We start from the raw sequence: 57,671 nt of genomic DNA on the forward strand, positions 1-57,671 counted from the left end.
CCGAGAAGGCTCGTGTCTCGGTGGCCTGCCGCGTCCCCGGCAAGGACAGCGGCAAGCACAGGGACGACAAGCACAAGGACGAGAAGCACAAGGACGACAAGCACACGGGCAAGCCCGGGCACCCACAGCCCGACAAGCCGAAGCCGGAGCAGCCCAAGCCGGAGCAGCCCAAGCCCGGGCACCCGGGCACGCCCAAGAAGGACCTCGTCTCGGCCACCGTCGCAGTGCCCGACTACGTCGGCGTGTGCCCGCCGCCCGAGGGGATCACGGCGACCGGTGTCATCAAGACCGCCCGCCCGACCTGGGTGGCGTACGTCTGGACGCACAACGGCCGGATCGTCGGCAAGGGCGTCGTGCACGTCGACGGCGAGCGCACGGTCTCCTACACCTTCACGCCGACCAGGAGCGGCACGGGCCGGATGGTGCTGGGGGTCGTCTCGCCGTTCTACGGCGATCTGGCGCGCGACACCTACGTGGTGACCTGCCAGGAGCAGCCGCCTGCGGAGCCCGTCGCGGCGTCGGCCTCGGTGACCGCGCCGGAGGACTACGCGGGTGCGTGCTGGGCGACCCGGGTGTTCACCGGGCGGGTGTCGGTGAACCGCATCGCGGCCGGGGGCACCACCGTGGAGTACCGCTGGGCGGGCCCTGGCTTCCAGGGGCCGGTGGAGACGCTGACCTTCGCCGAGGGTGATCCGCTGACCAAGGAGGTCGCGCACCCCGTGGACGCCACGGAGACCGGTGTCCTGCAGCGGTGGATCGAGATCCTCTCGCCGAACGCTGCCGAGTCGAACCGGGCGCAGACGCAGGTGGAGTGCGCGCCGGTCGAGGTCGTGGTCCTCGGCGGCAGGGTCCGGTACGACATGTCCACCTGCACCCCCGGCAACCAGCCCGCGTTCATCGTCAGCGCCGACGTCCGGGTGTCCGGTGCGACCCGCGTGGAGTACCAGTGGGAGTTCTTGGGTGTGGGCAACTTCGCCGTGCCCGGGTCGTTCGAGGCCACCGGCCCGGAGACCAGGACCGTCTCGCACCGCATCGAGAGCGGTCCCCCCGTGGGCTCGGTCCGCGCGAGGTTGACCGTGCTCTCGCCGCCGAACGTCCGTGCCTGGGCCTACGACTTCTCGCCGCCCCCGTGTCTCTCGGCCTGACCTGATCCGACCTGAACCGGCGAACGGCGCGGTGCGCTGAGCACCGCGCCGTTCGCGCGTTCCGCATCCGGCGCTCGGTCAGCCGCTGTTCCGGTCCACGTCCACCTCGACGGCCATCCGGCTCACGGTGGCGCGGTCGCTGAACAGGACTCCGCGCAGCGGCGGGACGTCGGAGTAGTCGCGGCCCCGGGCCAGCACGACGTACGAGGGACCGACGGGTGCGTCGTTGGTCGGGTCGGCGTCCAGCCACCCGGCACCGGTCCACGCCGACACCCAGGCGTGCGACGCGTCCGCGCCGCGCAGCTTCGGCATCCCCGGCGGCGGGCTGGTCTCCAGGTAGCCGCTCACGTAGCGGGCGGCCAGCCCGACCGAGCGCAGGGCAGCCACCGCCAGGTGCGCGAAGTCCTGGCAGACACCCTCGCCGCCGGTGAGCAGGTCGGTGAGGGTGGACGCCACGGAGGTGGCGCCGCTCGCGTAGCGGAAGTCGGCGTGGATGCGCGAGCACAGGTCGGCGACGGCCTCGCCGATCGGCCGCCCCGGCGGGAACGACGGCGCGGCGTACTCGGCCACGCGCGGCAGCGCGGGCAGCCGCGGTGACGGCAGCACCCACGTCCGCTCCGGGCGGGTGCGCAGCTCGTCGCGCACCTCGTCCCACGGGCGGTCGGGCAGCGGCGGCGGTACCCGGTCGACGACGACGGTGCTGCGGGCCAGCACCGTCAGCTCGCGGTGCGGGGCCCGCACCGCGAAGTAGGTGGAGCGGTTGCCGAACGCGTCGACGTGGTCGCGCTGCTCGTCCGGCGCCGGGTCGACGACGACCTCGCCGTCGGCCTGCGGCTGTCCGGGTTCGGCCACGGGCAGCAGGTGGGCGCGGCCGAAGCTCGTGCGCACGTCGGCGTCGTACCAGTACCGGGTGCGGTGGGTGATCGTGTACGTGATCGGGCTCATCCCGTCCCCGCCAGCGGATCGAACGGATGCGGTGGCAGCGCGACCGCGAAGTGCGTGGCCGCGACCTGGTCGGCGAGCTCCGCGAGGGCGGTGGCCAGCTCGGCAAGCGCGGTGTCCAGGGCCGGGCGGGTGCCGTCGGCGCTGCGGGTGGACAGCGCGTGCACGTCGAGCGTGGCCAACAGCTGGGTGGCCCGGCCCATCGCGGCGGGCGGGCGGCCGGGCAGCCGGGCGAGGTCGTCGGCGAGTCCGGCGAGCTGGAACGCGACCGCGCGCGGGTTCTCGGTGTCGGTGAGCAGCAGCTCCAGCACGGTCGCGATGCCGCGGCCCGCGGCGGCGTCCTGCGGGTGGCGGCGCCGGTGGGTGATCACGCTCTCGGTCGCGATGAGCACCGTCTCGGCGACCAGCCGCCCGGCCGCACCGCGCGGGCTCGCCACCAGCGCCGCGCGGACGAGCGCCACCACCTGCTGGGCGCGCTCGATGCGGCGCCCGGCGGCCAAGAGGTGCCAGCCGGCGTCGCGGACGAGGCCGTCGGCCACGATGCCCCACAGCGCGAGCAGCCCGGCCACGACCTCGTCGAGCGCGTCCCGCTCACCGTGCTCACCGACCCCGGCCAGCGCGGACTCCAGCCGGCCCAGCGCCAGCCAGGTGTCGGTGGACAGCTGCTCGCGCACGGCTTGGGCGGTGCGGATCGTGTGGTGCACGGCGAAGGCGAGCGTGCCCGGCCGTTCCCGGTCGCAGACGAGCGCGCGCAGCCCGGCCGCCACCTCGTCGGTGCTGCGGCCGAGCGGTCCGGTCCCGGTCACGGCGGCGACGGCGGCGAGCAGCGTGGGCATCGCGGTGAGCACTGCCCCGTCCGGCGAGACGATCACGTCGGCCCAGCGGTCGTCGACCGCGCGCAGCAGCCGCGCCGTGGCCTCCGCGCGCTCGGCGTAACGGCCGAACCAGAACAGGTCGTCGGCGGTCCGCGGGGACAGCGGCGGGGTGGCGGGCAGGATCGACGGGACGGTCTGGTCGGGCCGCGGCGGCGCGGGCTCGCCGACGATCCACACGTCCTTCGCGAGTACCCCGTCGGCGTCGGTGACCATGCCGAGCCCGCCGTCGAGCACCTCCCAGCCGGTGTCCGACGCCACCGCGAACGCCCGCACCGAGACGGGCAGGTCGACGGTCGCGTCACCGGCGAGCGTCGGCGCGGTGGACAGCTCGACCGGGACCCGTCCGGTCCACAGGTGCGGCTCCGCGGTGATCCGCGCGGCCAGCTCCTCCCGCTCCGCCGCGGTCAGCGCCGCCCCGTGCACGGGCTCGGCGATGTCCCGCGCGATCGGGGCGATCACCAGCTCGCCGAGCCGGGCGAGCACGTGCGCGCGCCCGGCCGGGTCGCCGCACCACCACGTCTGCGGGGCGGGGATCTGCAGGTCCTCGCCCAGCAACGCCCGGCACAGCTGCGGCAGGTACGGGGCGAGGCCCGGGTTCTCCAGCACCTCGCTGCCCAGCCCGTTGAGCACGCTGACCGTGCCGACGCGGGCGACCTCGACCAGCCCGGGCACCCCGAGCAGCGAGTCGGGCCGCAGGTCGAGCGGATCGCACCACTGCGCGTCGAGGCGGCGCAGCACGACGTCGACGGGATCGAGCCCGCCCAGCGACTGCTGCCAGAGCCGTCCGCCGCGCACGGTCAGGTCCGAGCCGCGCACCAGCCCGATGCCCAGCAGGGACGACAGCAGTGCCTGCTCGTAGGCGGTCTCCGCCTCGGGGCCCGGGTGCAGCAGCACGATCCGGGGTTCGTCGACGCCGGGCGGGGCCGCGGCGGGCAGGCCGGTGCGCATCGCGTCGAAGAACGGGCGCAGCCGCCGGATGGGGGAGCGGCGGTGCAGCCCGGCCAGCGCCCGGGACACGACGCGGCGTCCGGCCATCGCGTACCCGGCGCCGGACGGGGCCTGCACGCGGTCGTCGAGCACGGTCCAGCCGTCGGGTCCGCGGCCCAGCTCGATCCCGGCGAGGAACACCTCGCGACGGGGCCGGCCGACCGAGCGGCGCCAGGCGTGCAGGTAGCCGGGATGCCCGTCGATCAGCTCGACGGGCAGCAGGCCGCGGTCGAGCACGGTGCGCGGCCCGTACAGGTCGGCCAGCAACCGGTCGGCCAGCTCGGCCCGCTGCGCCACGCCGCGGGCGAGCCCGGTCCACTCCGCACCGTCGAGCACCAGCGGCAGCGGATCGAGCCGCCACGCCTGCGGTTCGTCGGCGCCGGGCGGCCGGTACGCGACGCCCTCGTCGGCGAGCAGCCGCTCGGTGTCTTCCCGGCGGCTGCGCAGCCCCGCCAGCCCGGGTCGGTCCAGCAGCGCGGCCACGCCCGCCCACAACGGGCGGACGGAGCCGTCCGCCGCGCGCATCTCGTCCACTGCGCTCAGCTTCGCACGATGCCTGCGAGCAACCAGCCGAGCCCGGCCACGAACGCGTGTCGCGCGGCCGTCGGGTCCGCGCCCTCGGCGGTGGCGAAGGCGGCGGCGCCGACGGCGTGCACGATCAGGTTGTTGCGGGCCGTCGGGATCGCCTCGGCGGGGACCCCGGCGCGGGCGAGGAGGGCGTCCATGGTGGCGCCGAGCCGGATCGCGTTCTCCCCGCGTGCGCCGCGCCGCTGCAGGTAGAGCGGGACCAGGTCGGGCGCGGTGACGAGCACGTCGAACGTCGAGGTCATCAGGTCGGCGACGGCGGCGACGGGGTCCGCGGCGTCCGGGGTGGGGTCGTGAACGGCGGCCAGGTGGTCGTCGAGCAGCGCGTCGACCAGCTCGGTCTTACCGGCGACGTGGCTGTAGAGCGCGTTGGGCGCGACGTCGAGCCGGCGGGCGAGTGCCCGCATGGTGAGCCCGGGCAGGCCGTCCTCGGCGAGGAGCGCGCGGGCGGCGTCGAGCACGGCGGTGCGGGTGAGACCGGCGCGGGTGCCGGGGCCACGAGCCATCACTTGCCAAACTGTACCATGTCCAATTAAACTGGACGATGTCCAGTTCAAGGGAGGGGCAGTGATGATCGAGACGACGATCCGGGGCACGGCGGCGGGCGTTCCGTTCCTGGCGGCACCGCCGGACGGGGACCGGGCGGCCGCCCCGGTCGTGCTCACCTGGCACCTGCTCAGCGCACCGAACACACCGGAGTCCTTCGCCGCGGCGATCCCGCTGGCCGGCCTCGACGCCTGGCGCATCCACCTCGGCCTCCCCATCTCCGGCGAGCGGCTGCCGGCCGGGGGCGCCGAGGAGGTCATGCGGCTCGGGTACGCGGACGCGGTGCGCAACCTGCAGTACCCGATACCCCGGCAGGCGGCGAGCGAGTTCCCGGCCGCCCTGGCCGCGCTGCGCACCCGGTTCGGCATCGCGGACGACGCGCCGCTGGGGCTGGTCGGCGGCTCGGCCGGGGCGGCAGCGCTGCTGCTCGCGCTCGCCGAGGGCGCACCAGCCGCGGCCGCCGTCGCGATCAGCCCGGTCGTGCGGCTCAAGGACGCCACCGACGCCACCGGGCGCACGTTCGGCATCGCCTACCCGTGGGACGCCGAGACCCTCGCGCTGGTCGCCGAGCTGGACTTCGTCGCCCGGGCCGGGGAGCTGGGCGACGTCGCGCTGCGGATCGTGCTCGGGGCCGAGGACGACGCCGCGGGCTTCCACGAACCGGCCCGGGCGCTGGCGGCAGCGCGGCCGGGCACCGATCTCGTCGTCGTCGAGGGGATGGGGCACGAGCCCGTGCCGCCGCACGCCGCCCGGGTCGACGCGCTGGCGGTGGAATGGCTGCGCGCCCATCTGCGCTGAGGGTTGTGCCTGAGCACACGAGGGGGCATCGCAACCGCGCCTCTAGGCTTGACCCGTGGAGACGCCTCTCGTCCTCGTCGTCGACTACGGGGCCCAGTACGCCCAGCTCATCGCCCGGCGCGTCCGCGAGGCGCAGGTCTACTCCGAGATCGTGCCGTCCAGCACACCGGTCGCGGACATCATCGCGCGCGAACCGGCTGCGGTGATCCTCTCCGGCGGCCCCGCCAGCGTGTACGCCGAGGGGGCCCCGGCCGTCGATCCGGCGCTGTTCGATGCCGGCATCCCGGTGCTCGGCCTCTGCTACGGGTTCCAGGCCATGGCCCGCGCCCTCGGCGGCGAGGTCGCGCACGACGGCACCCGCGAGTACGGCCGCACCGAGATCACCATCACCGCCCCCGGCGCGCTGCACGACGGCCTGCCCACCCGGCACCCGGTGTGGATGAGCCACGGCGACTCGGTGGTGCGCGCGCCCGAGGGGTTCACGGTCACCGCTCGGTCGAGCCGGGTCGAGGTCGCGGCGTTCGAGGACCTCGAGCGGCGGCTCGCCGGCGTCCAGTACCACCCGGAGGTCGGGCACTCGCCGTACGGGCAGGAGGTGCTGCGCCGGTTCCTGCGCGACGTCGCGGGCATCCGGCCGAGCTGGACCACCGCCTCGATCATCGACGACACCGTGGCCGCGATCCGCGAGCAGGTCGGCGACGGACGGGCGATCTGCGGGCTCTCCGGCGGCGTCGACTCCGCGGTGGCGGCCGCACTCGTCCAGCGCGCCATCGGCGACCGGCTGACCTGCGTCTTCGTCGACCACGGGCTGCTGAGGGCCGGGGAGCGTGAGCAGGTGGAGCGCGACTTCGTCGCCGCCACCGGGGCGAAGCTGCACACCGCGCACGAGGCGGACCGGTTCCTCGCCGCGCTCGCCGGGGTCACCGATCCCGAGCAGAAGCGCAAGATCATCGGCCGGGAGTTCATCCGGGCGTTCGAGGCGGCGACGGCCGAGATCGCAGCCGGCGAACCGGTGGGTTTCCTGGTGCAAGGAACGCTCTACCCGGACGTCGTGGAGTCCGGCGGCGGCAGCGGCACCGCTACGATCAAGAGCCACCACAACGTCGGCGGGCTGCCCGAGGACCTGGAGTTCGAGCTCGTCGAGCCGCTGCGCTCGCTGTTCAAGGACGAGGTGCGCAAGGTCGGCGCCGAGCTGGGTCTGCCGGCCGAGATCGTCAACCGGCAGCCGTTCCCCGGCCCGGGCCTGGCGATCCGCATCATCGGCGAGGTCACCCACGACCGGCTGGAGACCCTGCGCGCCGCCGACGCGATCGTCCGCGAGGAGCTCACCTCCGCCGGGCTGGATTCGGAGATCTGGCAGTGCCCGGTGGTGCTGCTGGCCGACGTCCGCAGCGTCGGCGTGCAGGGCGACGGACGCACCTACGGGCACCCGATCGTGCTGCGGCCGGTCTCCAGCGAGGACGCGATGACCGCCGACTGGACCCGGCTGCCCTACGACGTCGTGGAGCGCATCTCCACCCGCATCACCAACGAGGTGGCCGAGGTCAACCGCGTCGTCATGGACGTGACCAGCAAGCCGCCGGGCACCATCGAGTGGGAGTGATCCGGACATGACGGAACCCCGCCGGGCACCCGGCGGGGTTCCGCCTTCCGCGACGGCCGTGTCCCCCCGAACACGGCCCGTGCGCCGCCGCCGCTCCCCAGTTGCAGCGGCGCTGGCTCGACTCGATCAGCTCGACTCGATCGGCTCAGCTGGATCTGCGCCGCCCCCGCAGGCTCCCGATCAGCAGCATCAGCCCGATCACGGCCGCGCCGCCGGCGAGCAGCCAGCGCGGGTCGAACCCGGACAGGTCCGGCAGCTCCCCGATCAGGGCGGCCACCGCCATGCCCAGCGTCAGCAGCCCGACGAGCAGGGAGACGGGATCCGGTCCCCGCCACCGGCGGGTGGGCTCGGTCGTCGTGGTCGTGTCCGGCGTCATGTCCGGCTCAGTCACGCTTCACCTCCACATCTCCGCCGCCCGCGCGGGCGTCGATCACGATCGGCCGCCCCGACGCGACACCGTCGGCACCGAGGTCGGTGATGGTCAGGCGGGAACCGGGGCCCTCCATGCGCTGCCGGCGCTCGAAGCTCACGTCGCCGAAGCTCGACGTGCCGGTGAACGTCACGTCCGCGTCCCGCGGGACGACGATCGTGATGTCGCCTGCGCCCGTCGTCAGCTTGGTCTGGATCGGGGTGGCCGGGCCTTCGACCGGCACGCGCAGGTCGATGTCGCGCAGATCCAGGTCGATGTCGCCCGCGCCCCGGGAGTAGCTCGGCTCGACCTGGTCGGCGGAGGCCGGGCGGACCGACAGGCGGCCGAAACCGCCCTCGGCGCTGATCCGGTCGAGCGGCGCGGCCAGCATCCCCCAGGTGACCATGGACAGCAGCAGCGCGAACGGGATGAGCCCCCGCCCGGCGCGCAGGAAGCTGCCGATCACCAGACCCGCGCCGAGCACGGCCAGCGCGACGCCGAGCACCGTGGGTGCCGTCGTGACGGTGAGCGTGCCGGTGATCAGCATGATCGCCGCCGTGATGCCGGACGCGAGCAGCGCCGCACCCAGCGTCACCGCGGTGACCGGCAGCTTGCGCGGCGCGGGTGCGGGCGTCGGCGGGGGCGACGGCTCCGGCAGGTCCCACGCGAACGGGGCGGCGCCGAGCGGATCCCACGACGGCGGCTTCGGCTGCGGCGGCAACCCGGGCAGGTCCTTGACCAGCGACACGTGGGCCTCCTCGGTCGCTGCCTCGGGATCGGCTGGCTGCTGCGGCTGCGGGCCCACCGGGCCGCGGTCGGCCCGGCTGGAGTGCAGCAGGTACAGCAGCACCGCGACCGCGATGGCCGGCAGGATCAGGCTGCCGGAGTTGTCGAAGATCCCGCCGAGCCCGATCGCGATCGCGATCCCCCCGGCAAGCAGGGCGAGCGGGTGACGCGCCGCCGGTTTCGCGTTCGGATCCGCCGGGTCCTCCGGGAACGTGATCCAGCAGAACAGGTACAGCGCCGCACCGATCCCGCTGAACGCGGCGACGACGAACGCGACACGCACGAGCACCGGATCGATGTCGTAGCGCCTGGCGATGCCCGCCGCGACGCCGGCGACCATCCGGTCGTCCCGCGGCCGGGACGGGCGGGTCTCCCACATGTCCCGGAACGTGCCGGGGACGTCGGTCGTCTTCATGGCACCCAGATTGCTCGCGGGGGCGCCCGCAGACCATGGGGGGAGACCCCGAGACCACCCGGAGGTTTCCCGGATGTCCCCGGGGTACGGGTCGTGTGACCATGGGTTGCGTGAACGCCTCACCCACATCCGTGCGTCCGTCGTCGGCGCCGCCGCTGGTGCGCTGGCGCAACGGCCGGTTCGTGGCCGGCGTGGCCGGAGGCGTCGCCGACCACCTGGGCGTGCCGGTGCTGTGGGTGCGGGTCGCGTTCGCCGCGCTGGCCGTCGTGAACGGTGCCGGCATCGCTGCGTACGGGCTGCTGTGGATGTTCGTGCGCCAGGAGCAGGACGACGTCGAGCGCGAGCTCTCGCCGGTCGAGCGCCAACAGGCGTTCGGGCTGGCCGCGCTCGGGATCGCGGTGGCGTTCGCCGGTTCCGCGATCGGCAGCCCGATCGTCGGCTGGGTGGTCGGCCCGCTGGGCGTGGCCGCGATCGGTGCGGCCGTGGTGTGGCGGGAGGCCGACGAGTCACAGCGGCGGCGCTGGACCGAGGGCGCGCTGCAGACGAGCAGGTCGACGAAGCTGCGGGTGATCGCGGGCGCGCTGTTCGTCGCGGTCGGGATCACGGTGTTCCTGCTCGCCAACCTCGAGCTCGGCCAATTGCAGTTCGCCGTCCTCGCCGTGGTGTCGACGCTCGCCGGCGTCGCGGTCATCACGGTGCCGTGGTGGCTGCGGCTGGTGCGCGACCTCGGTGAGGAGCGGCGTGAACGGATCATCGAGGCCGAGCGCGCCGAGATCGCCGCGCACCTGCACGACTCCGTGCTGCAGACGCTCGCGCTGATCCAGCGGCAGGCCGATCAACCGCGCGAGGTCGTGCGGCTGGCCCGCGGGCAGGAGCGTGAGCTGCGCGCCTGGCTGTACGGCCCGACCGGCTACGGGCGCCGCGGTGGCGGCGACCCGGCGCTGGAGAGCGGGTTCACCGAGGCTCTGACGAAGGCCGCCGCAGAGGTCGAGGACACCTACGCCATGGATGTTCGGCCCGTCGTCGTCGGCAGCGACCGCCCCCTCGACGACGGTCTGCGGGCGCTGCTGCTGGCCGCGCGCGAGGCGATGGTGAACGCGGCGAAGCACTCCGGCGCCGCGGAGATCAGCGTGTTCGCCGAGATCGAGCCTGCCGAGGTGAACGTCTTCGTGCGCGACCGCGGCGTCGGGTTCGACCCGGCGGCGGTGCCGGAGGACCGGCACGGGCTCGCGGAGTCCGTGCGGGGCAGGATGGAGCGGCACGGCGGGACCGTCCGGCTGCGCACCGCGCCGGGGGAGGGCACCGAGGTGCACCTGCGGATGCCCGTCGAGGAGAAGCCGGACGAGGAGGAGTCCCCGTGACCGAGAGCGCGAACGGCGAGCAGGACACGCGGATCGGCGTGTTCCTCGTGGACGACCACGGGCTGTTCCGCGCCGGGGTGCGGGCCGAGCTGGAGCGGGCCGTGCCGGACGTGGAGGTCGTCGGCGAGGCCGGGTCCGTGGAGGAGGCGGTGGCCGGCATCCGGCACCTGCGCCCGGACGTCGTGCTGCTGGACGTGCACATGCCCGACGGTGGCGGCGCCGAGGTGCTGCGCCGGATCCGCCCCGAGCTGCCCGACGTGGTGTTCCTGGCGCTGTCGGTCTCCGACGCCGCCGAGGACGTCATCGCCGTGATCCGGGCGGGGGCCCGCGGCTACGTCACCAAGACGATCTCCGGCCGGGAGCTGGCCGACGCGGTGCGCCGGGTGCACACCGGCGACGCGGTGTTCTCCCCGCGGCTGGCCGGGTTCGTGCTCGATGCGTTCTCCGACCGGCCCGGTGCCGCCCCGCACAGCGATCCCGAGCTGGACATGCTGACCCCGCGCGAGCGCGACGTGCTGCGGCTGCTCGCGCGCGGCTACGCGTACAAGGAGATCGCGGGCGAGCTGTTCATCTCGGTGAAGACCGTCGAGACGCACGTGTCGAGCGTGCTGCGCAAGACGCAGATGTCGAACCGTTACGAGCTGTCCCGCTGGGCCTCGGACCGCAGGCTGGTCTGAGCGGACGGGGTCTGCTCACCCACCGAGCAGACCGCCGACGAGGCTGGTGACGACGCCGAGCAGCCCGGGGTTGCTGCGGCTCGACGAGCTGCTCGAGCTCGTGCTGCCGGAGTCCGTGGAGCTTCTGCTCGACGACGAGCTGGTGCGCTCGTGGTCGTCGTACCCGTAGTCGTCCTCGTCCTCGTAGTTGTCCTCGTAGTCGTCCTCGTGGTAGCGGTGGTCGCTCGTGTGCTTGGCCGGCTCGGCCTGCTGGTGCTTCGTCGCGCCCGCGGACTTGCCGCTGCCGAGCGGCAGGCCGGGCAGGGAGTTCCGTGCGGTGGAGGATCCCCCCGACGCGCGCGTGCGGTCGGAGGAACCCCCACCGGCCCCGTGGGGAGCGGACGTGAGCGTGTCGGCCGTGCCGAGGAGCAGGTTCGTGACCGGCGCGGTGATCGGCAGCGCCTTCGCCAGCGGATCGGTGATCGCGCGGAGCGTCTTCGGGGTCTCCTTCACGGTCTCGCCGAGACCGCTGACGAGCCCGCCGACCGCGCCGCCGGCGCCTGAGACGACTCCGCCGAGGAGGTCCCCGACGGGGCTGAGCGCCGGAGACTCGGAGGTCGCGTTCTTCACGGTGTCGCCGAGGTCCTTGGTGAGCCCGGTGAGGACCCCGCCGACGCCGCCGCCGCTGGTGGGCGCGGCCGTGCTGCCGCCCGTGGTCCCGGTGCCGGCCGCCGGGGCGGTGGGGGTGCCGGTGCCCGTGGCGTTGCGGGCCGCGTTGACCGCCCTGGGGGCAGCGGTGAGCACGCTGGGGAACGCGATCGGCATCCAGTTCTGGGGCGCGGCGACGCCTGCGTCGGGGCCGCCCTCGCCCGCGGTCGCGCCGAACGCGGTGGCGCCGGTCGCACCGCTGGTCGCATCGTGGTGGTCCTCGCCCGCCTGGTTCCCGCCGAACGGGAAGGACAGCGTGGCGTCGTTGAGCGCGGCGGCACCGAAGACGGAGCCGGCAGCCAGCAGCGCACCGGCGGCGACGGCGCTGCGCCGGACGAGCGCGCCCCGATCGGCGCCGGTGGGCGCGGCGGCGCCGGTCTCCTCGCCGTCGGTGGCCTGGCCGGTGTGGGGAGTGAAGCCCTCTCGCCGCAGCAGGCTACCGACGGTGACGATGTGGGCGCCCGTGTCAGCCGTCGAGCCCTCGCGTTCCGGAACCGGGGCGTTCCGGCTCAGCAGCTCCGCCACGGTGACCTGGCCGCCCGACACCGAGCGCGAGACACCTTCAGACACGGACTGAGCCACGGTAGCGAGTCCCCCCTTGGAGTGAACGGTCCACGCGAATGTCTACCGGATGCCGATCGGGCGCACCAAGTGCCATTCATCCGCTCAACGACGTTCACCCGTACGGTGTATCCCCGTTCGTCGACGGTTGGCTACCGCTCGTCAGGGCATGATCCAGTTGATCAGGGGTTTCGCCTGCCTGCCCGGCCATCGAGCGGCGGGCGGCGCCGTCTCCGCTGTGTGCGGTGCGTGACCGCCCGGCTGGTCCGTTCAGGAGCCGCTGCCGAGCTGCTTGCGCGTCGAGTCGAGGCCCTTCTTGGCCACGACGCCGGCGCCGCCGGCGAGCACCAGCCCGAGGACGTCCGCCCCGATGCTGCTGCTGCTCGTGATCATCAGGCCGATCACCGCGGCGGCGGTCGCCCCGCCCGCGACGGCCCACCGGGACTTGACCAGCTCGGCCGCGGCGCCCCCGGAGAGCCCGCGCTTCTTGGCGGCGTTGTTCAGCATGGCGAGGTAGCCCAGGTACCCCGCGGAGACCAGCAGGCCGGCGACGGCCACCACCGCCGCGATGATGCCGATAATCCACGTCACACCGCTCAGGGTGCCACGCGGGCAGCGATCGCGGTGGGGATCAGCGCGCGCCGAGGCGGCCGCGGCCCAGCCGGAGCAGCAGCATGCCCAGCTCGCGGCCCTGCTCGCCCAGCTCCGAGAAGCGGTTGAGCACCGCCATCTCCCGGCTGTAGGCGATGCGCGGCCCGCCGGAGGCCATGCGGGCCCGGCCGATCTTGCGGGACACCGCGGTGCGCTGCTTGATCAGCTCGAGGATCTGGGCGTCGAGCCGGTCGATCTCCTGGCGCAGGGCGGGGATCTCGTCCGCCGACGGGATGTCGGTGTCTGTGCCGATGCTGGTGTCGATGCCGGTGCCGCCGGCCGGGGTGGCGGTCACGGTCTCGGTCTTCTCGGGGGCGGTGTCGGACACGGTGCTCATCTCTCGTCTCTCCTGTACTCGGCGTCCGTGGCCCCGAGACATGGAGAAAGCCCCGGGTCCTCGGACTCCGGGGCTTCGTGGGATCTGATCAGCAGGCCACGGGCACCGAAGACCGGTACCCGTAGAAAAATCGATGGCTGATCGGCATCACGCGAACAGTCTGCCACAGCTTCCGTCGTCGGGGCGCGGGTCTACCCTCTCGAACACCATGAGTGCGCTGTTCGAACTCCCCGCCGACGCCGTGCAACCACGTTCCGAGCGCGGTGCCGCGCTGCTGGAGGGGCTCAACGCCCGGCAGCGTGAGGCCGTGGTGCACGCCGGGTCACCGCTGCTCATCGTGGCCGGGGCGGGTTCGGGCAAGACCCGCGTGCTCACCCACCGGATCGCGTGGCTGCTCGCCGAGCGGGGCGTGCACCCCGGCGAGGTGATGGCGATCACCTTCACCAACAAGGCCGCGGCCGAGATGAAGGAGCGGGTCGACGCGCTCGTGGGCCGGCGGGCGGGTGCGATGTGGGTGTCGACGTTCCACTCGATGTGCGTGCGCATCCTGCGCCGCGAAGCCAAGCACCTCGGGGTCCGTTCCGCGTTCTCCGTCTACGACGCCGACGACACCCGCAGGCTGGTCGGGCTGGTCACGCGCGATCTGGAGCTGGACCCGAAGAAGTTCTCCCCGCGCGCGATCGCCGCGCAGATCTCCAACCTGAAGAACGAGCTGCTGTCCCCCGAGGACGCCGCCGAGCGGGCCACCAACGCCCACGAGCGCACCGTGGCCGAGGTCTACGGCGTCTACCAGGCCCGGCTGCGCACGGCGAACGCGTTCGACTTCGACGACCTGATCATGGAGACGGTGGCGCTGCTGCAGCGCATGCCCGCCGTCGCCGAGTACTACCGACGCCGGTTCCGGCACATCCTCGTCGACGAGTACCAGGACACCAACCACGCCCAGTACGTGCTGGTGCGCGAGCTGGTCGCGCCCGCGACCCCGGACTCCGAGCCCGCCGAGCTGTGCGTCGTGGGCGACTCCGACCAGTCGATCTACGCGTTCCGCGGCGCGAACATCCGCAACATCATCGAGTTCGAGCAGGACTTCCCGAACGCGCGCACGATCATGCTGGAGCAGAACTACCGCTCCACGCAGCGCATCCTGTCCGCCGCGAACGCGGTGATCTCGCGCAACCCGAACCGGCGCGACAAGCGGCTGTGGTCCGACCAGGGCGACGGCGAGAAGGTCGTCGGCTACGTCGCCGACAACGAGCACGACGAGGCCGCGTTCGTCGCTCAGGAGATCGACCGGCTGCACGACACCGGCGTCCGCTACTCCGACATCGCCGTCTTCTACCGCACCAACTCGCAGTCGCGCGTGTTCGAGGACGTGTTCCTGCGGGTCGGGCTGCCGTACAAGGTCGTCGGCGGGGTGCGGTTCTACGAGCGCAAGGAGATCCGCGACGCGCTGGCCTACCTGCGGGTGCTGTCCAACCCGGAGGACACGGTCAGCTTGCGGCGCATCCTGAACGTGCCCAAGCGGGGCATCGGCGAGCGCGCCGAGGAGACCGTCGCCGCCTTCGCCGACCGCGAACGGATCTCGTTCGCGGCGGCGCTGCGCATCGCCGCCGAGCAGCCGGAGCGCATCCCCGGGCTCGCCACCCGCTCCCAGCGCAGCATCGCCGCGTTCGTGCAGCTGCTCGACGAGCTGCGGGAGATGGTGGAGCGCGGCGAGGAGACCGCCGAGGTCCTCGAGGCGGTCTACGCCCGCACCGGCTACGCCGACGAGCTGGAGGCCAGCGACGATCCGCAGGACGGTTCGCGCCGGGAGAACCTCGCCGAGCTGGTCACGGTCGCCAGGGAGTTCGCGGGCGACGCCGCGGTGGCCGATCTGGCCGTCGAGCCCGAGTTCGATCCCAACGCGGGCGAGCCCGACCCCGGGGTGCCGGCCCCTGGCTCGCTGGCGGCGTTCCTGGAGCGGGTGGCGCTGGTGGCCGACGCCGACTCCGTCCCGGACGAGGACGCCGGCATGGTCACGCTGATGACCCTGCACACGGCGAAGGGGCTGGAGTTCCCGGTGGTGTTCCTCACCGGCTGGGAGGACGGCGTGTTCCCGCACTCGCGGGCCATGGGCGACCCGGACGAGCTGGCCGAGGAGCGCCGCCTCGCTTACGTCGGCATCACCCGGGCCCGCGAGCGGCTCTACCTGACGCGCGCGCTGATGCGCAGCTCGTTCGGCCAGCCCAGCGCCAACCCGGCGTCGCGGTTCCTCTCCGAGGTGCCCGATGAGCTGGTCGAGTGGCGGCGCGCGGCGCCCGAGCGGGCGGCGCCGGTGGGGCGGTTCGGGTTCGGCCGCCGGCCGGGCGCCACCGACCGGGGTGACTGGAACGTGCCGAAGGCCACCCTCACGCCCGCGCTGCACCTGGAGGTCGGTGATCGGGTCAACCACGACAAGTACGGCCTGGGCACGGTCGTCGAGACCGACGGGGCGGGCGTGCGCGCCACGGTCACGATCGACTTCGGCAGCAACGGCCGGGTCCGGCTGATGCTCGTCGGCGGGGTCCCGCTGCAGAAGCTTTAGCCAGGGGCCGCGTCGAGAACGAACTCGTGGTGATCAACAGGGCTGTTCGATGACCGCAGCTTCGTTCTCGACGCACCCGCGGTGGCCTACAGCCCGGGGAAGGTGATCCCGCGCGCCACGAGCCACGGGACCGGGTTGAGCTTGTTGCCGTCGGCGTCCCAGATCTCCAGGTGCAGGTGGGGACCGGTGGACTGGCCGCGGTTGCCCACCTCGGCGATCTTCTGCCCGGCGGCGACCTTCTGGCCTTCCTTGACGAACATGCGGTTGACGTGCCCGTAGACGCTGCGGGTGCCGTCGGTGTGGCGAACGACGACCCACAGCCCGAACCCGCTGGCGGGTCCGGCTTCCTCTACCTCCCCGTCGGTGAGGGCGAAGATCGGGGTGCCGATCGAGTTGGCGATGTCGATGCCGTAGTGGGTGACGCCCCAGCGGGCGCCGTAGAGCGAGGTGAGCCGCCCGAGCACGGGACGGACGTACGCCCGGCCGTCGACGACGTGCGCCTCGGGGGCGCCTCCGGACAGCGCGGACTTCAGCAGCTTGGCCTCCCGGGCGGCCTTCTCGCCCAGCTCCGCGGCCTTGGTGAGGCTCTTGATGTCCAGCTCGGCGCCGGGATCGAGGTAGCCGGCGGCGGTGGTCGCCTGGTCGCCGCCGACCGCGCGGACGGCGAACTGCGGCTCCGATCCGTTCCCGCCCGGGTCGGTTCGCTCGGCGATGGTCGTCACCGTGGCGACGGGCAGCAGCGCGCTCGTCGGGGCCTCCGCGGGCATGAAGCTGCTCGCGAGCGTCTGCCCGGCGGCGACGACTGCGCCGGCGGCGACGGCGGCCACGGTGGCCCGGCCGTGGGTCGAGGAGACAGGCGGCGGCGGGAGGCGGCGAACCTCCGGTACCGGCACGATGCGCAGCCGCGTCGTGCGATCGGGGTCTGCCGCCTCGGCGCCGCTGGGGGAGCGGTGGCGCGCCAAGACCGGCCCTTCTCGACAGGGGCCACCGGTCGGGGTGCCCGGTGGGCCCGAACCTGAACCGGGCGGCGGCGGGCTCGGGGGATCCCGCACGGTCCCGATCGGGGGTTCGGGACCGCGGTCGCCGTGACCGGTCTGTGACTCGGACCCCGGCAAGGTATCGGGCTCGGCAAGGGCGGGCAACTAGGGGTTCGGCGTGTCGGACGCAGCCGCTGCGCCATCAGGATGAGCGACACTGCTCGTGCCTGGGTGTGACGATGGCCGCATCGAAGCCCGACGACCTGGGTGATCGCCGGGATGGCGGCCGCCCGAGCGGCGGAGTCGAGCGGTCGCGGAGAGCAGTCGGGCTGCTCCGAACGGTGCGCTGAAGTGATCGATGTCACCGGCTCCCGGCGTCCTGGTCGCGGTGAGCCGCTCGGAGCAGTGACGGCCGCGACAGTCCCGCCGACGCTACCCGTCGGAATCCGGCTGCTCCCGTGATGACCGTCACCGGTCCAGGTCAGGAGGGGTGCAGCGGCGATGACTAGGGTCGTCGCGAAGCGTCCGGAAGGCGCCGCAGGGCCGGTCTCGACCCGCGAGCCCAGCGCGTGCACAGCGAAGTGGGAGTCCCAGTGGATCTCTACGAGTACCAGGCGAAGGAGCTCTTCGCCGCACACGGAGTCCCGGTCCTGCCGGGCAAGACGGTGGACAACGCCGATGCCGCAGCCGAAGCGGCGGCCGAGATCGGCAAGGCCGTCGTCGTCAAGGCACAGGTGAAGACCGGTGGCCGCGGCAAGGCGGGCGGGGTGAAGCTGGCCGAGACCGCGGAGGAGGCCAAGGAGAAGGCCGCCGCCATCCTCGGGATGGACATCAAGGGGCACACCGTGCACCGGGTCCTGGTCACCGAGGCCAGCGACATCGCCGAGGAGTACTACTTCTCGTTCCTGCTCGACCGCGCCAACCGCTCGTTCCTGGCCATGTGCTCGGCCGAGGGCGGCATGGAGATCGAGCAGCTGGCCGTGGAGCGCCCGGAGGCGCTGGCCCGCATCCCGATCGACGCGATCACCGGTGCCGACCGCGCCAAGGCCGACGAGATCGTCGCGGCCGCGAAGATCCCGGCTGCGGTCGCCGACCAGGTGGCCGAGGTGATCGTGAAGCTGTGGGAGACCTTCGTCGGTGAGGACGCCACCCTCGTGGAGGTCAACCCGCTGGTGCGCGACCCGCAGGACAAGGTGCTCGCGCTCGACGGCAAGGTCACCCTCGACGACAACGCCGACTTCCGCCACCCCGGGCACGCCGCGTTCGTCGACCAGCTCACCGAGAACCCGCTCGAGGCGAAGGCCAAGGCCAAGGGCCTCAACTACGTCAAGCTCGAGGGCGGCCAGGTCGGCATCATCGGCAACGGCGCCGGCCTGGTGATGTCCACGCTGGACGTCGTCGCCTACGCGGGCGAGAAGCACGGCGGCGTGAAGCCGGCCAACTTCCTCGACATCGGCGGTGGCGCGTCGGCCCAGGTGATGGCCGACGGGCTCGACGTGATCCTCGGCGACCCGGACGTCAAGAGCGTGTTCGTCAACGTCTTCGGCGGCATCACCGCCTGCGACGCGGTCGCCACCGGCATCGTCGAGGCGCTGAAGATCCTCGGCGACTCGGCCACCAAGCCGCTGGTCGTCCGGCTGGACGGCAACAACGTCGCCGAGGGGCGGCGGATCCTCGACGAGGCGAACCACCCGCTCGTCACGCTGGTGGACACCATGGACAACGCGGCCGACAAGGCCGCCGAGCTGGCTGCTGCGAGGGCCTGAACACAATGTCGATCTTCCTGACCGAGAACAGCAAGGTCATCGTCCAGGGCATCACCGGGTCCGAGGGCACCAAGCACACGGCGAAGATGCTCGCCGCCGGCACGAACATCGTGGGCGGCGTGAACGCCCGCAAGGCGGGCACCACCGTCAACATCGGCGGCAAGGACCTCACGGTGTTCGGCACCGTCGAGCAGGCCATGAAGGAGACCGGTGCCGACGTCAGCGTCGTCTTCGTGCCGCCGAAGTTCGCCAAGGACGCCGTCGTCGAGGCGATCGACGCGGAGATCCCGCTGCTGGTCGTGATCACCGAGGGCATCCCGGTGCACGACTCGGCGTACTTCTGGGCGCACGCCTGCGCGAAGGGCAACAAGACCCGCATCATCGGCCCGAACTGCCCGGGCATCATCAGCCCCGGCAAGTCGAACGCCGGCATCATCCCGGCCGACATCACCGGCCCCGGCAAGATCGGTCTCGTGTCCAAGTCGGGCACGCTGACCTACCAGATGATGTACGAGCTGCGCGAGATCGGCTTCTCCACCGCGATCGGCATCGGCGGCGACCCGATCATCGGCACCACGCACATCGACGCGCTGGAGGCCTTCGAGGCCGACCCGGAGACCGCCGCGATCGTCATGATCGGCGAGATCGGTGGTGACGCGGAGGAGCGCGCCGCGGCCTTCATCAAGGAGCACGTGACCAAGCCGGTCGTCGGCTACGTCGCGGGCTTCACCGCCCCGGAGGGCAAGACGATGGGCCACGCGGGCGCGATCGTGTCCGGCTCCGCCGGCACTGCGCAGGCCAAGAAGGAGGCCCTCGAGGCGGCCGGCGTGAAGGTCGGCAAGACCCCGAGCGAGACCGCGGAGCTGATGAAGCAGATCATCGCCGGTCTCTGACCGTTTCGTCGTCCCCCTCGGCCGGGGCGCCGCTGCCGGCGCCCCGGCCGAGGACTAGTTTGGGGGCGCCCGTACGACGGACCGCGGGGGTCCGCACGGAGGGAGCACCTCGGAGATGACGCAGCAGACACCGTCCGGCAGCCCGGACCCGGCGAACACTCCCGGCGAGGCGAACGCCGACCGCGGATCCGCGTTGGCGCGCCTTCTGGGACTGGCCGCGGCAGGGGTCGCGCTGATCATCTACCTCGTCGACTTCTTCGCGACCACCCCGCTCTCGGTCACCCTGCCCGGCCTGATGCTGCTCGGCGGCGGCCTGCTCGCCGGCACGCTCGCGCTCCCGAGGGTCTCGGGGGTCCTGGTGCCGGCCGCCGTCGCCGTCATCACCGGGACCCTGCAGATGCTGCAGATCGTCGTTGCCGGCTCGTCGGGCGCGACGTCGATCATCGTGCTGGTGCTGGCGCTGCTGGAGGCCGCGCTCGTCGTCGGTGCCCTGCTGCTCGCCACCGGCGCGGTGAACGCGCCCGCGCCGCGGCCCGCCCGGCCCGCCGCGGGCTACGGGCCGCAGCCGCCCTTCGGCCAGCCCGGCTACGGCCAGCAGCCCGGGTTCGGCCAGCAGTTCCCCGGCTACGGGCAGCAGCCCGGGTTCGGCCAGCAGCAGCCGTACGGCGGCTACGGCCAGGCCGCCTACGGGCAGCAGGCCGGCTACGGCGCACCGCAGCAGGCGCCCAACCCGTGGGCCCAGCAGCCCGCCCAGCAGCAGCCCGCCCCGCAGCAGCCGGAGCAGACCCAGCAGAGCTCGGGGGCGTGGTACTCCGACGTCACCGAGGTGCGGCCGGTGGCGAGCGCCGGCAGTTCCGACAGCACCTCGACCCCGCCCGTCGGGCAGCCCGCGGCCGCGCAGGAGGGTGCACCGGTGCAGGAGCAGCCGCCCGTGGATGCCGACCAGCAGGACCAGACCACCCGCTTCATCAAGCCGAGCGAGCGGTCTTCCTCGGGCGAGTGATCGGCAACTGCGGTCGTCCTCGGCGTGCCTGACCGGATCGCTGCCGCGACGCTGCGACCCTGTTGATCGTGTCCAGCGCACTCGACCACGACGGCGGCCCGCCGGGCGACGCCGTCCCGAACGGGCTGCTACCGATCGCCGGGCTGGACCGGCTGCAGGTGCTGCTGTCGGCCGCGATGGGGACGGTGCTCGTCAGCTACGCGCTCCTCGTCCCACCGACCGCGTTCGTGATGGCCACCGGCGGCGACGGCGTGAGCGTCGACGCCGCGTTCGCCGCCACTGTCCCCGTCTGGCTGGCCGCCCACCAGATCCCGCTGTCGATCGGCGGGCAGCCGCTGTCGGTCCTGCCGCTGCTGCCCACCGCGCTCGTGGTGGCCGTCGTCGCCGTCGGGGCGGGCTGGGCGGTGCGCCGGATCGGCGGCCGGTTCCGGGCCGACGCCGGTGCAGTGCTCGCGTCGATCGCCGGGGCGCACGCGGCGGTCGCGGTGCTCGGCAGCGCGCTGCTGCCGCGGTCCGCGGCGGTCGACGCCGCTCCGTGGGCGGCGATGGTCGGCGGCGGGCTGGTCGCCGCGGCGGGTGCGGTGCTCGGCGTGCTGCGCAGGTGCGAGCTGCCCGCCGATCTGCGGGCGATGATCCCGGTGTGGGTGCGGCCGGGGCTGCACGCGGCGCTGCGGGCGCTGCTCGTGCTGCTGCTGGCCGGCGCGGTCGTGCTGACGGCGGCGCTGGTGTTCGGTGCGCCCGCGGTGGCCGCGGCGTACGACGCGCTGGCGCCGGGGTTCTGGCCCGGGGCCGGGGTCACGCTGGTCGCGCTCGCGTACCTGCCGAACGCGGTGGTGGCCGGCACCGCGTGGGTGCTCGGGCCCGGGTTCGCGGTCGGCACCGGCACGGTGTCGGTGTTCGCGTCGTTCCCGCCCGCCGCGCAGTCGAGCTTCCCGCTGATGGCGTTGCTGCCGGCCGGGCCGCCGCCGGTGTGGACGCTCGCGGTGCTGCTCGTCCCGATCGGGGCGGGGGTGCTGGCCGGTCGGGTGTGCCGGGAGCTGCAGATCGCGACGGCGCGGGTGCCCGCGGCGGCGGTCGCGATCACGGTGACCACGCTCGTGATCGGGCTGTTCTGCCTGCTGGCCGGCGGGCGGCTGGCGGCCGGCGCCTTCGATCCCGTCTCGGTGCCGCCGGGCCTCGCGATGGCCTCGGTGCTGCTGCTGGTGGGGGTGCCGGCGATGCTCGTGGCCGGGGTCGCCCGCCGGGGTGAGCCGGACGAGGCCGAGTGGACCGAAGACGCTCCGGTGCCTGCCGCGCCGGAGCCGGCGGAGGCTGAGCCGCCCCGGCCGCGCACGGTGGCCGAGCTCGTCGCGCTGCGGGAGCGGCAGGCCGCGGCAGCGGCGGCGGAGGTGTCGGCAGCTGACGAGGGCGCCGGGGCAGAACCGGCGGACGGCGCCGGAGCGGTGGTCGAGGAGGGGGCCGAGCCGATCGAGATCGAGGGGTCGGTCGCGGAGCCCCTCGTGGAGGCGGTTCCCGAGCCACGGCCGGAGCCGGACGAGGAGATCGTGCCGGGAGCCGGGGTGGAGCCGCCGGCGGCCGGCGGTGCGGACGAGGCCGGTGACAACGTAGTGCCCTTCGATCGGCGGCGACGTCGGAGCTGACCACCCTGACATGTCTTAGTTGACATGTCGTGAGCAACCTGTCATGGTTGTTGCATGGCCGACGACGACGTGCGCATCGGCGACGCCGAGCGCGAGCAGGCCGTCCAGCAACTGCGCGGTCACGTGGGTTCTGGGCGGCTCGACCTGAGCGAGTTCGAGCAGCGGATCGACGCCGTCTACCAGGCGCGCACACGCGGCGAGCTGGCCGCGGTGTTCGCCGACCTCCCGGCCCCGGCCCCGGCCCCGGCCCCGGTGGCGAAGGCGCTGTCGCGGTCGGCTCCGCCCGCGCTCCTGCGGACGTGGCCGGCGGCGTGGGCCCAGTGGCTGTCCGTCGGTGTCCTCACGCTCGTGATCTGGGCGGCCACCTCGCTGGCCGCGGGGCACCCGCTCTACTTCTGGCCGATGTGGGTCGTCGGCCCGTGGGGGCTCGGGCTCCTGCTGGGCGGCGTCACCGGGACCGGCCCGCGCTGCGCTCGCCGCAGCGCTGCGCACTGAGCTGAAAGTCGACGAACGGCACTTTCGTGAGCACCATTGCTGACGAAAGGGCCGTTCGTAGCTTTCCGCGTCCGCCCCTGATCCGCGACCAACATCACCCGGGTGGCTCACGCCACCCGCCGGTTGCGTCACCTCGTCGTCACCCGCGACGGTGGCCCGCATAGGGTGGGGACCTGTGTCCGCGCCGTCCCGCTCGACCTACCGCGTCGATCTCCCCGATCCGGCCCGGCTCGTCGTGCTCGTCTCCGGTTCCGGGACCCTGTTGCAGGCGCTGCTCGACGCCACCGCCGAGCCCGGGTACCCGGCGCGCGTCGTGGCCGTCGGTGCCGACCGGGACGGGATCGAGGGGCTGGCGCGCGCGGAACGGGCGGGTGTGCCGACGTTCGTGCGCCGCGTCGGCGACTACCCCGATCGGGAGGCGTGGGACGTCGCGCTGGCCGAGGCGGTCGCCGAGCACCGGCCCGACCTGGTGGTCAGCGCCGGCTTCATGAAGATCGTGGGCCCCCGGTTCCGCGCGGGCATCGGCTGTCCGATGATCAACACCCATCCGGCGCTCCTGCCGGCCTTCCCCGGCGCGCACGGCGTGGCGGACGCGCTCGCGTACGGCGTCAAGATCACCGGGGCGACCGTGCACGTCGTCGACGACGGGGTGGACACCGGGCCCGTCCTGGCGCAGGCCGCGGTCCCCGTCGAGCCCGGCGACACGGTGGAGACGCTGCACGAACGCATCAAGATCGAGGAACGGCGACTGCTCGTGGAGATCGTCGCCGACCTGGCCCGCAAGGGGGCCACCGTCAGCGGACGAGAGGTGACGATTCCGTGAGTGAGCAGGGTGGGCGCAAGCCGGTCAAGCGGGCGTTGATCAGCGTCTACGACAAGACGGGCCTGCTCGACCTGGCCACCGCCCTGCACGCGATGGGGGTCGAGATCGTCTCGACCGGCTCGACCGCGCAGCGCATCGCCGACGCCGGAGTGCCGGTGACGCCCGTCGAGGAGCTGACCGGGTTCCCCGAGTGCCTCGACGGCCGGGTGAAGACCCTGCACCCGCGGGTGCACGCGGGTCTGCTCGCCGACACCCGCAAGCCGGAGCACGTCGCGCAGCTCGCCGAGCTGGGCATCCCGCCGTTCGAGCTGCTGGTCTCGAACCTCTACCCGTTCACGCAGACCGTCGCCTCCGGAGCCGCGCCGGACGAGTGCGTCGAGCAGATCGACATCGGCGGCCCCGCCATGGTGCGGGCGTCGGCGAAGAACCACGACAGCGTCGCGGTCGTCACCGATCCGCGCCGCTACGACTGGGTGCTGGAGCAGGTGAAGGCCGGCGGCTTCCTGCTGGAGGACCGGCGCAGGCTCGCCGCGGAGGCGTTCCGGCACACCGCGAGCTACGACGTCGCGGTCGCGTCCTGGATGGGTAGCGTGCTGGCCCCCGAGCCGGACGGCGGCCCGTTCCCGGACTGGGTCGGAGCGACGTGGGAGCGGCGCGCGACGCTGCGGTACGGCGAGAACCCGCACCAGCCCGCCGCCCTCTACACCACCGGGCGCGGTGGGCTCGCCGAGGCTGAGCAGCTGCACGGCAAGGAGATGTCCTACAACAACTACGTGGACGCCGACGCCGCCTGGCGGGCCGCGCACGACCACGACGGCATCTGCGTCGCGGTGATCAAGCACGCCAACCCGTGCGGCATCGCGATCGGCAAGGACGTCGCCGAGGCGCACCGCAAGGCGCACGCCTGCGACCCGGTCAGCGCGTTCGGCGGTGTGATCGCCACGAACAGCGAGGTCAGCGTGGCGATGGCCGAGCAGCTGGCGGACATCTTCACCGAGGTGATCGTGGCGCCGTCCTACGAGGAGGGTGCGGTGGAGCTGCTCGCTCGGCGCGCGAACCTGCGCGTGCTGCGGGTGCCCGGGGGAAGCCCGCGGACCGGTGTCGAGATGAGGCCGATCTCCGGCGGGCTGCTGCTCCAGCACCGCGATGCGATCGACGCGCCCGGCGACGACCCCTCGACCTGGACGCTCGCTGCGGGCGAGCCGGTCGACGAGGCCACGCTCGCCGATCTCGCCTTCGCCTGGCGCGCGGTCCGCTCGGTGAAGTCGAACGCGATCCTGCTCGCCTCCGACGGGGCGTCCGTCGGCGTCGGGATGGGCCAGGTCAACCGCGTCGACTCGTGCCGGCTCGCGGTGAGCCGGGCCGGTGATCGGGCTCGTGGCTCGGTCGCGGCGTCCGACGCCTTCTTCCCGTTCCCGGACGGGCTGGAGGTGTTGATCGAGGCGGGCGTGCGCGCGGTCGTGCAGCCCGGTGGCTCGGTGCGCGACGAGCTGTCGATCGAGACGGCGGCGAAGGCCGGGGTGGCGCTGTACCACACCGGGGTGCGCCACTTCGCCCACTGAGCTCATCCGGACGGCGGTGCCGCGGCGCGCATTCCGCGCCTTGTGGCGGGCCCGCGCCAGGGCCACTGTGTTCGGGGTCACATTCGCCGTCGGGCGGGAGGTGTCCCGATGTTCATGCAGGTCATCCAGGGGAAGGTCGCCGATCGGGCGGGGCTCGAGGCGGCGCTCGAGCGCTGGAGGGACGAGCTGGCACCGGGGGCGATCGGCTACCTCGGCTCGACCGGCGGGTTCACCGATGACGGCGTGTTCGTCGTGCTCGCCCGGTTCGAGTCCGAGGAGGCGGCGCGCCGCAACAGCGAGCGCCCCGAGCAGGCCGCGTGGTGGGCCGAGACCGAGCGGTGCTTCGACGGCGAGGTCGTCTTCATGGACTGCCCGACCGCCACGACCTGGCTGGCCGGCGGCTCGGACGACGCCGGCTTCGTGCAGGTCATGGAGGGGCGCAGCGCCAACCGCGACCGCATGCTCGCGCTGATGGAGACCTACGCCCCACGGGTCAAGCAGGCCCGGCCGGAGATCATCGGCGGCACCGTCGGCACGTACGGCGAGGACGGCTGGGTCGAGGCGATCTACTTCACGTCCGAGGCGGAGGCGCGCGAGCACGAGGCGATGCCGATGCCCGACGACATGGCCGAGGCGATGGCCCGGGAGATGCCGGCGGACGTCCGCTACCTGGACCTGCACCAGCCGATCATGATCTCGGCCGGGCGGTAGTCGATCGGGAGAATTCGTTTGCGCCCGGCCGTAGCGTGATCGGCGTGAGTCGCACTGCGTGGATCAGGGCCGTGGCGATCCGGCTGCGCCGCGTCGAACGGACGCCGCGCCGCTGATCGCCGCCCGCGTCCGCGGGCTCTCCGGCTGCGTGGCCGTCCGATCAGGAGCTCTCTCCCCGATCGACGTGAAACGCAGGTCTTCTTATGTCCACGCATGTCCGCTGGGCTGGTGGCGGGCGCCACGAGCTCGGCCAGAACTTCCTCGTCGACGGGCGCGTCGCTGCCTGGATCGCCCGTCTCGTCCCGCCCGGCCCGGTCGTCGAACTCGGGCCGGGCGCCGGGGCCCTCACCCGGCACCTGATCGCCCGGCCCGACCCGATCACCGTGGTCGAGATCGATCCCCACCACGCGGCCGCGCTGGAGCGCCGGTTCGGTCGCCGCGTCGCCGTGGTCCGCGGCGACATGCTGCGGTTCCGTGAACGGCGGCCGCACCACGTGGTCTCCAACGTGCCGTTCGGCATCACGGCGCCGCTGCTGCGGCACGTGCTCGGGCAGTCGAGCTGGTGCACTGCCGTGCTGCTCCTGCAGTGGGAGGTGGCCCGCAAGCGGGCGGCCGTCGGCGGTACCACCCAGCTCACCGCGCTCTGGTGGCCGTGGATCGACTTCACGCTGGCCGGGCGCGTACCCGCGGACGCGTTCCGGCCCCGCCCGTCGGTCGACGGCGGGGTGCTGGTCATGGTCCGCCGTGAGCGGCCGCTGCTGGACGCGCGCCGGCGCGGGGCCTACCAGCGGTTCGTCGTCGAGGCGTTCCGCGCTGGCCAGGTGGCCGGGCGGCGCCCGCGGGACCTCGACGCCCGCGGATGGGTGATGCTGTTCGACCGCCTTGCCCGGACGTCCCCGGTGCGTTAATCTTCGAACATCAGTTCGATACACCGTCTCCCCGCGGTGGCTCGGAAGCAGGTCCTGAGTTCGCGGGAGAGGTCTGTTCGGCATGATGCACGCAGCGGTTCGAGCCGCCTCCGAGGAGCGGCTCGCCCTTGCCCGGGGGCTGCTCGCGCGCGCTGAGCAGTCCCGGGCCGCCGATCCGGGGGCGGACGTCCTCCCCGTGGCCCAGCCGCTGGCCCGGCTGTTGCCCGGGGCGGGGCTGCGCCGCGGATCCACGGTGGCGCTCCCCGGCCCGGCGGGGGCCACGTCGCTGTTGTTCGCGCTGCTGGCCGAGGCATCGGCGGCTGGGTCGTGGATCGGGATCGTCGGGCGACCCGATCTCGGGGTGGTCGCCGCCGCCGAGGCCGGACTGGCGCTGGAGCGGCTCGCGCTGGTGCCGCGGCCGGGCCCGGACCTCGTACCGGTGGCGATGGCGCTGCTCGACGGGATGGACGTCGTCGCCGTCGCCCCCGCGGGACCCGTCGTGCCGTTCGCCGACCGGCGGGCCCGCTCGCCCGGCAGGCCCGCCGTGGTGCGGGCCGCGGAGCGTCAGCGCCTGGCGGCCAGGGCCCGACAGCGCGGTGCGGTGCTGCTGGCGCTGGGGGAGTGGCCCGGTGCCGATCTCGAGCTGAGCTGTGCCGGGGGCGGCTGGCGCGGGCTCGACGCCGAGCGGGGCCGGCTGCGGGCACGCACCGCCGTCGTGCGCCGCGGCGGCCGGGGCGCCGTGGGCCGCGGTGGGGAGGTCCGGCTGCTCCTGCCTGGTCCCGATGGCCGGGTGGCGCCCCGGGCATCGGTGGCGGCGACCGATGCGCAGGCGGGCACGGTTCCGGCGATCCGGGCCGCGGGGTGAGCCGTGGTGGATGGGAGGAGGTGATCGATCGAGAGGTGCGGTCGGTGCCGGCCCGGGTCCCGCCGGCCGGGGAGCGGTGCGGGGCCCGGGCGGCGACGATCCCGTGCGGCGGTGTCGAGAGGAGACCGAGCGAGGTCGAGGGGGGAGGTGTGCCGGCGTGGCCGATCCAGTGCGGGTGCTGGCCGTGTGGGTGCCGGACTGGCCGGTCGTGGCCGCCGCGCGGGCCGCGCACGTCCCGCCCGACCGCCCGGCGGCCGTCGTGGCCGCCAACCAGGTCGTCGCCTGTTCGGCACCTGCCCGCTCCAGCGGGGTGCGGCGCGGCCTGCGCCGCCGGGAGGCGCAGGCGCGCTGTCCCGAGCTGGCGATCTTGTCCGTCGATCCCGAGCGCGACGCGCGCGCGTTCGAGCCGGTGGTGGTGGCCGTCGAGGAGCTGGCCCCCGGGGTGGAGGTGGTGCGGCCCGGGCTGGTCGCGCTGCCCGCGCGCGGCCCGGCCGGGTTCTTCGGCGGGGAGCTGGTCGCCGCCGAGCGGATCATCGACCACGTGGCGGCCCGCACCGGTGTCGAGTGCCAGATCGGGATCGCCGACGGGCTGTTCGCCGCCACGCTGGCCGCCCACCGCGGGCTCGCGGTCGCCCCCGGCGACACCCCGGCGTTCCTCGCCCCGCTGGACGTGGCTGAGCTCGATCGTGAACCCGGCAGCGACCGCGCGGAGCTGGTCGATCTCCTGCGCCGGCTCGGGTTGCGCAGCCTCGGGGCGTTCGCCCGGCTCGATCCGTCCGACGTCGCGTCCCGCTTCGGGGCTGATGCGGTGCTCGCGCACCGGCTCGCCCGTGGCCTCGATCCCCGGCCGCCGGTGCGGCGCGCCCCGCCGGTGGAGCTCACCGTCACCCGAGAACTCGATCCGCCCGTCGACCGGGTCGACGCTGCCGCGTTCGCCGCCCGCGGGCTCGCCGAACGGCTGCACGCCACCCTCGCCGGGCACGGTCTGTCCTGCACCCGGCTCGGGATCGGCGCGCGCACGAGCGGTGGGGAGGTGCTGCACCGGGTGTGGCGGTGCGCGGAGCCGCTCACCCCGCCCGGCACCGTCGACCGGGTCCGCTGGCAGCTGGACGCGTGGCTGACGAACCGGGTGCGCACGGGCGCGCACGATCCCGGGGAGGAGTCCGGTGCGCTGGTCGAGCTGTGGCTGGTGCCGGAGGAGACCGTGCCGGCCGGGGAGCTGCAGCTGGGGCTGTGGGGCGACACGGGGCTCACCGGTGAGCGGGCCGGGCGGGCGCTGGTGCGGGTGCAGGCGCTGCTGGGGCCGGAGTCGGTGGTCACCCCGGTGCTCGTGGGCGGCCGCGACCCGGACGAACGGGTGCGGCTGGTGCGGTGGGGCGACGACCGGGCGATCGAGGGTGCCGTCACCGAGCTGGAGCCGCCGCCACCGGCCCCGCTGCCGGAGCAGGGGCCGCTGCTGCCGGCCGAGCAGGTGTGGGAGCGGCTGGGGCCGCGGGACGCCCCGGCGACCGCGCCCGCCGGTTGGCCGGACGATACGGTGCAGCGGCACGGGCGCGTTCCGGTGCCGGTCGCCGAGCCGGGCACGGTGCGCTCCACCAACCGGCACCGGCCGCCCGCGCCCGCCCGCACGTCCACATCGCGCACGATCCGCGAGCCGCCCGCGCCGTGGCCCGGCCGGTTGCCGTCGCCGTCCCCGGCCACGGTGCCGGCGGAGCCGATCCCGGCGCGGCTGCACGCGGCCGACGGGCAGCCCGTCGTGCTCCGCGCCGCCGATCAGCTGTCCGCGGCGCCGCACCGGCTCACCGTCGTCGACGGTCCGGACGTGGAGATCACGGGCTGGGCCGGACCGTGGCCGGTGTGGCGGCGCTGGTGGACCCCGGCGGCGCCGCTCACGGCCCGGCTGCAGGTGCTGTGCGCCGACGGGTCGGCGTTCCTGTTGCTCTCGAAGGAGGGGCGGTGGTGGGTCACGGGGATCTACGACTGACACCCCATGCCGTCGGCGTGGAGATCTACCGTCGGCCCGGTGCGGATCGGCGAGATGAGCGCGCGGTCGGGAGCAACCCGGCGGGCGCTGCGGCACTACGAGGAGCTGGGCCTGCTGCCGGCCCGGCGGCGGGCCAACGGGTACTGCGAGTACGACGAGGTGGACCTCGTCCTCGTCGCGGAGATACCGCCTCGTGGAGCTGGGCTTCGCCCGGGAGGAGCCCGGCCGTTCCTCGAGTGCCTGCGGCGGGGTTCCCCCGCGGGGGCAGCTGCCCCCGCGGCCCAGGAGGTGCAGCGGCGCAAGCTCGCCGAGGTGGACGCCTGATCGCCCGCCTGCAGCAGATCCGTGCGGCGCTGGTAGCGCCGTCACCCGCGTGCGCGCGCAGCCCGGAGGGAGTGCGATGAGCGGTCTGGTCGCGGTCACCGACGTGACGTTCGACGAGCTGGTGCTGGGCGCGCGGCTGCCGGTGCTGCTGGAGTCCGCCGCCGACTGGTGCCCGCCGTGCCGCATGATCGAGCCGGTGCTGCGCAGATCGCCGATGAACATGCCGGGCGGCTGGTCGTGGCGCAGCTCGGCACCGACGCCGACCCGGCCACTGCCCTGCGCTACGGCGTCGTGGGCATGTCCACGATGAACCTGTACGTGCGGGGCGAGGTGGCGGCGCAGGTGGTCGGGGCACGGCCCAAGGCGGCGCTGCTGGCAGCGTTCGCCGGGCGCCCCGACGGGCCCACCGGCTGAGCCGGGTCAGCTCTGCGGGGTGCGGTAGCCGTGGAGGAACACCCGCACGCCCGCGGTGACCATCTCCGTGATCTCCTCGGGGGTGGGTGGCTCCCCCTCCTCGGCGCGGACCTCGGACTCGAACGTCGTCAGCGCGATGAGGTGCAGGGCGGCGCGCTCCGGGTCGGTCACCCGCAGCAGACCCTCGGCGGCCAGCTCCTGCAGCCGGTGGGCGATCTCCCGCCGCACGCGGCGCCGGCCGGCTTCCTGCCACTCCTCCCGCAGCTCGGCCGGGAAGTGCGGGCCCTCGACGTCGATCATCCGGACCAGTGCGAAGTGCTCGGGGAACTCGGCGCGGTGGGCCACCAGCGCGCGCCCGATGACCGCGAGCCGGTCCTCCAGCCCGGCCCCTGCGCGCATCCCCCGCTCGACCTGGTCGACGAAGGCGTCGGCCACGACCGTGGCGCTTTCGGCGAGGACCGTCGTGAACAGCCGCTCCTTGCTGGGGAAGTGCTTGTAGAGGGTGCGGGTCGACACGCCGGCCTCGCGAGCGATGGCGTCGGTCGTGGTGCGGGCGTACCCGTCCCGGCCGAAGACGGTGCGCGCCGCGCGGGTGATGGCGTCGCGCTTCGCCGGCCGCCCCCGCCGCGGTTCGCCGGGCTGATCCGTTCCGTCCACGTGACCTCCGCCGTCTCGTGCGCTATTTTCTGCTGTATACGGTTTACTTTACATCGGGAGTCCTCATGGAGGAACTGCAGGTCGGCATCGTCGTGGGCAGCGTCCGGCCCGGTCGCCGCGGTACGGCGGTCGCCCGCTGGGTGCACGAGCACGCAGCGCGCCGCGCCGGGCTGGCGGCAGAGATCGTCGACATCGCCGACTACGACCTGCCGGTGCTCGACGAGCCGCTGCCCGCCGCGTACGGCCGCTACGCACAGCCGCACACCGAGGCGTGGGCGGACGCGATCGCCGCCTTCGACGCGTACGTGTTCGTGACGCCCGAGTACAACCGCTCCATCCCCGGGCCGCTGAAGAACGCGATCGACTTCCTGTACGCCGAGTGGCACGACAAGGCGGCCGGCTTCGTCAGCTACGGCATCGACGCCGGTGGGGCGCGGGCGGTCGAACACCTGCGCGTCGTGATGGGGGAGCTGCGAGTCGCCGACGTCCGCGCGCAGGTGGCGCTGTCTCTGGAGGCGGACTTCAGCGGGGAGGAGTTCATCCCGCGCCCCGACCGCGGCCGCCAGCTGGACGCCCTGCTCGACCAGCTCGCGGCCTGGGGCGCCGCGCTGCGGACCGTGCGGCACCCGGCCGCGGTCCGATGAGCACCGCTCCCGACTCCGCAGCCGACTCGTCGGCGGTCGACGCGCCGATCCCGTGGCGGGTCTGGCGGCCTGCGCTGGTGATCGCGTTCGGGGCGTTCATGAGCCAGCTCGACGCCTCGATCGTCACCGTCGGTCTCGCCTCGATCGCGGCCGACCTGCGCGCCGATCTCGCCGACGTCCAGTGGGTGGGCAACGCGTACCTGCTCGCGCTGGGGCTCTCACTACCGGCGTGCGGTTGGTTCACGCGCCGCTTCGGCGCCGGCCGGGTATGGCTGGCATCGCTCGCCGGCTTCACCGTGACCTCCGGGCTGTGCGCGCTCGCGACCGACGTCGGCCTGCTGGTCGCCTTCCGGGTCGCGCAGGGCCTCACCGCGGGGTTGCTCCTGCCGGCCGGGCAGACCGTCCTCGGCCAGGCAGTCGGCCCGCAGCGCCTCGGCCGGGTCATGGCGACCCTGGGCATCGCGGTCACGCTCGGCCCCGTGGTCGGCCCCGCGCTCGGCGGGCTCCTCCTGGACGTCGCGTCCTGGCCGTGGCTGTTCCTGGTCAACCTCCCGATCGGGGCGCTCGTACTGGGGCTCGGCCTGAGGTACGTGCCGCGGGAGCGGCCCGCCGACCACCCCGGCAGGCTCGACCGGCTCGGCCTGGTGCTCGTCGGCACCGGGGTGCCGCTGCTGATCTACGGGCTGAGCGTCTGGGGCGAGCAGGGCGCGGTGGGCGCCGCGCTCGGGCCGGTCGTCGCGGGGGCGCTCGTCCTCGCTGCGTTCGCCCGGCACGTCCTGCGCACTGCACACCCGCTGCTCGACCTGCGCCTGTTCGCCAACCGCTCCTACGCCGCCGCCACGGCCACCGCCGCCCTCACCGGCGCCGCGCTGTTCGGCGCGATGCTGCTGTTCCCACTGTGGTTCCAGCTCGCCCGGGGCACCGGGGTCGCCGAGACGGGCGTGGCGCTGATCCCGCTCGGCGTCGGCACGGCGCTGGTCCTGCCGCTGTCGGGGCGGCTGGTGGACCGCTTCGGCGGCGGCGTCGTCGCCCTGTGCGGCGGGCTCGCCCTCGTCGCCACCACCGCGCCGTTCGCGCTGCTCACCCCGGACGTCGACGGGCTCGTCGTGCCCGGCCTGCTGTTGCTGCGCGGCGCGGCCCTGGCCGTCGCCGTGACCCCGGCGACCATCGCGGCCTACCAGGCGGTCGCCCCCGCGCAGCTGCCGGACGCCACCACGCAGGTCAACATCCTGCAGCGGCTGGGCGGCGCGCTCGGCGGCACCGTGTTCGCCGTCGTCCTCGCCGGCGCGCTCCCGCACGGCGTGGCGAGCGCGTTCCACACGGCGTTCTGGTGGCTCACCGCCGCCTCGGTGCTGGGCCTCGGCGCGGCGGGTGCGCTCACCGCCGCGCAGCGCCGCGATCGGCGGGCGGCGCTGGGCTGATCCGGTGACGAACGGGGACACGACCCGGCCCCGCGCCACTAGGGTCGGCGGGATGTCTGCCAGGTGTGCCCGTACCCGCGCCGGGACGGGTCGTGGAGTACCGGTCGGCGGAGGATCCGCCGGCGCACCGCGCGATCCCGTGCCGCGGTCGTGGTGAGCGCGGCACCGCCGGACGAGGTCGCTCCGGCAGACCCGGCGGAGGTGCCTGCGGAGGAGCCCGTGGCCCAGGCGGGCGGCGCGATCCCGCGTGCGGTCGCGGTGGTCGGGTTCCTGGCCGCGGCGGTCGTCGTGGCGGCCGGGATCGCGGCAGCAGCGTGGCTGGTCACGCCGGTGTTCCTCGGCCTCGTGATCGTGGTCATGGTGTACCCGCTGCACGCCCGGATGCTGCGGGCGGGTTGGCCGGGCTGGCTCGCCGTCACGGTCCTGGTGATCGCGGTCTACGCGGTGGTGCTGGTCTTCGCCGGCGTCGTGGTGTTATCGCTCGCCCGGCTCGCCACCGCGTTGCCCGGCTACGTCGGCGAGGCGAACGCGCTGCTGCGCTCGCTGCTGTCGGTGCTGGCCGAGCTCGGCGTCGGCGCTGAGGAGCTGCGGGTGCTGGCTTCGGCGATGGACGCCGGCAAGCTCGTCGGGATCGTCGGCGGCGTGCTGCAGGGGATCACGTCGCTGGCGGCGAACCTGGTCTTCCTGCTGTCGCTGCTGCTCTTCCTCGGCATCGAGGCCACCGGCGCGCGCGCCCGCCTGCAGGTGATCGCGGCGAGCCGGCCCGGCGTCGCCGCCGCGCTCGTGGACTTCGCCGGGGGCACCCGCCGCTTCCTCGCGGTGACCACGGTGATCGGGCTGGTCACCGGTGCGGTGGACACCGTGTTCCTCTGGGGAGTCGGGGTACCGCTCGCGCCGCTGTGGGGGCTGCTGGTGTTCGTCACCAACTACATCCCCTACGTCGGTTTCTGGATCGGGGCGATCCCGCCGGTGCTGCTCGCGCTGCTGGTCGGAGGCTGGGGCACGGCGCTGCTGGTGGTCGCGGTGTTCCTCGTGGTCAACTTCGTGCTGACCTCGGTCGTGCAGCCGAAGTTCGTCGGCGACGCAGTGGGTCTGTCGGTGTCGGTCACGCTGGTCGCGCTCGTGTTCTGGGCCTGGCTGCTGGGACCCCTCGGCGCGGTGCTCGCCGTCCCGCTGACCCTGCTGGTGAAGGTGCTGCTCGTCGACGCTGATCCACGGGCCCGGTGGGCCGACGCGCTGGTGGGGACGACCCCGCGGCCGATCAGCCCGGGATCCGGTTGATCGCGACGACGGTCAGCCCGAGCGACTCGAGCAGCCGGATCACCCCGTAGAGATGGGCCTCGTCGGTCATCGGCCCGGACAGGACGGTCTCGGGGCGGCGACCTCGACGGTCATGCCCTCGCTCATGGCCTGCACGGCCTCCCGGGCCGCAGGGGAGAGGTGCCCGGCGACGCGGAACTCGTAGCGCGGCAGCACGGCTGCTCCTTCCCGTGGGTGGGACGGCCTGCGGTCCCGGTAACCTGCCCCAACCGGCGGGTCCTCGGCTCCCCTCCCGCGGGGGAGGTCTCGGCTCCGGGCGGGCCCGCCGCGGAGTCCCCGGGCCCGCGGGCGGCGCGAGGGAGCAGGCGGTGAGCACGTCGATCGGGGACCGTGCCGCGGCGCTGCGCGCCTGGGTCGCGGAGTTGCCGCAGCGCCATCCGTGGGTGGAGCGGTGCCGCCGCACGATGCGCCACTACTACGCGCACCGGGGCAATCACCTCGCTCTGGCGGTGGCGTTCGCGACGGTGCTGGCCGCGGTACCGCTGTTGATGATCCTGTTCTCCGGAGCGGCCTACGTTCTGTGGTGGCGGGCGTCGCTCGTCACCGATCTCGAGACGTGGTTGCTGGGGGCGGTGCCGCGGTCGATGCGGGAGCTCGTGCGGCCGGCCATCGACACCGCCATCGGGCAGCGCGTCCCGGTCGGCTCGATCGGGATGCTCGCGACCCTCTGGGCCGGCATGACGTGGATGTCGGTGGTGCGCGAGGCGGTGTCGGCGATGTGGGGCCTGCCGCCGCTGCTGCCGGCGTCGCCCCGGCGGGTCCTGCGGGATCTCCGTGCGCTGCTCCTGCTCGTCACCGCGGCGCTCAGCTCGTTCGTGCTGGTGGCCGCGTCGTCGGCGCTGATCGGTTCGGCGCTCGACCTGTTCGGGCTCGCCGACGCACCCGTCGTGCGGTGGCTCCTGGTCCTCGGCGGAGCGCTGTCCGGCTTGGCGATCAACTGGGTCGCGCTGATGTGGGTGCTGGCCCGCTTGCCGGGGCTCGGTACGCCGTACCGGGCGGTGGCCGGGCCGGCCGCGGCCGGGGCGCTCGCGTTCGAGGTGCTGACGGTGGCGACCACAGTGACCGTCGGTGCGGCCAGCAGCACCGTGAGCGGGGCGCTGTTCGGCACCGTGCTCACCGGGCTGGTGTTCCTCTTCGCCACGAGCCGGATCCTGCTGATGCTCGCGGCGTGGACGGCCCTGTCCGCCGGGGCCGGGCTCCCCGGGCAGACCCTAGGGGAGCAGGCCGAGTGACTCGGCGCGCCGGACCGCGTCCCGGCGGGAGTGCGCGCCCATCTTGCTGTACAGCGCCTTGACGTGCGTCTTCACGGTGTTGACGGACACGGTGAGCTCGTCGGCGATCTCGCCGAGCGGCTGCAGGCTGCGCAGCATGCGCAGGATCTCCCGTTCGCGCGGGGTGAGGGCGAGCGCTCGGCCGGGCATCGACCGGGCGCGCCGCAGGCGCAGGACCTCGCGCGCGCAGCCGGCGAGGGACGTGGTGCGGGCCGGGTACCCGGCGAGCAGCCGCGCGACCGGTTCCGGGGCGAGGACGAGCGGCCGCAGTGCGCCGCTGCGGTCGGCCGCTACCACGGCCTCGTGCAGGGCGGAGCGGGCTCGGCCGCGCTGGTCGGTCGCCAGCGCGATCGCGCAGGTCAGCACCTGTGCCTCGATCGAGGACCAGGGCACGAGCGGGGGCAGGTCCCCAGCGGTCACCTCGGCCAGGCGGCGCTGCGCGGCGCTGAACCGCGAGATCGCCGCGGCCGCGGCGGCCTGGAGGATGGCCAGCTCGGCTGTTCCGCCGAGGTGCACCGCGACCCGGTGGAGCATCTCCCGGGATCGGTCGCGGTCCCCGGTGACGTGCACGAGCAGCGCGACCGCCGCGATCTGCTCCGGCTGGTGCAGCTGCGGATCGAGGGCGTCCCGGGCGCGGTCGAGGAGCTCTCCGCCGGCCGCCGGATCGCCGAGCTCGTGGTGCGCGGCTCCGGCGTGGGCGAGCACGACCGGGGCGATCACGGAGAAGGTGGCGGGCGCGTCGGGCTCGGGGGAGCGGAGGAAACCGGCGAGGAGCTCGAGCGTGCGCTGCGGGTCGGCGGACAGGAGCGCCCCGTGCGCGCGGAGCACGGCGCAGACCGCGTGGCCGTCGCAGTCAGCCCAGCCGGGTGAGCTGCGCACCCCGAGTGCCTCGGCGCGCTCGGCGGCCTGGGCCATCTCCCGGTAGCGGCCGCGCAGGCAGGCGACGGCGGCGCGGTAGGCGACCGCCCGCGCGGTGAGGAGGGCGTCACCGCGGATCACCTGGTCCGCCGCGGTCAGCACCGACTCGGCGTCGTCGAGACGACCGGCGGCGACCGCCTGCGCGGCGAGCAGCACCGCGTCCGAGCCGTCGGCGGCGAGCCGGCCGTCGGCCGGTGGATCGGTGCACCGGTCCGACAGCAGCTGCAGCCAGGCGTTCGCCCGGCGCTGCGCGGTGACGACCTCCTCGGGCGGGTCGGCGGGCAGCAGCGCGCGGGCTCGCCGCAGGTCCAGCGCGGCGGAGGTGCGGTCCCCCTGCCACGCCTCGACCACGGCGCGCAGCATCACCAGCTGCGGATCGGCTTCGACCACCGCCGTGGGCAGGGCGGCCAGCGCGCTCGCGACGGCCCGCCGGTGACCGCGTTCGAGGAGCGCGAGCCCGTGCTCGCGCAGCACGCCCGCGGCCTGCTCGTGGCGGCGGGCGGCGAGGAGGTGGGGCAGCGCCTCGACCGGTTCGTCCCGGTCCAGGTAGCAGGTGGCGGCCCGGTCGTGCAGCTCGGCGAGCCGATCCGGTCGCCTGCGGCGCAGATCGGCCTGCAGGTGGGCCGTGAGCAACGGGTGGACGCGGAACAACTCCCGGCGGGGGCCGTAGGTGGAGACCAGCCCGGTGGAGCGCTCCAGGGCGTCGAGGACATCGCCCGCGTCGACCCGGCCGGCCAGCCGCGTGGCCAGCTCCGCGTCGAGGTGGTCGCACACCCCGGCCGCACGCAGGACGTCCAGCGTCTCGCCGGGCAGGTGCGACAGGATCTCCGAGACGAGGAAGTCGGCGACCGGCCGCGAGCTCGCGACCAGATCGTCGAGGACCGTCTCCGGGGACCGGCCCACGTCGCCGAGGCCCAGCAGGAGCAGCCGCAGCGCGCCGATCCAGCCCCCGGTCAGCTCGACGAGCCGGTGCACCGTTGCAGTGTCGATCGGTACACCGGCCAGCGCACACACCTCCTCGGCCTCGTCGGGGCGCAGAGCGAGCTGCTCGGCGCGCAGCTCCCGCAGCTCGCCGGAGAGCCGCAGCCGAGCGAGCGGGATCGCGGGGTCGTGCCGGCTCGCCAGCACGACGCGGAGCGGATCGGGGCGGTAGCGGACGAGGTGGTCCAGCACGGCGAACGCGCTCAGGGGCGCCTCGTGCACGTCGTCGAGCACGAGCGTGACCGGTTCGGCCAGTGCGGTCGTGACCGCCTCCAGCGCGGCCAGGAAACCGGCCGGCCCGGCCGGGGCGCGGCCGGGAAGGCCGGGCGGGACCACCGGGCAGGCCTGCAGGGCGGCCAGTATCCCCGTCGGCAGCGCCGTGGCGTCGTCGGTGTCGTCGATCGTGAGCCAGGCGATCGAGCGCTCGCGCTGCGCCGCCCATTCGGCGAGTGCGCTGGTCTTGCCGTATCCGGCCGGGGCGCTCAGCAGCACGACCGGACCGTCGTCGAGCAAGGCGGTCAGCCGGGGGCGGGATCGGTGGCTGCGGGAGGTGAGCGGGAGCGCCAGCTTGCCGTTCCGCACCGCGGAGGGGCGGGAACCCGGTGGACTCGAGCGTTCCCGCTCACCCGTCACAGCGGTCCAGCGTACGGGCCGTGTCCAGGGCGTCCGGCCGGGCAACGGGTGAACTCTCACCCGCGGTGGAGGAAGACCCCGGCTCGGCCGGGTCGCGACCATGCGAGGTCCGTCGACCCCGGGAGCGGACCTCATGGACTTCCTCCACGATCTCGGCAGCTTCTTCTGGACCCTGTTCTGGCTGTTCGCCCTCGTGGCCTACCTGTTCGCGCTGTTCGGGGTGATCACTGACCTGTTCCGGGACCAGGAGCTCGCCGGCGGGTGGAAGGCCGTGTGGCTGCTCTTCCTGTTCTTCCTGCCGTTCCTGACCGCGCTGACCTACCTGATCGTCCGCGGCCGCGGGATGGCGGAGCGCAGCCGCATGGCAGCGGTCCGCCAGCGGGAGGCCGTCGACGCCTACATCCGCGACGTCGCCGGCGGGACGGCGGGCGAGCTCGCCAAGGCCAAGGAGCTCGTCGACGCCGGGGCGCTCACGCCGGAGGAGTTCGACCGGCTCAAGGCGAAGGTCCTCGCCTGAGACCGGTGATCCGCCGTGGACACGCCGGTTCGCGAGCCCTCGATGCTCGCCGCGGTCGTCCCGATGATCACCCTCGTCGTGCTGATCGGCGGGGCGCTCGCGCTGTTCGGGCTGGCTGCGCTGGACGGGCCGGTGCAGGTGGCGCTCGTGCTCTCCTGCGCGGTCGCGGCGCTGGTGGTGCTGAGGAACGGCCACCGCTGGGAGGAGCTGCAGGCCTCCGGTCAGCGGGCGCTGTCCTCGGTCACCAGTGCGATCTTCATCCTGCTCGCGGTCGGTGCACTGATCGGGGCCTGGAACATGTCCGGCACGATCTCGACGCTCGTCTACTACGGCCTGCTGGTCCTCGCCCCCGGCTGGTACTACGCGGCGTCGGCCCTGATCTGCGGCATCGTCGCGATGTCGATCGGCAGTTCGTGGACCACGGCCGGCACGATCGGGGTCGGCCTGGTCGGGATCGCGACGCTGCTCGGGGTCTCGCCCGCCATCACGGCGGGTGCGGTGATCTCGGGCGCTTACCTGGGCGACAAGCTCTCCCCGCTGTCGGAGCCCACGGTCCTGACTGCGCAGATGGTCGAGGTCGATCTCTACGCGCACATCCGGAGACAGGCCTGGACGTCGGTTCAGGCGTTCGTGATCGCCTTCGTGCTGTTCCTGGGTCTCGGGCTGTGGTTCGGGCCGGACCGGGTCCCGACCGTCGGCGAGGACGTGGAGCTCGCCCGGCTCGGGGAGATCTTCTGGATCAACCCGGTGAACCTGCTGCCGCTGCTCCTGCTCGTCGTGCTGTCCGTTCGCACGGCCCCGGCCTCGCTCGCCCTGCTGGCCGCGGCGCTGTTCGCAGGCGTGCTCGGCACGTTCACCCAACCCGGGGTGGTCGCCGCGTTCGTCGACCGGCCGGGGCTCGACCCGGTGCGGACGGGCGTCATCGCGGTCTGGGACGCCGTCGCGACCGGGTTCACGATGAACTCCGGCCTGGCCGACGTCGACCGGCTGCTGTCGCGCGGCGGGATGGCCAGCATGCTGCTCACGCTCTGGATCATCATCGGAGCCGTCACCTTCGGGACGATCCTCGAGGAGTTCGGGCTGATCAGCCGCCTCGTCGTGCCGATGGTCGCGGCCGCGAAGAGCACCGGCCGGCTGTTCCTGACGGTGTTCGTCTGCGCGTTCGGGCTCAACGTCGTCGCCGGCGACCAGTACATCGCGCTCGTCCTGCCGGCGCGGGTGTTCCGGGTGGAGTTCGCCCGCCGCGGTCTCGCTCCGACCAACCTGTCCCGGCTCGCCGCGGACAGCGGCACGGTCACCTCGCCGCTGGTGCCGTGGAACTCCTGCGGCGCGTTCATGGCCGCGGTGCTCGGCGTGCCCACGCTCGCCTACCTGCCGTTCTGCTTCTTCAACATCGCCAGCCCGGTGCTCAGCGTCGGCTACGGCATCACCGGATTCCGGATCGAGAAGGCCGCGCCGGCTCCCGAGCAGACCGGCTGAGGGGAGTGCGTTCATGACCGCGTCCGACACCGGTTCGTCCTCCGGGACCTCCACCGCGGCGACCCTGCGGCTGCCGGCTCTCACCGGGATGGTGGTCGGCTCCATGGTCGGTGCCGGCGTGTTCTCGCTGCCCAGCAACTTCGGCCGCGCCACCGGCGTGCTCGGCGCGCTCATCGCCTGGGCCGTCGCCGGCGCGGGGATGCTCATGCTGGCGCTCGTCTTCCAGCAGCTCGCCGTGCGCAAGCCCGACCTCGACGCCGGCGTCTACGCCTACGCCAAGGCCGGGTTCGGCGACTACCCGGGGTTCATCTCCGCGTTCGGGTACTGGGCGAGCGCGTGCGTCGGCAACGTCACCTACTGGGTGCTGATCAAGTCCACCCTCGGCGCCGTGCTCCCGGTGTTCGGGGAGGGCGACACGATCACCGCGGTCGTGATCTCGTCGGTCGGGCTCTGGGCGTTCGCGTACCTGATCATGCGCGGGGTCAAGGAGGCCACCGGGATCAACGCGGTCGTGACGATCGCCAAGATCGTCCCCATCGTCACCTTCGTGGTGATCGTGATCTTCGCGCTGGACGCGGGGGTCTTCGCCGAGAACTTCCTCGGCGGTCAGGGGTACGACACCGGGCTCGGAAGCCAGGTGCTGTCCACCATGCTCGTGACCGTCTTCGTGTTCCTCGGCGTCGAGGGCGCCAGCGTCTACTCCCGCTACGCACGCCGCCGGGAGGACGTCGGCCGCGCCACGGTGGTCGGATTCCTCGGTGTGCTCGCCCTGTTCGCGTCGGTGACGATCCTGTCCTACGGCGTGCTGCCCCGTCGCGAGCTCGCCGACATGCGACAGCCGTCGATGGCCGGGGTGCTGGAATCGGTCGTCGGGCCGTGGGGTGCGGCGTTCATCGGCATCGGCGTGATCGTGTCCGTGCTCGGCGCGTACCTGGCCTGGACGCTCATGGCCGCCGAGGTGCTGTTCGTCGCGGCGAAGAACTCCGACATGCCGCGGTTCCTGCGCCGGGTGAACGCGAAGGACGTCCCGAGCGCCGCGCTGCTGCTGACCAGCGGGCTCAGCCAGGTCGTGCTGCTGACCACGCTGTGGTCGGACGACGCGTTCACCTTCACCCTCAAACTGTGCACCTCGCTGTCGCTGGTGCCGTACCTGCTCGCGGCCGCCTACGCGCTGCGCCTCGGGGTGACCCGGGAGACCTACACCGGTGCCGCGGCCCGCGGGTACGCGCGGGAGTTCACGATCGCGGCGGCCGCGACCGTCTACACGCTGTTCCTCGTCGTCGCCGCGGGCGCCCAGTTCCTGCTGCTGTCCTGCATCGTCTACGCGCCGGGCACGGTGTTGTTCCTCCTGGCTCGCCGGGAGCGGCAGCAGCGCGCCTTCACCCCCGTCGAGCTGGGGTTGTTCGTCCTCGTCGTCATCGGTGCGGTCGCCGGGATCGTCGGCCTCGCCACCGGCTGGGTCCGCATCTAGGAGTGGTGTCCGTGTCCGAACCCGTCTCCGCAGGCTACGGCGTCCACTCCGAGGTGGGCAGGCTGCGCAAGGTGCTCGTCTGCGCTCCGGGGCTGGCCCACCGCAGGTTGACCCCGACGAACTGCGACGACCTGCTGTTCGACGATGTGCTGTGGGTGGAGAACGCCCAGCGCGACCACGCCGCGTTCACGGCCGAGCTGCGTGCCCGCGGGGTTGAGGTCGTCGAGCTGCACGAGCTGCTCGCCGAGACCCTCGCCGTCCCGGGCGCGAAGGACTGGCTGCTCGACCGCAAGATCACCCGGACGAGGTGGGCCTCGGACTCGTCGAGCACACCCGCGCCTACCTGGACAGCCTCGATGACCGCGCACTCGCCGAGCACCTGATCGGCGGGCTCGCCACCGCCGAGCTGCCCGGGGACGTGCGCCCGTCCTACATCGCGCTGACCCGGGAGCAGTCGGGGGTGCGCGAGTACCTGATGCCCCCGTTGCCGAACACCCTCTACACGCGCGACACCACGTGCTGGGTCTACGGCGGGCTCACCCTCAACCCGCTCTACTGGCCGGCGCGCCACGACGAGACGCTGCTGATGAAGGCGGTCTACGCGTTCCACCCGGACTTCGTCGGCTCGACCGTCTGGTGGGGCGATCCCGAGCGCGATTGGGGCCTGGCCACCTTCGAGGGCGGCGACGTCATGCCGATCGGCAACCGCGCCGTCGCCGTCGGGATGAGCGAACGCACCTCCCGCCAGGCGATCACGCAGTTCGCCGCGGCCCTGTTCGAAGCGGGGACGGCCGACCGGATCGTCGTCGCCGGCATGCCCAAGCTGCGCGCCGCCATGCACCTCGACACCGTGTTCACGTTCGCCGACCGTGACCTGGCCACCGCCTACCCCGACATCGTCGACCACATCCACGCGTTCTCCCTGCGGCCGGGCGACCGCACGCCGGTCGAGGTCACCGAGGAGAAGATCTCCTTCGTCGACACGATCGCCGACGCGCTGGGCCTCGACCACCTGCGCGTCGTCCCGACCGGTGGCGACGTCTACGCCAGCCGGCGCCAGCAGTGGGACAGCGGCAACAACCTCGTCGCCGTCGAGCCCGGGGTCGTCTTCGCCTACGACCGCAACACCACGACCAACGCGCTGCTGCGGGAGCAGGGTGTGGAGGTGATCGACATCGTGGGCGCCGAGCTCGGTCGCGGCCGCGGCGGCGGGCACTGCATGACCTGCCCCATCATCCGCGAGCCGTAGACCGCGATGCGGATCCCGACCGGTCGACGGCTGACCGGCGGACGAGCCGGCCGGGGTGGATCGGGCTACCCTCGTCCGATGCCCACAGGCGACACGTCGGGCGATGCGGCCCTGGCCGGTCTCTACCGTGACCTGCACGCTCACCCCGAACTGTCGTTCGCCGAGACCCGCACGGCCGGGATCGTCGCCGCCCGGATGCGGGCAGTCGGCCTGGAGGTGACCGAGGGGGTGGGTCGAACGGGGGTGGTCGGCGTCCTGCGCAACGGCGACGGGCCCACGGCGCTGCTGCGCGCCGACATGGACGGGCTGCCGATGCGCGAGGACACCGGGCTGCCGTATGCCAGCACCGCCCGCGGCATCGATCGGGACGGCGCCGACGTCCCCGCCGCCCACTCGTGCGGGCACGACGTGCACGTCACCTGCCTGCTCGGGGCGCTGGCGGAGCTGGCCGCGGAACGCACGGCGTGGCGGGGCACCGTCCTGGCGGTGTTCCAGCCCGCCGAGGAGATCGGCCAGGGCGCCCAGGCGATGATCGACGACGGTCTGTACGAGCGGTTCCCGGTGCCTGCGGTGGTGCTGGGCCAGCACGTCGCGCCGCTGCCGGCGGGCACGCTGGCGGTCCGGCCCGGCCCGGCGTTCGCCGCCGCGGACGCGGTGCGGATCGTGCTGCACGGCCGCGGTGGCCACGGTTCCCGCCCCGAGACGACCGTCGATCCGGTGGTGATGGCCGCGGCCACGGTGATGCGGCTGCAGACGATCGCGTCGCGGGAGGTCTCCGGCACCGACACCGCGATCGTCACCGTCGGGGCGCTGCGGGCCGGGACCAAGGAGAACATCATCCCGGACGATGCGGAGCTGCTGCTCAGCGTGCGGACGTTCGACGAGGGTGTCCGCCGCCGCACGCTCGACGCGATCACCCGGATCGTGAACGCCGAGGCCGCCGCCTCGGACGCGCCGCGTCCCCCGGACATCGCGCCGATGCACGGGTTCCCCGCCGTCGTGAACGACGTGGACGCCGTGGCCCGCACCCGACCGGCGCTGGAGGGCGTCGTCGGGGCGGAGCGGGTGTTCGATCCGGGCCCGGTCACCGGCAGCGAGGACGTCGGGCTGCTGGCCACCGCCGCCGGTGCGCCGTGCGTGTACTGGCTGCTCGGCGGCGCGGATCCGGCGGCCTTCGCCCGGGCCACGTCGCAGGAGGAGGTCGTCGCCGTGGTCGCCGAGCTGCCGTCGAACCACTCCCCGCGCTACGCCCCGGTCATCGAGCCGACGATCACGGTCGGGGTGCAGGCGCTGGTCGCCGCCGCGCACGAGTGGCTCCCGGCGTGACGCGACCTCTCCGGAAGGGGAGCCGGTCGGGGATCAGCGGCGGCGCCTGCGGTGCCGGCCCGGGTTGGGCGACGGCGGCACCGCGTCGAACTCCGGCTCCTCGGGTTCGGGCTCGGGCAGGCCGAGCACCTTCGGTGCCCGCCATGCCCCCACCATCGGCGCCACCACGGCCGTCGGGCCGATCAGCAGCTGCAGGTAGCCGGGCGCCGTGCCGAGCGCGGAGAGCAGGCTAGCCAGGGCCAGCACCACGGCCAGCACCAGGATCGCCGTGGCGAGGCGGGCGAGGAACCTGTTGGTCAGGTGCTTGTGCAGCGCCGCGAGCACTGCGCCGACGGGCAGCGCGAGGACCGCTCCGGCGGCCGCGCCGAGCACGAGGGCGAAGACCAGGTAGAGGATGGCCGTGCCGGCGAGGTCGTCGGTGTTGCCGGCGCCCACGTCGGGGTGGAGCACACTCGCGGCCACGAACACGAGGACCGCGACGATGCCCGAGAGCGCGCCGGCGAGTGCGCCGGCGCTCAGCGCCCTGTTCAGCACCACGGTCACCCCCACACCGTAACCGGAGCCCTCTGGACACCTCTTCGAACCCGTGTTCGACTGGAGGAGTGGGATGGAACAACCCGGACGTGCCGTGGTCGACGCTCCAGGCCGCGCTGTCGGGCCGGGCGGGGCTCCCCGAGCTGGACGGCGGCGACGGTCCGGCGTTCTCCCGCAAGCGCCGCCCCTACGCGGCCCCCGAGATCCGCCGCGAGGAGCCCGTCGTCCCGTACGCGGAGCTGCACTGCCACTCCAACTTCAGCTTCCTCGACGGGGCGAGCCATCCCGAGGAGCTGGTCGAGCAGGCGAGCCGGCTGGGCCTGTCGGCGCTGGCGCTCACCGACCACGACGGCATGTACGGGGTGGTGCGCTTCGCCGAGGCGGCGGCCGAGGTGGGCCTGCCCACCGTCTTCGGCACCGAGCTGTCGCTGGGGCTCGCGGCGCCGCAGAACGGCGTGGCCGATCCCGAGGGGGAGCACCTGCTGCTGCTGGCCCGCGGACCGGAGGGCTACCGGGCGCTGTGCCGCACGGTGTCGGTGGCTCAGATGCGCGGCCAGGAGAAGGGTCGACCGGTCTACGACCTCGACGAGGTGGTCGCCGAGACCGCGGGGAAGGTGCTGGTGCTCACCGGCTGCCGCAAGGGGGCGGTGGCTCGCGCGCTGCGCACCGGCGGGCGCAGCGCGGCCGCGGCGGCGCTGCGCGGCCTGGTGGAGCGGTTCGGCGCCGACCACGTCGCCGTCGAGCTGACCGATCACGGTTTGCCCACCGACCACGAGCGCTGCGCGGTGCTGGCCGAGCTCGCCGCCGAGGCCCGGCTGCCCACGGTGGCCACCACCGCCGCGCACTACGCCACTCCCGACCGCTTCCGGCTGGCTACCGCGCTGGCCGCGGTGCGGGCGCGGCGCAGCCTCGACGAGGCCGACGGCTGGTTGCCCCCGGCGCCCACCGCGCACCTGCGGTCGGGGGCGGAGATGCTGGCCCGGTTCGAGCACCGCCACCCGGGGGCGGTGGCGCGCGCGGCGGTGTTCGGGGCGGAGTGCGCGTTCGGGATCGAGCTCGTGGCGCCCGACCTGCCCCCGTTCGACGTGCCGCCGGGGCACACCGAGCGCAGTTGGCTGCGGCAGCTGACCTACCGGGGCATGGCGCGCCGCTACGGCAGCTACGCCGAGGACCCGGTCGCCCACGCGACCGTCGAGCGCGAGCTGGCGATCATCGAGCAGCGCGGGTTCGCGGGCTACTTCCTGATCGTGCACGACATCGTCGAGTTCTGCCGCCGCGCCGGCATCCTCTGCCAGGGCCGCGGCTCGGCCGCCAACTCCGCGGTCTGCTACGCGCTGGGCATCACCAACGTCGACGCGGTGCGGATGGGGCTGCTGTTCGAGCGGTTCCTGTCGCCGGTGCGGGAGGGCTACCCGGACATCGACCTCGACATCGAGTCCGGCCGGCGCGAGGAGGTGATCCAGTACGTCTACCGCCGGCACGGCCGCGGCTGCGCGGCCCAGGTGGCCAACGTGATCACCTACCGGCCCCGGTCGGCGGTGCGCGACATCGCGAAGGCGCTGGGGTTCTCGCCCGGCCAGCAGGACGCGTGGAGCAAGAAGATCGAGCGCTGGGTCGGGCTCGCGGACGGGCCGCTGCCGGAGGGGATCCCGCCCGAGGTGGTCGAGCTGGCCGACCAGCTGCTGGGCTTCCCGCGGCACCTGGGCATCCACTCGGGTGGGATGGTGATCTGCGACCGGCCGGTGTCGGAGGTCGTGCCGGTGGAGTGGGCGCGCATGTCCGGGCGCAGCGTCGTGCAGTGGGACAAGGACGACTGCGCGTACGCCGGACTGGTCAAGTTCGACCTGCTCGGGCTGGGCATGCTCACCGCGCTGCACCTCATGCAGGACCTGGTGGAGGAGCACCACGGTCGCCGGGTGGACCTGCACGAGCTGCAGCCCACCGATCCCGAGGTCTACGCGATGCTGCAGCGCGCCGACTCCGTCGGGGTGTTCCAGGTGGAGTCGCGCGCGCAGATGGCCACGCTGCCGCGGCTGAAGCCGCGCACGTTCTACGACCTCGTCGTGGAGGTGGCGCTGATCCGGCCCGGCCCGATCCAGGGCGGCTCGGTGCACCCGTACATCCAGCGCCGCAACGGCGCCCCGTGGGAGCACGACCACCCGCTGCTCAAGGGGGCGCTGGACAAGACGCTGGGGGTGCCGCTGTTCCAGGAGCAGCTCATGCAGGTCGCCGTCGACGTCGCCGGGTTCTCCGCCGCCGAGGCCGACGAGCTGCGCCGCGCGATGGGGGCGAAGCGCTCGCGGGAGCGGATGGAGCGGTTGCGGGAGCGGTTCTACGCCGGGATGGCGGCCAACGGCATCACCGGCGAACTGGCCGACCGGATCTTCGCGAAGATGCTGGCGTTCGCCGACTTCGGCTTCCCGGAGAGCCACTCGATCAGCTTCGCGTCGCTGGTCTACTACAGCGCCTGGTTCAAGCGGTACTACCCGGCGGCGTTCTGCGTGGCGCTGCTGAACTCCCAGCCGATGGGGTTCTACTCGCCGCAGTCGCTGGTGGCCGACGCGCGGCGGCACGGCGTGGTGGCCCGCGGCCCGGACGTCAACCGCGGCCGGTCGGCGGCGACCCTGGAGAAGGACCCGAACAGCACCGGCGGGGTGGCGATCCGGCTGGGTCTGGCCGATGTGCGCGGCATCGGCGTCGAGGTGGCCGACGCCATCGACGCCGAACGCGACCGCGGTGGCCCGTTCCGCGACCTCGCCGACTTCGCCCGTCGCACCCGGCTCACCGCCCCGCAGGTGGAAGCGCTGGCCACGGCGGGAGCGTTCGGCTGCTTCGGCATCGACCGCCGGCGGGCGCTGTGGGCGGCCGGGGTGGTCGCGGCGGTGCGGTCGGAGCAGCTGCCCGGCACGGAGGTCGGGCTGGACGCGCCCGCGCTGCCCGGGATGACCGACGCGGAGCTGACCATCGCCGACGTGTGGGCCACCGGTGTCTCGCCCGACAGCCACCCGATGGAGCACGTGCGGGAGGAGCTGGACCGGCTCGGCGCGCTGCCCGTCGCCGCGCTCGACGGGGTCGGGGCGGTGGCCGACCAGCCGCCGCGGGTGCTCGTGGGCGGCCTGGTCACCCACCGCCAGCGGCCCGCGACCGCCCGCGGGGTCACGTTCCTCAACCTCGAGGACGAGACCGGGATGCTCAACGTCGTCTGCTCGGAGGGGTTGTGGGCACGGTACCGGTCGGTGGCGGTGAGCAGCGCGGCGCTGCTGGTGCGCGGCCGGTTGGAGCGCAGCCCGGAGGGCGTGGTGAACCTCGTGGCCGACCGGCTGCAGAAGCTCCCGCTGGCCGTGCCGGTGCGCAGCCGGGACTTCCGGTGAGCAGGCGGTGCGGCCGCCGCGGACGGAGGAACCGCGGCGGCCGCACCCGGTTTCAGCCGGCGAGCGGAGCGCCGAGCGCGAAGCCCTTCCCGCCGAGCTCGGCGGACATCGCACCGATGTACATGTAGAGCCCGACCAGGCTGAACGCCAGGCCGACGACGCCGGCGATCGTCAGCCACACCGCGGAGGCGGTGAGCACGGCGAGCAGCACGAGCGCCACCGCGATGGTGACCAGCACGAACATCACCGTGTACGCCAGCGGTAGCCGGATCGTGGACACCGTCAGGGCGATGAAAGCGACCAGCCAGGCGATCAGGAACGTGCCCTGGGCCGGGGCAGCCGCGACCGCGTCGACGCCGAGCAGCCCGGAGCCGAGGCCGAAGACCAGGAAGCCGTAGCTGATCCAGAAGGCGGAGAAGAGCCCGAGGATGCTCCCGACCGCGCTCTGCCCCGCCCGCGCCGCCCAGATCGCGGAGACGAGCAGGCCGAGGCCGGGCACGAACAGCACGAGCGGCACGAGCGCGCCGACCCCGGCCGGCGGCAGGTACCCGAGCAGGTAGAGGCTCAGCCCGAGGCCGCCGACGACGAAGCAGGGCAGGCCGAGCAGGGCCGGGTTGGCAGGTGGCGCCGCGACGGTGGTCGGGGCTTCGGTGGTGACGTCTGGGCTGGTACCGGGGCTGACACCGGGGTTGGCATCGAGACTGGCATCGCCGGACACGGACATCCTCGTCCTCCACGTTGAGGCGGGCTGCGGGACGGCGTGGACCTGCCGCAGGTGGATGAGCGCCGTCGCGTGCATCGTGATGACGCGCGGACGCGCCGGACGTCTCTCTTTGAGACGCAGATCACTCCGGTGTCGGTCCGCCGTGCGGTGCGGAGACCCTCTGAAAGAATGCGGCAGTGACCGCGACCTTGATGGACGGCAAAGCGACCCTCGCGGCGATCCAGGACGAGCTGCGCGGACGGATCGAGAAGCTCAAGGCGGCCGGCGTGACCCCGGGACTGGGAACCGTGCTGGTCGGCGACGACCCGGGCTCGCACTCGTACGTGAGCGCGAAGCACCGCGACTGCGCGCAGGTCGGCATCGCGTCGATCCAGCGGGAGCTGCCCGCCGACGCCTCCCAGGCCGATGTCGAGGCGGTCATCGCCGAGCTCAACGCCGATCCGGCGTGCACCGGCTACATCGTGCAGCTGCCGCTGCCGAAGGGCCTCGACGCCGGGCGCGCGCTGGAGGCCATCGACCCGGAGAAGGACGCCGACGGGCTGCACCCGGTCAACCTGGGCCGGCTGGTGCTGGGCGAGCCGGGCCCGCTCCCGTGCACGCCGCGCGGGATCGTCGAGCTGTGCAACCGGTACGACGTGCCGCTGGCCGGGGCACGGGTCACGATCGTCGGCCGCGGGGTCACGGTGGGCCGCCCGCTCGGGCTGCTGCTCACCCGCCGCAGCGAGAACGCCACGGTCACCCTGTGCCACACCGGCACCAGGGACCTGGCGGCGGAGGTGCGCCGCGCCGACGTCGTGGTCGCGGCGGCCGGGGTGCCCGGCCTGATCACCGCCGACATGGTGGCGCCGGGCGCGGTCGTGCTCGACGTCGGCGTCACCCGCACCGAGGCCGGGCTCGTCGGCGACGTCGCGCCGGAGGTCAAGGAGGTGGCGGGCAAGCTCGCCCCGATGCCCGGCGGCGTCGGCCCGATGACCCGCGCGATGCTGCTGACGAACGTGGTGGAGGCCGCTGAGCGGCGCCTCGCGCAGCAGCAGGGGTGACCGTGCTCTCCCGCCCCGGGCTCGACCTGCGCAACCGCCTGCCGGTCCACCTCCCGATCGGGATGGTAGCGGTGATCGTCGCGATCGGGATGGTGCGCGTGCTGACCCAGCACTGGCGCCAGGGGGCGGTGCTGATCGGCGGTGCGCTGCTGGTGGCGGCGCTGTTCCGGGCGGTGGTGCCGGATGACCGGGTCGGGCTGCTCGCCGTCCGCAGCCGCGCGATCGACGTCCTGTGCTACCTCGCCTTCGCCACCCTCATGATCGTGGTGGCTTGGACGATCACCCCGCCGAAGCTCACCTGACGCGCGGAACGTCGAGGACGACGCCACCGCGATCGAAGAGCCCTGTCGATCACGGCAACGTCGTCCTCGACGCGGGAGTCCGTCAGCCCAGCGAGGCCAGCGCCTCGTTGAAGGTCGGGCTCGGGCGCATCACGGCGTCGGCCTTGGCCTTGTCGACGTAGTAGTAGCCGCCCAGGTCGACCGGCTTGCCCTGCACCGAGTTCAGCTCCTCGACGATCTTCTGCTCGTCGGCGGCGAGCTTCTCCGCGAGCGGGCGGAAGGTGGCCGCCAGCTCGGGGTCGTCGGTCTGCTCGGCCAGCGCCTGCGCCCAGTAGAGGGCCAGGTAGAAGTGGCTGCCGCGGTTGTCCAGCTCGCCGACCCTCCGCGAGGGCGACTTGCCGTTCTCCAGCAGCGCACCGGTGGCTGCGTCGAGGGTCTGGCCGAGCAGCTTCGCACGCGGGTTGCCGGTCTTCTCGGCCAGGAACTCCAACGAGACGGCCAGCGCCAAGAACTCACCCAACGAGTCCCACCGCAGGTGGTTCTCCTTGAGCACCTGCTGCACGTGCTTGGGTGCCGACCCGCCTGCGCCCGTTTCGAACAGCCCGCCGCCGTTCATCAGCGGCACGATCGAGAGCATCTTGGCGCTGGTGCCCAGCTCCAGGATCGGGAACAGGTCGGTCAGGTAGTCGCGCAGCACGTTGCCGGTGACCGAGATGGTGTCCTCGCCGCGGCGGGCCCGCTCCAGCGTGTAGCGGGTGGCGGCGGCGACGTCGAGGATCTCGATCGTCAGGCCCTCGGTGTCGAGCGTGGTGAGGTGCTCGCGCACCTTCTTGAGCAGCTCGGCGTCGTGGGCCCGGGTCTCGTCGAGCCAGAACACGGCCGGGGCACCGGTCGCGCGGGCCCGGTTCACAGCCAGCTCGACCCAATTGCGGACCGGGGCGTCCTTGGTCTGGCACGCGCGCCAGATGTCGCCGTCGCCGACCTCGTGCTCGAGCAGCACCTCGTCGCCGGCCAGCACGCGCACGGTGCCCGCGGAGACCTCGAAGGTCTTGTCGTGGCTGCCGTACTCCTCGGCCTTCTGCGCCATCAGCCCGACGTTCGACGTGGTGCCCATCGTGGTCGGGTCGAACGCGCCGTGCTCGCGGCAGTGCTTGATCGTCTCGTCGTAGAGCGGGGCGTACGACGAGTCGGGGATGACGAACTTGGTGTCCTGCTGCTTGCCGTCGGCGTTCCACATCTGCCCGGACGAGCGGATCGCCGCCGGCATCGACGCGTCGATGATCACGTCGCTGGGCACGTGCAGGTTGGTGATGCCGCGGTCGGAGTCGACCATCGCCAGCGCCGGGCCGTTCGCGTAGGCGGCCTGGATGGCGTCGTTGATCGCCTGCTTCTTGTCCTCCGGCAGTTTGTCGATCGCGGCGAGGACGGCGGCGAGGCCGTCGCGCGGGTTCGCTCCGACGGAGGCGAGATCATCGCCGAACCGCTCGAAGACGTCGCGGAAGTAGGCGGTGACGACGTACCCGAAGATGATCGGGTCGGACACCTTCATCATCGTGGCCTTGAGGTGCACCGAGAACAGCACGCCCTTGGCCTTGGCGTCGGCGATCTGCTCGGCGAGGAACCGCTCCAGCGCGGCGCGGCTCATCACCGCCGCGTCGACGACCTCACCCGCGGTCACCTTCAGTTCGTCCTTGAGGACGGTCTCGGTGCCGTCGGGGGCGGTGTGCACGATGCGCAGCGTGGTGGCCTCGGGGATGGTCACCGACTTCTCGGAGTGCCGGAAGTCGCCGCTGTCCATCGTCGCGACGTGCGAGGCCGAGTCGGGCGACCAGGCACCCATCGAGTGCGGATGCTTCTTGGCGTAGTTCTTCACCGACGCGGGGGCCCGGCGGTCGGAGTTGCCCTCGCGCAGCACCGGGTTCACCGCGCTGCCCTTCACCGCGTCGTACTTGGCGCGGACGGCCTTCTCCTCGTCGGTCTTCGGGTCCTCCGGGTAGTCCGGCACGGCGAACCCGGCCTTCTGCAGCTCGGCGATCGCGGCCTTGAGCTGCGGGATGGACGCACTGATGTTGGGCAGCTTGATGATGTTCGCCTCGGGCGTCAGCGCCAGCTGCCCCAGCTCGGCGAGCGCGTCGTGGGCCAGCCCGAACGCGGCGAGGATGCGGCCGGCCAGCGAGATGTCCCGTGTCTCGACGTCGATCCCGGCCTTGCCGGCGAACGCCTCTATCACCGGCAGGAACGAGTGCGTCGCCAGTGCGGGCGCTTCGTCGGTGTAGGTGTAGATGACCTTCATTGCTCTGCCTGCTCCAAGATCGACCGGGGAAACGCGCTCCTGGTGAGACACGCTATCCCCTCACATCCTTCGCCTGGTCCGCTACGGTGAGTGCCCTATGTCGCATCGGGGGCAGCTGCTGTGGCGAGTATCAAGATAAAGATCAAGCGACCGGACAGCTCGACGTTCCGCAGCTGGTGGTTCGTGCTGGTCGCAGGGGTCTTGCTGACGCTCATCGCACTGTTCGACAGCGGCAAGCTCGCGGCCAAGCCGCTCGTGCCGCCCGCCGACGGATCGACCGGGTGCCAGTTCCGGGTGACGGTCGCGGAGGGCGAGGGCCGCCGCGTGCTCAACGTCCGCTCCGCGCCCGACCTGAACGCCGAGATCCGCGGCACGCTCGACGACGGCACGCTCGTCGACGTCGTCGGCCGGCCGATCAACGGCTTCCGCGAGCTGGAGGGCGGGCTGTACGCGTCCGCCGACCACCTGACCCACGTGTCGGGCACCGACTGCGGCTGAGGGATCCTCTGCGGATGCACCCTGCCGCGCCGCCTCGCGTCATCGGCGGCCGCTACACCGTGCTCGGCGAGCTGGGCCGCGGTGGCATGGGCATCGTGTGGCGGGCTGAGGACCGGGTGATGGGCCGGCAGGTCGCGGTCAAGGAGCTGCACCTGCCCGCCGGGATCCCCGCGGAGGAGCGGCAGCTGTTCCGCGACCGGCTGCTGCGGGAGGCCCGCACGGCCGGGCGGCTGTCGGACCCCGGCATCGTCACCGTCCACGACGTGGTCACCGACGGCGGGATCGACCACATCGTCATGGAGCTGGTCGACGCGCCGACGCTGGCCCAGGTCGTCGCCCGGTCCGGGCCGCTCGACGAGCAGACCGTGCTGTCGGTCGCGGTGCAGCTGATCGCGGCGCTGCGCGTGGCGCACGACAACGGCGTGGTGCACCGCGATGTGAAGCCGGGCAACGTGCTGCTGCGCGCGGACGGCCGGGTCAAGCTCACCGACTTCGGCATCGCCCAGGCCGCAGACGATCCGCGGCTCACCACGACCGGCTCGATCGTCGGCTCGCCCGCCTTCCTCGCGCCGGAGCGGCTCAACGGCGCCCCGGCCACCCCGGCCTCGGACATGTGGGCGCTCGGCGCGACCCTGCTGCACGCGCTGACCGGGCGCTCGCCGTTCGACCGCGAGTCCACCGCCGCGACCATCGCGGCCGTCCTGAACGGACCGATCCCGCAGGTGCACACCCGCAACGTCGTCGGCGCGGTGATCAACGGGCTGCTGCAGCGGGTCCCGCAGGTCCGGCTCACCGGGCCGCAGGCGGCGGCCATGCTCACCGCCGACCAGCAGCCCGCGCACGGCCCCACGTCCGCGATCACCAAGCCGGCGCCGCAGCAGCACAGGCGGTGGGGGCGGGCCGTCGGACTGCTCGCCGCCGGCGCGGTGATCGGCGCCGTGCTCTCCGTCGGGCTGCTGGCCGCGATCGGCCTGCGCGGCCAGCCGGAGCGCTTCACCTACGGACCGGGTGGGGAGATCCCGGTGTTCGACCCGGTCACCACCGGTTGCCTGCAGGGGCGGCTCGCCGCCGGCCGCGCGGTGCCGATCTCGGCGTCGGTCAGCTGCGACCAGCCGCACGACGCTGAGGTGTTCGCCACGCTGGCTCCGTTCTCGCCGAGCGCCGAGGTCGGCTACCCGGGCGAGGTGCCCCTCGGTGAGTACGGTGCGCGGGCCTGCCGGCTGCTGTTCGACTCCGCGCTGGTCGCGGGCACCGACAAGGACGCGCTCGACCTGGTCGTGCTCGTCCCCGGCGAGGACCGGTTCACCGAGCGGTCGGTCTACGGCAGCTACACCGGCCGTGAAGTGGTGTGCGCGCTGCAGACCCGCGACGGCAGCCAGCTCACCGGGGCCCGCCGGGTCGCCTGACCCGCACGGCACAATCGCGGACATGACCACCGCCGTCCACCCCAACGTCGCCCGCGTGAGCGCCGCCCTCACCGAGGGCGGGGCCGATCCCGCCCGGGTCGCCCGTCTGCGCGTGCTCCCCGAGGGTGTGCACACCGCGGCCGCGGCCGCCGCCGCACTCGGCGTCGAGGTGGGCGCGATCGCGAACTCACTGGTGTTCGAGGCCGTCACCGGCGAGGCGGTCGAGCCGCTGCTGGTGCTCACCTCCGGTGCGCACCGCGTCGACCAGGCCGCGGTGGCCGCCCTCATCGGGGCCGACGAGGTCCGCCGGGCCAAGCCCGCGTTCGTCAAGGAGGTCACCGGCCAGGTGATCGGGGGCGTGGCGCCGGTCGGGCACCCGGCCCCGCTGCCCACGCTGGTCGACAAGGCGCTGGCCGCGTACGAGGAGATCTGGGCCGCGGGCGGCATCCCGGCCGCTGTGTTCCCCACCACGTTCGACGAGCTGGTGAAGGTCACGAAGGGTGAACCGGCCGACGTCGCCGGCTGATCCACCGGCCCGTTCTGCGCTCGTTCCCAGGGCAACTCCTCGACCATCGGTCGCTTCCCGACCTACTGTGCAGAGGTGCCCGACCCCGAGATCGTCTCTCCGTCCGCGCTGCGCCGAGCACTGCGGCGGGTCCGCGACGGCGCCACCCTCGACGTCACCGAAGCCGCCGTCCTGCTCGCCGCCCGCGGTCAGCAGCTCGACGAGCTGCTGACCGCGGCCTCCCGGGTGCGCGACGCCGGCCTCGTCGCGGCCGGTCGGCCCGGCGTCGTCACGTACTCGAAGAACGTCTTCATCCCGCTCACCCGGCTGTGCCGCGACCGCTGCCACTACTGCACGTTCGCGACGGTGCCGCACCGGCTGCCCGCGGCGTACCTGGAGCGCGAGGAGGTCATCGAGATCGCCCGCCAGGGCGCGGCCGTCGGGTGCAAGGAGGCGCTGTTCACGCTCGGCGACCGTCCCGAGGACCGCTGGCCGCAGGCGCGGGAGTGGCTGGAGGAGCGCGGGTACTCGTCCACGGTCGACTACCTGCGCGCCTGCGCGATCGCGGTGCTGGAGGAGACCGGGCTGCTGCCGCACCTCAACCCGGGCGTGCTCAGCTGGGAGGAGCTGACCCGGCTCAAGCCGGTCGCGGCGAGCATGGGGATGATGCTCGAGACCACGTCCGAGCGGCTGTGGGCGGAGAAGGGCGGCCCGCACTACGGCAGCCCCGACAAGGAGCCCGCGGTGCGCCTGCGGGCGATCACCGACGCCGGCCGGGTGGGCGTGCCGTACACGACCGGGATCCTCATCGGCATCGGCGAGACCCGCACCGAGCGCGCCGAGTCGATCTTCGCGATCCGCCGCGCGGCGCGCGCGCACGGCCACATCCAGGAGGTCATCGTCCAGAACTTCCGGGCGAAGCCGGACACCGCGATGGCGAACGACCCGGACGCCGACCTGGAGGACCTGGCTGCCACCATCGCGGTCACCCGGCTGGTGATGGGGCCGAAGATGCGCATCCAGGCCCCGCCGAACCTGGTCGGCGAGGAGTACGCGCTCATGCTGCGCGCCGGCATCGACGACTGGGGCGGCGTCTCGCCGATCACGCCCGACCACGTCAGCCCGGAGATGCCGTGGCCGGCGATCGAGGAGCTGGCCGCGCGCACCGCGGCCGCCGGGTTCACGCTGCGCGAGCGGCTCACCGCGTACCCGCCGTACGTGCTGGCCGGATCGCCGTGGATCGACACCCGGTTGCACGCCCACGTGGCGGCGCTCGCCGATCCGCAGACGGGCCTGGCGCGGGAGGACGCCGAGATCGTCGGCCGGCCGTGGCAGGAGCCCGACGGCGGGTTCACCAGCACGGGGCGGGTCGATCTGCACGCCACGATCGACACGACCGGCCGCACCGGTGACCGGCGCAGCGACTTCGCCTCGATCTACGGCGACTGGGACGAGCTCAAGGAAGAGCTGGCCGCTCAGCGCAGCGCCGCGCCCCAGCGGCTCGACGCCGACGTCCGCGCCGGCCTGGACATCGCATCGACGAATCCGGCCGCGCTGCTCGACCCGGCCAACGAAGCCGCCGCGATGGCCGTGCTCACCGCGGAGGGCCCCGCACTGGACGAGCTGGCCCGCATCGCCGACGACGTGCGCCGTGACGTCGTCGGTGACGAGGTCACCTACGTCGTCAACCGCAACATCAACTTCTCGAACGTCTGCTACGTCGGGTGCCGGTTCTGCGCCTTCGCCCAGCGCGAGCGCGACTCCGACGCGTTCCGGCTCTCGCTCGACGAGATCGCCGCACGGGCCGTGGAGGCGGCCGAGGCCGGTGCCACCGAGGTCTGCGTGCAGGGCGGCATCGACCCGCAGCTGCCCACGTCGTTCTACGCCGACCTGGTCCGCACCGTGCGCGCCGCAGTTCCCGGCATGCACGTGCACGCGTACTCGCCGATGGAGATCGTGTCGGTCGCCGCCAAGGCCGGCGTGTCGATCGAGGAGTTCCTCATCGAGCTGAAGGAGGCCGGGCTCGGGTCGATCCCGGGCACCGCCGCGGAGATCCTCGACGACGAGGTGCGCTGGATCCTCACCAAGGGCAAGCTGCCGGCCGCCCAGTGGATCGAGGTCGTCACCACCGCACACCGGCTCGGCATCCCGTCGTCGTCGACGATGATGTACGGCCACGTCGACGAGCCGCGGCACTGGCTGGGGCACCTGCGCACGCTCGCCGCGGTGCAGGACGAGACCGGCGGGTTCACCGAGTTCGTGCCGCTGCCGTTCGTGCACACCAACGCGCCGATCTACCTGGCCGGGCTGGCCCGGCCGGGCCCCACGCAGCGGGACAACATCGCCGTCCACGCCTTCGCCCGGCTGGCACTGCACGGCCGCATCGACCACATCCAGTGCTCGTGGGTGAAGCTCGGCGACGAGCTGGCGGCGCGGATCCTGCAGGGCGGCGCCGACGACATGGGCGGCACCCTCATGGAGGAGACGATCAGCCGCATGGCCGGCTCGGAGAACGGCTCCGCCCGCACGGTCGCCGAGCTGACCGCGATCGCGGCGGCCGCCGGACGTCCGGTGCGGCAGCGCAGCACGACGTACAAGGACCCCGTCGTGCGGCTGGAACCGGCCGTGCGGGCCGGTCCGCGGTTGCTACCGCTCACCCCGGCCTGAGGCCGGGCGGGCGTAGCCTCACGGGCATGGGCGTTCTCGGCGAGCTGTTCCCCGGCCGCAAGATCCAGGACACCTCGAACGAAGCCGGCAACGGGCAGCCGTTCCGGCTCGGGCCGATCGATCTGGACGAGGGCGTCGTCGAGGTGCACCGGGCGGTCCCGCCCGCCGAGGC

The 57,671-nt window shown here is 73.6% G+C and carries 48 protein-coding genes and 3 pseudogenes (1 of these 51 running past the window's edge); 36 read left to right on the forward strand and 15 right to left on the reverse strand.

Going from position 1 to position 57,671, the window contains the following annotated elements:
• Positions 1-1,145 (forward strand): annotated as a pseudogene (locus BUE41_RS30945) (hypothetical protein); the annotation flags it as partial.
• Positions 1,146-1,223: 78 nt separating this feature from the next.
• Here the strand turns inward: BUE41_RS30945 and BUE41_RS27035 are convergent.
• Genes BUE41_RS27035 through BUE41_RS27045 form a run of 3 tightly spaced genes read right to left on the reverse strand, consistent with a single transcriptional unit; the run spans position 1,224 to position 5,040 of the window.
• Complete coding sequence (locus BUE41_RS27035; protein WP_073460172.1) at positions 1,224-2,090, reverse strand: transglutaminase family protein; 867 nt, start codon at positions 2,088-2,090, stop codon at positions 1,224-1,226.
• Positions 2,087-4,474 carry a circularly permuted type 2 ATP-grasp protein gene (locus BUE41_RS27040; RefSeq protein WP_234997622.1) on the reverse strand — a complete coding sequence of 796 codons (2,388 nt, stop codon included), beginning with the start codon at positions 4,472-4,474 and terminating at the stop codon, positions 2,087-2,089. Before BUE41_RS27040 ends, BUE41_RS27035 begins: the two co-directional genes overlap by 4 nt.
• 14 nt (positions 4,475-4,488) lie before the next feature.
• Positions 4,489-5,040: a TetR/AcrR family transcriptional regulator gene (locus BUE41_RS27045; protein ID WP_073460174.1), complete on the reverse strand. Its 552-nt coding sequence runs from the start codon at positions 5,038-5,040 to the stop codon at positions 4,489-4,491.
• 64 nt (positions 5,041-5,104) lie between these two features.
• Here BUE41_RS27045 and BUE41_RS27050 point away from each other — a divergent pair, with 64 nt between their 5' ends.
• Both BUE41_RS27050 and guaA read left to right on the forward strand, forming a co-directional pair.
• Entirely contained in the window at positions 5,105-5,878 is a 774-nt protein-coding gene (locus tag BUE41_RS27050; protein WP_084755943.1) for a hypothetical protein, read from the forward strand.
• Between the two features lie 55 nt (positions 5,879-5,933).
• A complete protein-coding gene (gene guaA / locus BUE41_RS27055; protein WP_073460175.1) occupies positions 5,934-7,481 on the forward strand; it encodes a glutamine-hydrolyzing GMP synthase in 1,548 nt (515 codons plus the stop codon).
• 145 nt (positions 7,482-7,626) lie between these two features.
• On the opposite strand, the gene BUE41_RS27060 is transcribed toward guaA, so the two are convergent.
• On the reverse strand, positions 7,627-7,872 hold the full coding sequence (locus tag BUE41_RS27060; RefSeq protein WP_143172386.1) for a hypothetical protein: 246 nt from the start codon (positions 7,870-7,872) through the stop codon (positions 7,627-7,629).
• Entirely contained in the window at positions 7,865-9,091 is a 1,227-nt protein-coding gene (locus BUE41_RS30525; protein ID WP_073460177.1) for a PspC domain-containing protein, read from the reverse strand. The genes BUE41_RS27060 and BUE41_RS30525 overlap by 8 nt, the downstream gene beginning before the upstream one ends.
• A 101-nt stretch (positions 9,092-9,192) precedes the next feature.
• On the opposite strand from BUE41_RS30525, the gene BUE41_RS27070 reads away from it, so the two are divergent.
• On the forward strand, positions 9,193-10,452 hold the full coding sequence (locus tag BUE41_RS27070) for an ATP-binding protein (protein WP_073460232.1): 1,260 nt from the start codon (positions 9,193-9,195) through the stop codon (positions 10,450-10,452).
• The gene (locus BUE41_RS27075; protein ID WP_073460178.1) at positions 10,449-11,129 is read left to right on the forward strand and encodes a response regulator; all 681 of its coding nucleotides are present in this window, start codon (positions 10,449-10,451) and stop codon (positions 11,127-11,129) included. Before BUE41_RS27070 ends, BUE41_RS27075 begins: the two co-directional genes overlap by 4 nt.
• A gap of 15 nt (positions 11,130-11,144) precedes the next feature.
• Here the strand turns inward: BUE41_RS27075 and BUE41_RS27080 are convergent, their stop codons facing one another.
• The 3 genes from BUE41_RS27080 to BUE41_RS27090 all read right to left on the reverse strand — a co-directional run bounded on the left by BUE41_RS27080 (position 11,145) and on the right by BUE41_RS27090 (position 13,365).
• Positions 11,145-12,386: a hypothetical protein gene (locus tag BUE41_RS27080; protein WP_143172388.1), complete on the reverse strand. Its 1,242-nt coding sequence runs from the start codon at positions 12,384-12,386 to the stop codon at positions 11,145-11,147.
• Positions 12,387-12,647: 261 nt separating this feature from the next.
• Entirely contained in the window at positions 12,648-12,968 is a 321-nt protein-coding gene (locus BUE41_RS27085; RefSeq protein ID WP_084755950.1) for a hypothetical protein, read from the reverse strand.
• Positions 12,969-13,008: 40 nt separating this feature from the next.
• Positions 13,009-13,365 (reverse strand): chorismate mutase, encoded by a 357-nt coding sequence (locus tag BUE41_RS27090; RefSeq protein ID WP_073460180.1) that lies wholly within the window; start codon positions 13,363-13,365, stop codon positions 13,009-13,011.
• A gap of 208 nt (positions 13,366-13,573) precedes the next feature.
• On the opposite strand from BUE41_RS27090, the gene pcrA reads away from it, so the two are divergent.
• Positions 13,574-15,928: a DNA helicase PcrA gene (pcrA, locus tag BUE41_RS27095; protein WP_073460181.1), complete on the forward strand. Its 2,355-nt coding sequence runs from the start codon at positions 13,574-13,576 to the stop codon at positions 15,926-15,928.
• A gap of 86 nt (positions 15,929-16,014) precedes the next feature.
• On the opposite strand, the gene BUE41_RS27100 is transcribed toward pcrA, so the two are convergent.
• The gene (locus tag BUE41_RS27100; protein ID WP_073460182.1) at positions 16,015-16,890 is read right to left on the reverse strand and encodes a M23 family metallopeptidase; all 876 of its coding nucleotides are present in this window, start codon (positions 16,888-16,890) and stop codon (positions 16,015-16,017) included.
• Between the two features lie 608 nt (positions 16,891-17,498).
• Here BUE41_RS27100 and sucC point away from each other — a divergent pair.
• The 13 genes and pseudogenes from sucC (at position 17,499) to BUE41_RS27165 (ending at position 30,293) form a co-directional block, all read left to right on the forward strand.
• The gene (sucC, locus tag BUE41_RS27105) at positions 17,499-18,671 is read left to right on the forward strand and encodes an ADP-forming succinate--CoA ligase subunit beta (protein WP_073460183.1); all 1,173 of its coding nucleotides are present in this window, start codon (positions 17,499-17,501) and stop codon (positions 18,669-18,671) included.
• A 5-nt stretch (positions 18,672-18,676) separates the two neighbouring features.
• On the forward strand, positions 18,677-19,564 hold the full coding sequence (gene sucD / locus BUE41_RS27110) for a succinate--CoA ligase subunit alpha (RefSeq protein WP_073460184.1): 888 nt from the start codon (positions 18,677-18,679) through the stop codon (positions 19,562-19,564).
• Between the two features lie 115 nt (positions 19,565-19,679).
• Positions 19,680-20,567, forward strand: a complete 888-nt coding sequence (locus BUE41_RS27115) for a DUF5336 domain-containing protein (protein WP_073460185.1) — start codon at positions 19,680-19,682, stop codon at positions 20,565-20,567.
• 68 nt (positions 20,568-20,635) lie between these two features.
• Positions 20,636-22,207, forward strand: coding sequence for a cell division protein PerM (locus tag BUE41_RS27120; protein ID WP_143172389.1), 1,572 nt, complete (start codon positions 20,636-20,638; stop codon positions 22,205-22,207).
• A 54-nt stretch (positions 22,208-22,261) separates the two neighbouring features.
• Positions 22,262-22,702: a DUF1707 SHOCT-like domain-containing protein gene (locus BUE41_RS27125; protein WP_073460187.1), complete on the forward strand. Its 441-nt coding sequence runs from the start codon at positions 22,262-22,264 to the stop codon at positions 22,700-22,702.
• A 175-nt stretch (positions 22,703-22,877) separates the two neighbouring features.
• The gene (gene purN / locus BUE41_RS27130; protein ID WP_200804130.1) at positions 22,878-23,525 is read left to right on the forward strand and encodes a phosphoribosylglycinamide formyltransferase; all 648 of its coding nucleotides are present in this window, start codon (positions 22,878-22,880) and stop codon (positions 23,523-23,525) included.
• The gene (gene purH / locus BUE41_RS27135; protein ID WP_073460188.1) at positions 23,522-25,087 is read left to right on the forward strand and encodes a bifunctional phosphoribosylaminoimidazolecarboxamide formyltransferase/IMP cyclohydrolase; all 1,566 of its coding nucleotides are present in this window, start codon (positions 23,522-23,524) and stop codon (positions 25,085-25,087) included. Before purN ends, purH begins: the two co-directional genes overlap by 4 nt.
• 108 nt (positions 25,088-25,195) lie before the next feature.
• Positions 25,196-25,798, forward strand: a complete 603-nt coding sequence (locus tag BUE41_RS27140; RefSeq protein ID WP_073460189.1) for a hypothetical protein — start codon at positions 25,196-25,198, stop codon at positions 25,796-25,798.
• Positions 25,799-26,001: 203 nt separating this feature from the next.
• Positions 26,002-26,706 carry a ribosomal RNA small subunit methyltransferase A gene (locus BUE41_RS27145; RefSeq protein WP_073460190.1) on the forward strand — a complete coding sequence of 235 codons (705 nt, stop codon included), beginning with the start codon at positions 26,002-26,004 and terminating at the stop codon, positions 26,704-26,706.
• 82 nt (positions 26,707-26,788) lie between these two features.
• A complete protein-coding gene (locus BUE41_RS27150; protein ID WP_234997616.1) occupies positions 26,789-27,571 on the forward strand; it encodes a hypothetical protein in 783 nt (260 codons plus the stop codon).
• A 157-nt stretch (positions 27,572-27,728) separates the two neighbouring features.
• Positions 27,729-29,555: a DNA polymerase Y family protein gene (locus tag BUE41_RS27155; protein WP_234997617.1), complete on the forward strand. Its 1,827-nt coding sequence runs from the start codon at positions 27,729-27,731 to the stop codon at positions 29,553-29,555.
• A 39-nt stretch (positions 29,556-29,594) separates the two neighbouring features.
• Positions 29,595-29,879, forward strand: a complete 285-nt coding sequence (locus tag BUE41_RS27160) for a MerR family DNA-binding transcriptional regulator (protein WP_073460192.1) — start codon at positions 29,595-29,597, stop codon at positions 29,877-29,879.
• 76 nt (positions 29,880-29,955) lie between these two features.
• Positions 29,956-30,293, forward strand: a pseudogene (locus tag BUE41_RS27165) (thioredoxin family protein).
• Between the two features lie 6 nt (positions 30,294-30,299).
• Here BUE41_RS27165 and BUE41_RS27170 read toward each other — a convergent pair.
• Positions 30,300-30,950 carry a TetR/AcrR family transcriptional regulator gene (locus BUE41_RS27170; protein WP_073460193.1) on the reverse strand — a complete coding sequence of 217 codons (651 nt, stop codon included), beginning with the start codon at positions 30,948-30,950 and terminating at the stop codon, positions 30,300-30,302.
• 65 nt (positions 30,951-31,015) lie between these two features.
• On the opposite strand from BUE41_RS27170, the gene BUE41_RS27175 reads away from it, so the two are divergent.
• The 3 genes from BUE41_RS27175 (at position 31,016) to BUE41_RS27185 (ending at position 34,296) form a co-directional block, all read left to right on the forward strand.
• Positions 31,016-31,594 carry an NADPH-dependent FMN reductase gene (locus BUE41_RS27175; RefSeq protein ID WP_073460194.1) on the forward strand — a complete coding sequence of 193 codons (579 nt, stop codon included), beginning with the start codon at positions 31,016-31,018 and terminating at the stop codon, positions 31,592-31,594.
• On the forward strand, positions 31,591-33,015 hold the full coding sequence (locus BUE41_RS27180) for a DHA2 family efflux MFS transporter permease subunit (RefSeq protein ID WP_073460195.1): 1,425 nt from the start codon (positions 31,591-31,593) through the stop codon (positions 33,013-33,015). Before BUE41_RS27175 ends, BUE41_RS27180 begins: the two co-directional genes overlap by 4 nt.
• A gap of 153 nt (positions 33,016-33,168) precedes the next feature.
• The gene (locus BUE41_RS27185) at positions 33,169-34,296 is read left to right on the forward strand and encodes an AI-2E family transporter (protein WP_234997618.1); all 1,128 of its coding nucleotides are present in this window, start codon (positions 33,169-33,171) and stop codon (positions 34,294-34,296) included.
• 66 nt (positions 34,297-34,362) lie between these two features.
• Here BUE41_RS27185 and BUE41_RS32560 read toward each other — a convergent pair whose 3' ends face one another.
• The gene (locus BUE41_RS32560) at positions 34,363-34,491 is read right to left on the reverse strand and encodes a hypothetical protein (RefSeq protein WP_268794559.1); all 129 of its coding nucleotides are present in this window, start codon (positions 34,489-34,491) and stop codon (positions 34,363-34,365) included.
• Between the two features lie 152 nt (positions 34,492-34,643).
• On the opposite strand from BUE41_RS32560, the gene BUE41_RS27195 reads away from it, so the two are divergent.
• Positions 34,644-35,567, forward strand: coding sequence for a YhjD/YihY/BrkB family envelope integrity protein (locus BUE41_RS27195; RefSeq protein WP_073460196.1), 924 nt, complete (start codon positions 34,644-34,646; stop codon positions 35,565-35,567).
• On the opposite strand, the gene BUE41_RS27200 is transcribed toward BUE41_RS27195, so the two are convergent.
• The gene (locus BUE41_RS27200) at positions 35,547-38,087 is read right to left on the reverse strand and encodes a winged helix-turn-helix domain-containing protein (protein WP_073460197.1); all 2,541 of its coding nucleotides are present in this window, start codon (positions 38,085-38,087) and stop codon (positions 35,547-35,549) included. The genes BUE41_RS27195 and BUE41_RS27200 overlap by 21 nt on opposite strands.
• Positions 38,088-38,271: 184 nt before the next feature.
• Between BUE41_RS27200 and BUE41_RS27205 the strand changes: the two genes are divergently transcribed.
• From BUE41_RS27205 to BUE41_RS27225, 5 genes and pseudogenes are all read left to right on the forward strand, one after another.
• Positions 38,272-38,655, forward strand: coding sequence for an SHOCT domain-containing protein (locus BUE41_RS27205; RefSeq protein ID WP_073460198.1), 384 nt, complete (start codon positions 38,272-38,274; stop codon positions 38,653-38,655).
• 15 nt (positions 38,656-38,670) lie between these two features.
• Entirely contained in the window at positions 38,671-40,134 is a 1,464-nt protein-coding gene (locus BUE41_RS27210; RefSeq protein WP_073460199.1) for a Na+/H+ antiporter NhaC family protein, read from the forward strand.
• Positions 40,135-40,147: 13 nt separating this feature from the next.
• A complete protein-coding gene (locus tag BUE41_RS27215; protein ID WP_073460200.1) occupies positions 40,148-41,605 on the forward strand; it encodes a basic amino acid/polyamine antiporter in 1,458 nt (485 codons plus the stop codon).
• A 155-nt stretch (positions 41,606-41,760) separates the two neighbouring features.
• Positions 41,761-42,854 (forward strand): annotated as a pseudogene (locus tag BUE41_RS27220) (arginine deiminase).
• Positions 42,855-42,932: 78 nt separating this feature from the next.
• A complete protein-coding gene (locus BUE41_RS27225) occupies positions 42,933-44,180 on the forward strand; it encodes an amidohydrolase (RefSeq protein WP_073460201.1) in 1,248 nt (415 codons plus the stop codon).
• Positions 44,181-44,213: 33 nt separating this feature from the next.
• On the opposite strand, the gene BUE41_RS27230 is transcribed toward BUE41_RS27225, so the two are convergent.
• Entirely contained in the window at positions 44,214-44,723 is a 510-nt protein-coding gene (locus BUE41_RS27230) for a hypothetical protein (RefSeq protein WP_143172391.1), read from the reverse strand.
• A gap of 59 nt (positions 44,724-44,782) precedes the next feature.
• On the opposite strand from BUE41_RS27230, the gene BUE41_RS27235 reads away from it, so the two are divergent.
• A complete protein-coding gene (locus BUE41_RS27235; RefSeq protein WP_073460203.1) occupies positions 44,783-48,085 on the forward strand; it encodes an error-prone DNA polymerase in 3,303 nt (1,100 codons plus the stop codon).
• A gap of 52 nt (positions 48,086-48,137) precedes the next feature.
• On the opposite strand, the gene BUE41_RS27240 is transcribed toward BUE41_RS27235, so the two are convergent.
• Entirely contained in the window at positions 48,138-48,809 is a 672-nt protein-coding gene (locus tag BUE41_RS27240) for a GPR1/FUN34/YaaH family transporter (RefSeq protein WP_073460204.1), read from the reverse strand.
• A 176-nt stretch (positions 48,810-48,985) separates the two neighbouring features.
• Between BUE41_RS27240 and BUE41_RS27245 the strand changes: the two genes are divergently transcribed.
• Both BUE41_RS27245 and BUE41_RS27250 read left to right on the forward strand, forming a co-directional pair.
• Positions 48,986-49,849: a bifunctional methylenetetrahydrofolate dehydrogenase/methenyltetrahydrofolate cyclohydrolase gene (locus BUE41_RS27245; RefSeq protein WP_073460205.1), complete on the forward strand. Its 864-nt coding sequence runs from the start codon at positions 48,986-48,988 to the stop codon at positions 49,847-49,849.
• Positions 49,846-50,151 carry a DUF3017 domain-containing protein gene (locus BUE41_RS27250; protein ID WP_234997619.1) on the forward strand — a complete coding sequence of 102 codons (306 nt, stop codon included), beginning with the start codon at positions 49,846-49,848 and terminating at the stop codon, positions 50,149-50,151. Before BUE41_RS27245 ends, BUE41_RS27250 begins: the two co-directional genes overlap by 4 nt.
• A gap of 82 nt (positions 50,152-50,233) precedes the next feature.
• Here the strand turns inward: BUE41_RS27250 and BUE41_RS27255 are convergent, their stop codons facing one another.
• Positions 50,234-52,423, reverse strand: coding sequence for an NADP-dependent isocitrate dehydrogenase (locus BUE41_RS27255; RefSeq protein WP_073460206.1), 2,190 nt, complete (start codon positions 52,421-52,423; stop codon positions 50,234-50,236).
• A 120-nt stretch (positions 52,424-52,543) separates the two neighbouring features.
• Between BUE41_RS27255 and BUE41_RS27260 the strand changes: the two genes are divergently transcribed.
• The 5 genes from BUE41_RS27260 to BUE41_RS27280 form a co-directional block, all read left to right on the forward strand.
• The gene (locus BUE41_RS27260) at positions 52,544-52,921 is read left to right on the forward strand and encodes an SH3 domain-containing protein (RefSeq protein WP_143172392.1); all 378 of its coding nucleotides are present in this window, start codon (positions 52,544-52,546) and stop codon (positions 52,919-52,921) included.
• A 14-nt stretch (positions 52,922-52,935) separates the two neighbouring features.
• The gene (locus BUE41_RS27265) at positions 52,936-54,327 is read left to right on the forward strand and encodes a serine/threonine-protein kinase (protein ID WP_073460208.1); all 1,392 of its coding nucleotides are present in this window, start codon (positions 52,936-52,938) and stop codon (positions 54,325-54,327) included.
• A 22-nt stretch (positions 54,328-54,349) separates the two neighbouring features.
• Complete coding sequence (locus BUE41_RS27270; protein ID WP_073460209.1) at positions 54,350-54,853, forward strand: YbaK/EbsC family protein; 504 nt, start codon at positions 54,350-54,352, stop codon at positions 54,851-54,853.
• A gap of 75 nt (positions 54,854-54,928) precedes the next feature.
• A complete protein-coding gene (locus BUE41_RS27275) occupies positions 54,929-57,499 on the forward strand; it encodes a bifunctional FO biosynthesis protein CofGH (protein ID WP_073460210.1) in 2,571 nt (856 codons plus the stop codon).
• Positions 57,500-57,525: 26 nt separating this feature from the next.
• On the forward strand, positions 57,526-57,671 hold the 5' portion of the coding sequence (locus BUE41_RS27280) for a hypothetical protein (protein ID WP_073460211.1). It continues 37 nt past the right edge of the window; only the first 146 of its 183 coding nucleotides appear in the window; the start codon lies at positions 57,526-57,528; its stop codon lies beyond the right edge, outside the window.

This window comes from Pseudonocardia thermophila (assembly GCF_900142365.1).
Classification (GTDB): domain Bacteria; phylum Actinomycetota; class Actinomycetes; order Mycobacteriales; family Pseudonocardiaceae; genus Pseudonocardia; species Pseudonocardia thermophila.

Bases quoted from the DNA above. Each gene is read 5' to 3' on its own strand.
- BUE41_RS27045 (WP_073460174.1), bottom strand. From the start codon at position 5,040: ATGGCTCGTGGCCCCGGCACCCGCGCCGGTCTCACCCGCACCGCCGTG.
- BUE41_RS30525 (WP_073460177.1), bottom strand. From the start codon at position 9,091: ATGAAGACGACCGACGTCCCCGGCACGTTCCGGGACATGTGGGAGACC.
- BUE41_RS27070 (WP_073460232.1), top strand. From the start codon at position 9,193: ATGGGTTGCGTGAACGCCTCACCCACATCCGTGCGTCCGTCGTCGGCG.
- BUE41_RS27215 (WP_073460200.1), top strand. From the start codon at position 40,148: ATGACCGCGTCCGACACCGGTTCGTCCTCCGGGACCTCCACCGCGGCG.
- BUE41_RS27270 (WP_073460209.1), top strand. From the start codon at position 54,350: ATGACCACCGCCGTCCACCCCAACGTCGCCCGCGTGAGCGCCGCCCTC.
- BUE41_RS27090 (WP_073460180.1), bottom strand. From the start codon at position 13,365: ATGAGCACCGTGTCCGACACCGCCCCCGAGAAGACCGAGACCGTGACC.
- BUE41_RS27255 (WP_073460206.1), bottom strand. From the start codon at position 52,423: ATGAAGGTCATCTACACCTACACCGACGAAGCGCCCGCACTGGCGACG.
- sucD (WP_073460184.1), top strand. From the start codon at position 18,677: ATGTCGATCTTCCTGACCGAGAACAGCAAGGTCATCGTCCAGGGCATC.
- BUE41_RS27265 (WP_073460208.1), top strand. From the start codon at position 52,936: ATGCACCCTGCCGCGCCGCCTCGCGTCATCGGCGGCCGCTACACCGTG.
- BUE41_RS27140 (WP_073460189.1), top strand. From the start codon at position 25,196: ATGTTCATGCAGGTCATCCAGGGGAAGGTCGCCGATCGGGCGGGGCTC.
- pcrA (WP_073460181.1), top strand. From the start codon at position 13,574: ATGAGTGCGCTGTTCGAACTCCCCGCCGACGCCGTGCAACCACGTTCC.
- BUE41_RS27035 (WP_073460172.1), bottom strand. From the start codon at position 2,090: ATGAGCCCGATCACGTACACGATCACCCACCGCACCCGGTACTGGTAC.
- BUE41_RS27240 (WP_073460204.1), bottom strand. From the start codon at position 48,809: ATGTCCGTGTCCGGCGATGCCAGTCTCGATGCCAACCCCGGTGTCAGC.
- BUE41_RS27180 (WP_073460195.1), top strand. From the start codon at position 31,591: ATGAGCACCGCTCCCGACTCCGCAGCCGACTCGTCGGCGGTCGACGCG.
- BUE41_RS27115 (WP_073460185.1), top strand. From the start codon at position 19,680: ATGACGCAGCAGACACCGTCCGGCAGCCCGGACCCGGCGAACACTCCC.
- BUE41_RS27225 (WP_073460201.1), top strand. From the start codon at position 42,933: ATGCCCACAGGCGACACGTCGGGCGATGCGGCCCTGGCCGGTCTCTAC.
- BUE41_RS27150 (WP_234997616.1), top strand. From the start codon at position 26,789: ATGATGCACGCAGCGGTTCGAGCCGCCTCCGAGGAGCGGCTCGCCCTT.
- BUE41_RS27205 (WP_073460198.1), top strand. From the start codon at position 38,272: ATGGACTTCCTCCACGATCTCGGCAGCTTCTTCTGGACCCTGTTCTGG.
- BUE41_RS27125 (WP_073460187.1), top strand. From the start codon at position 22,262: ATGGCCGACGACGACGTGCGCATCGGCGACGCCGAGCGCGAGCAGGCC.
- BUE41_RS27175 (WP_073460194.1), top strand. From the start codon at position 31,016: ATGGAGGAACTGCAGGTCGGCATCGTCGTGGGCAGCGTCCGGCCCGGT.
- BUE41_RS27050 (WP_084755943.1), top strand. From the start codon at position 5,105: ATGATCGAGACGACGATCCGGGGCACGGCGGCGGGCGTTCCGTTCCTG.
- BUE41_RS27040 (WP_234997622.1), bottom strand. From the start codon at position 4,474: ATGCGCGCGGCGGACGGCTCCGTCCGCCCGTTGTGGGCGGGCGTGGCC.
- BUE41_RS27145 (WP_073460190.1), top strand. From the start codon at position 26,002: ATGTCCACGCATGTCCGCTGGGCTGGTGGCGGGCGCCACGAGCTCGGC.